Source organism: Streptomyces sp. NRRL B-1140, from assembly GCF_001280065.1.
GTDB lineage: Bacteria > Actinomycetota > Actinomycetes > Streptomycetales > Streptomycetaceae > Streptomyces.
On record NZ_LGEA01000096.1, the window covers coordinates 57,672 to 115,342 of the forward strand.

Genomic DNA, 57,671 nt, shown 5'->3' on the forward strand with positions numbered 1-57,671 from the left:
CCCCGTCCAGCCTGCAATCGACCTGCAGTGAAGCTGAAGCCGTGACGTTCGACCACGTGACCTTCCGCCATCCCGGAGGCAGCCCGGTCCTGGACCGTGCGAGCTTTCACGCTCCCGCAACCGGCCTGACCGCCCTCGTCGGCCCCTCAGGCACCGGGAAGTCCACAGTGCTCACTTTGATCAACCGCCTCGCGCTGGCCGATCAAGGTGAGATCCGTGTGCTGGGACGCCCCGTGGACAGCTGGCCTCTCAGCGAGCTACGTCGGCGCACCACCTACGTCGACCAGCACGCCACGCTGATAGAGGGCACCCTCCGTGAGAACCTCCACCTCGGCCTCGAGGGACCGGTCAGCGACGAAACGCTGCTGGACGCGCTGGAGAAGGTCGGTCTGCGCGAGGCCGTCCTGTGCCTCCCCAGAACCCTCGGCACCCCCCTCGGCCGCGCACACGACCTTTCCGGCGGTCAACGCCAGCGCCTGGCCGTGGCCCGTGCTCTCCTCACTGACGGCGACATCGTCCTCCTCGACGAACCGAACTCCCACCTGGACGGCATTAGCGAAGGCCGCATTGTCCAAGCCCTCGTCGACTTCTCGGCAACTCGCTGCGTCATCGTCGCCAGCCACCGACCGTCCATCGTCCACAACGCGCGGCACGTCGTTCTGATCGGAGAGGACGGAACAGTTGTCAACGGCAGCCACGAAGAACTGCTTGCCACCAACATCCACTACAGGGATCTTTTCTCCGGCTACGCCACAGCCTCCTCGGGCTACTCGGAGTTCTGACCCCCACCCGCCGCCTTACGCCAAGCGCGTGCGGACGCCTGCCTCTCAGCCGGCCGCGCCGCCCCCACCGCGCCTGTCAGGAACGGAGCCGGGCGTTGGTAGGCATCCGGCCGGGGCGTGAAGATGCGCCGGTGGACGGGCCGCGCTGGCCAGAGCGCGGGCCGGCGCCCGGCCGATTCCGGTGCTGGCTCCGGAGACGAGTGCAGTCGGCATGGTGTGCCCTCTCTGGAAGTGCTGGGGGGCGCTTCGCGGGAAGTGGCTTGGGGCTTCACGCCTTTCGGCTCCCCCTTCTCTCCAGCCGCCCCGTCTTCAGGGAGCGGCGCAGAGTGTCATGTCACCGGCACACGCACGGGTGAGGAACCGTGTCCGTCACCTCGGCCGGGCGTTGGGCAGACGCCCCGGGGTGCAGGAGACAGCCCCCGTCATGTACTGGCCACCCGAAGGGACAGCGTGCCTGATGCCCGACAAGTCGGCGGGAGTTGCCGTTCCCCAGGAGACCGTGGTCCCGAGGGCTCGTGCCGCCGTCGGGCGAGCGGCCGGCCTGCTCGACGCAGTGGCACGGTGGTCGTTCCGCCGTTGCTGGTGGGTACTCGGTTCTGCGGCCTGCCTGCTTGCGCTGTGCGCCGTGCTGGGCGTGAGCATGGGCGGCCGGTGGTCCAACGGGGGCTACAACGCGGAAGGTACGGCCGCCTGGCGGGCCGAGGACGCCGCGCGACCGTTCGCCGCGAGCACTCCCGATCTCGTCTTGTACGCCCGGCCCGGCCGGTCGGTCGACTCGCCCGGTGTGGCGGAGCAGGGCCGCCGGGTGACCGAACTGGCCGCACACGCACCGGGAGTCGAGGTCGCGCTGTCGTACTGGAGCACCGGGTTGGGCCCGTTGCGCACCGCGGACGGGCGTGGCGCGTTGCTGCGCATCGACCTCAAGGGCAGCGACTCTGATGCCGCCCGCACGGCCCGCAGCCTGGTGCCGGTCCTGCGGGCCGCCGCTCCGGGGTTGAGGCTGTCCGTGAGCGGCCCGGCCTGGGTGAACGTCACCGCCACCGAGCAGGCGCAACGCGATCTGTTGCACTCGGAGCTGTTCAACCTGCCCGTGGTTCTCCTGGTGCTGGTGCTGGCCTTCGGCTCTCTCGGTGCCACGCTCGTGCCCGTGGTGATCGGGGCGGCCGCGGCGTCCGGAGCCCTGGCCGTGCTGTCGGTCGTGACCCGGCTGACGCCGGTGACGGTCTTCGCGGTCAACCTCAGTTGCGCCCTCGGCTTCGGTCTGGCCGTCGACTACGCCCTGTTCACGCTCTCCCGCTACCGAGAGGAGCGCGCGCGTGGACTGGCCGCGGAGGAGGCGGTCGGGCGAGCGATGTCTACCACCGGACGGGCGGTGGTCTGCTGCGCCCTCACCATGGCGTGGTGCATGGCGGCGCTGCTGGTGTTCCCGTTGGGGCTCATCCGGTCGCTCGCGATCGCTTCGCTGATCGTCGTCGCGTTCTGCGCGGTAGGCACCGTGTTCCTGCTGCCCGCACTGGTGGCCGTACTGGGCGAGCGCATCGACGGGCTCATCGCGCCCCGGCGCTGGCGCCGGCTCCGGTCCGTCACCGGGGCATCGGTCAGCCCGGCCTGGCGGCAGGTCGCCGTCACCGTCACCAGGCGGCCCGTGCTGTGGGCCCTGGCCGGTTCCGCGCTGCTCCTGGGACTGGCGACGCCGGTCCTCGGACTTCGGCCGGCTCTGATGGACGAGACCATCCTCCCGCCCCAAGCCGAGGCGCGAGCCGCCGCAGAGGCTGTCCGCCGCGACTTCCCCTACCCGCCCGACCGACAACTGACGGTGGTGCTGCCCCGCACGGACCCGGTGGCCGAGGCGGCCGGTCTGGACGCCTACGCACGGCACCTCTCGACGCTCCCCGGCACGACGCGGGTGAGCACCGCCGCGGGGGACTACACCGGCGGGAGGCTCGCCGAAGCCCGGCACACCACGGCGTCCGCGAAGCGCGGAACACTGGTGGTGGCGTTCGCGGCGGAACCCGTGCAGTCCCGTGCGACCGCGAGGCTGGTCGACGCCGTCCGCGGCACGCCGGCGCCGGGCCCGGCACAGGTCGCCGGAACCGCCGTCCATCTCGCCGACACCAGGCGGGCGGTGACCGCCGCGTGCGGCTGGTGGGCGGCCCTGACACTCGGCGGGGTGTTCATCATGCTGCTCGCCTTCACCAGGAGTCTGCTGATCGCGCTGAAGGCCGCCGCCCTGGGGGGACTGAGCATCGGCGCGGCGCTGGGGCTGATGGTGCTGCTTTTCCAGCGGTGGCAGCTCCTGGGGCCGCCCGCGGGCGGTGGTGAGGCCGCCCTGGAGATCACCATGCCGTTGCTGGCCGCCGCCCTGGCGTTCGGACTCTGCGTGGACTACGAGGTGTTCCTCGTCTCCCGCATGGTGGAGGAGTGGCGGCGTACGCGCCGGAACACGGCTTCCATCGTGTTCGGCATCGAACACACCGGTCGGCTGTTCACCGCCGCGGCGCTGGTGGTGGCCGTCAGCATGGGCGCGCTGATGGCGTCCCAGGTGCGTCTGCTGGTGGTTCTCGGCGCGACCATGGCCGCCATCGTCATCCTCGACGCCACCGTCGTCCGGGGTGTCCTCGTCCCGGCGGTGATGCAGCTGGCTGGCCGGGCGAACTGGTGGACCCCCGCCACTCGCCGGCGCGCTCCGGCCAGCCCGTTCTCCCACCGCGACGGTGACAGAGCGCCGGACAGTGAGGATTCGGAACGGCCACACGAACGGGTGAGGAGGCGGGCAGTCGAGTGAACCGCGCCTCGTGACGTGCGGAACGGTTCGGGGCGGCGAGACGCCGCCCGGTGTCATCAATGGCCTTGAGTAGCAAGGGGCCTTGCGCTCCGGGCGGTCACCGGACACCACCCACCAGCGGCCTGAAGCCGGTCGGTGGCAGCCTCCTCGCCCTGCCGTGGACGATCAGCGCGGTGGTGACCGCACTCGTCCGACGCGAACCGGTCGCCGGCGCCCTCACCGCCCTGACCTGTCTGACGCTGGCGGCGTCCGCCGCTCAGGCCGGCTGCGCCTGGATGCAGGCCCGCGCGGGGGAGGGCGTCGCGCGGGGCCTACGGGCGCGGGTCGCCCACCACACGCTGCGTCTGCCCCTCGCCGACGTCCGGGCGGCGCTGGAGAGCGGTCTGGTGCACGTCCCGGCGGCCGCCTTCGGCGTCCTGGCCGTCCTGACGGCAATGACCTGCCTTGATCCCCAGCTCGCCCTGGTGACTGTTGGGACGTTCCTCCTGGTCGATGTTCCCGCCCCGGGGCGATCTCTACGAACTCGTCGAGCCCGTTGATCTGGTGAGGACATACGACCCGGACACCGTCGTGGGCAGGCTGACCGCCTTCCCTGCCAAGCGCGGCGGCCTCTGACCGCAGAGGCGTCCGTCCGCCTCTGGTGCAGCACCCGCGACCCGGCACTACTCCGTGCAGACGTCGTAGCGGGGCGCGAGTGCTGCGGTCCAGGGCCTGAGCCGACGGTGCCGCTACTTGTGCATGACGCGATGGATGCGGTGAGCGATGCCGTCGATGGTCGCTGCGGCCATCAGCTCCATGAGGGACAGTTCGCAACCGAAGGTCTGCTCCAGGGCCACTTTCAGCTCGGCGCCCATCAGCGAGTCCAGCCCGAGGTCGACCAGGTTGGCGGAAGGGTCCACGCGGTCCGGGGTGGTTTGCAGGATGTGCGCGGTGGCTTCGACGAGTGTCCCGGTGATCAGTTCGAGGCGAGCCTGGTCACCTTCGGCGGCCTTGAGACGCTGGCGCAGGTCATGGGCTTGGGCACGTTGTACCCGGCTGCCCTGGTGGCCCAGTTGAGCGGAGAACCTGGGCACGGTGAGCGCCGGGAGCAGGTGCGTGAGGCGTTCCCAGTCCATGACGCCGACGGCTGCATGACCCTCGGAACGGCTCAGATGCCGGTCGAGTGCGGTCAGGGCCATGGCCGGAGTGATCAGCCCGATGCCGGAACGGGTGATGGTCTCGGTCATGTTCGTCCGCGCGACGTATCCGGTCTCGGAGATGCCGCCCCAGGCCAGTGAGAGACCCGGCCGGCCCCGGTCGCGCCGTGAGCGCATCAGCGCTTCCATGTACAGGTTGGCGGCCGCGTAGGGCGCCTGGTGCTGGTTGCCGACCAGAGCGGCGACGGAGGAGTAGGTGACGAAGAAGTCGAGGTCACGGTCCTCGGTGAGCGCGTGAAGGACCTCGGAGCCGCGCACCTTGGGCGCCAGGACGGCGGCGAAACGCTTGGCGGTGAGGTCGGTCAGCGGGGCGTCGTCCAGGTGCATGGCGGCGTGCACGATGCCGCGCACCGGACGGCCGCGCCGGTCCGCTTCCGTGATGACCGCCCGGACGGCCTCGCGCTCGGTGATGTCCGCCGCGTGCACCTGGGTGGTCACGCCGGCGCGTTCGAGGTCGGCGAGCAGGCCCGCGGCTTCCGGAGCCTTGGCGCCGCGGCGGGAGACGAGGGCCAGGTGGCGGGCGCCCCGGGTGACCAGATGGCGGGCGGTCGTCGCGCCCAGCCCGCTCAGCCCGCCGGTCACCAGGTAGGTCGCGTCGGCGTCGAGGTGCGGCACCGGACGCGGGTCTTCTACGGCGATGGGCAGGCTGTCGGTGAAGGAGACCACGACCTTGCCCAGATGGCGGGAGTGGCGCAGTGCGCTGAAAGCGTCACGGATGCGGGATGCCGGGTAGCTCTGGTGGGGCAGGGGCCGGTAGGTGCCGTCGGTGACGCGGTCTGTGAGCGTGCGAAAGGCGGCCGCGGCCTGTGCGGGGGCGTCCGCGATGAGCCGGGTGATGTCGACGCCGAAGTAGGCCAGGTTGTCCCGGAAGGGGCGCAGGAGCAGCGGGGAGTTGGCGTAGATGTCGCGCTTGCCCAGCTCGATGAACCGGCCGCCGGGCTTCAGGCATTCGAGGCTGCGCGCGATGGCTTCGCCAGCTAGGGAGTTCAGGACGACGTCGACGCCCTGACCGTTGGTCAGTTCACGCACCCGGTGGCCGAAGGAGAGGTCGCGGGAGTTGCAGACCGCGTCGGCGCCCAGGGCATGCAGCAGGTCACGCTTGGCCGGGGTGCCCGCGGTGGCGATCACGCGGGCGCCGACGTTGCGGGCGTACATCAGGGCGGCCAGACCGATGCCCCCGGCGCCGCCGTGCACCAGCACCGTGTCACCGGCCCGCAGACGGGCGAGCGTTTCCAGGCTGTGCTGGACGGTGAGGTGGACGGCGGGCAGGGTCGCCGCCTGCTCGAAGGTCATGTGGTCGGGGATCCGGCCGGCCTGTTGGGTGCGTACGCGCACGTGGGAGGCGAAGGCGCCGTGGGCGAAGGCGAACACGCGGTCGCCCACCGACCAGTCGGTGACGTCCGGTCCGACGGCGGTGATGACGCCGGCGCACTCCAGGCCGAGGAGTGGTCCGGTGGGAGTGGCCGGCTCGGCGCCGGGTGGCAGCATGCCTTCGGCGAGCATCACGTCGCGGTAGTTGAGTGCGGCGGCCTTGACGCCCACGACCACCTCGCCCGCGCCGGGGCGTTCCGCCGCGTGCGGCGCCCAGGTCAGCTGGTGGCCCCGCCCGGGACGGCTCAGCTTCAGCCGGTAGGCGTCGTGGGGACCTGCCTGACGGGTGGCGGTAGGCAGGACTCGCACGCGAGGGGTGAAGCGCCCTTGGGCCTCCAGTACCACTTCGTCGTCCTCACCCGGTTCGAGGAGTTCGGCGAGGAGTCGTGCGGCGTCGGATGTGTGATCGCGGCAAGGGGAGAGGCTGATACGGCGTACGGTCACGGTGGGGTGCTCGTTGGCGATAACCCGGCCGATGCCCCATACCGCCGCGGCCCATGGGCTGGCGCCGGTGTCTGCGGGAACGGGGTGCAGACCGGTCGGCGGGGTGACCAGCCACAGCTCGGGGTCGGCCTGGCCCGCTGCGGCGACCGTGGCTGCCGCGGCTTTCACGGCACCAGCGGCCTTGGTGATGACGTCGGCGTCGTCTTGCTGTTGGTCGGGGCCGAGGAGCAGCACGATGCGTGGCGACGCCTGGTCGGTGAGCGATTCGGGCCACCTGTCCGTTGTGCCGGGCACGGAGGCGAGGGTGGCATCGGCTCCGGCGGCTGTGAGGGCCGTGGTCAAGGCGGTGCCCAGGGGCCTGCCGGCGGCGTCGGTGACGATCGTCCAGGGCTCGCCGGTCCGGAGAGCCGGCGCGTCGGTGACCGGTGGTTCGTTGTGCGCGTGGGCCGCCGGTGAGGTGCGCCTGCGGGCGAGGAGCAGGCAGTAGTCCTCCGCGGTTTCGGTGTGGCCGCTTCCGGTGTCGACGACGTCGTCGACACCGCACTCGGAGAGCAGAGGTCCCCACGCGGCTCGTGGTAGCAGGGGACTGGTGCGTAGCTGCTCGTCGGTGAAGGACCAGTACTCGGGCAGGAGTCCGAAGCAGGGGCCGAGGATCTCCTCGTCGTGGCTCTCCACTGCCAGCAGCTGTCCGCCGGTGTCGAGCAACTGGGCGAGGCGTGTGCAGGTCGCGCGCAGGTCCGTGGTGGCGTGCAGCACGTTCGCGGCCACGATCAGGTCGAAGGAGCCGGGCTGGAAGCCTTGTTCGGCCAAGTCGCTGTTGAGGTCGAGCGTGCGGAAGTCCAGGAAGTCGTAGTCAGCGAACCGGGCTTGCGCGCGGGGGAAGAAGGCCGCCGTGATGTCGGTGAAGGTGTAACGGGTCAGGTGCCGGGGGAGCACGGGGAGTAGCGCTGTGGTCAGGCCGCCGGTGCCGGCGCCGACCTCCAGGGTGCGCAGGGGACGGTCGGCCGGCCAGGTGCGCAGCGCTTCCTCCAGGACGAGGCGGGCGTAATGGCTGTGAGCGCGCATCTGCGGGGTGTCGGCGTAGAAGGCTTCCACCAGGTGGCGGTCGGCCTCGTTGAACAGCACGTCGCGGGCGTCGGTGCGGCCGGTGAGGATGTCGGTCAGATGGGTGCCGCAGCGGGAGTACAGGGCGATGGCGGTGATCCACTGGGGGAAGCGCTCCGCGCACTGTCGCAGGTGTGCTTCCGGGGCGGGTTCCGCTCCGGTGAGGTGCCAGCTGTCCTCTCCGGTGGCCTGGGCGGGCAGGTGCTCCAGGAGGCCGGCCCGGGTCGCGAGCCCGGCCAGCAGGCGCGCGTAGGGGACGTAGTGCGGTCGCAGTCCCGCTTCCAGCAGGTCGCGCAGCCGGAAGTGGTCCTTCCCCGGTAGGAGAGCGCCGAAGGCGGCGGCTGCGTAGTGCCCGGCCGTGGTCTTCACCATGGGTGCGAAGCGGCGGTAGTCGTCGGCCTGCTCCTCCTCGAAGGCGGCCCGAGCAGGGGCCGTGGCGGCCACTGTGCGCGCCGGGTCGGGCAAAGGCGCGGGAGTCGTGACCTGGGACCGGCCCGAGCGGGGCGCGTACCGCAGCACGGTCGCCAGTTCCTGCACCTCGTCCCGGGTGGAAACGACGTGCAGGCGGCAGCCCGACAGTTGGACGGCGATGGTGCCGTCCTCTTGGGTCACGGTCACATCGACGACGGCGTCCACCCCGGTGAGGTGGCGCAGTGTCACGTGGATCAGGCCGTCTGCCGGGGGACGCCGCCAAACGCGGGCGGACCCGATCGCGGTGGGCAGGAACATGCGGCCGCCGGCGACCTGGGCGAGGAGCGGGGCGGCTGCTTGGAGCGCGCCGTCGCAGATCACCGGGTGCGCCTCGAAGCCGGCGCCGTCCGATGTGGGCAGCGCGGGCAGGCGGTAGGTCGCGGTGGCCTCCGTGTCGGACACGTTCAGGCCGGTCAGGACCTGGAACGCCGGGCCGTACGACAGGCCCGCCCGGGCGGCGTGCTCGTAGTGCACGGCGGCCTCGACCACTGTGCCGTCGCCTCGGTGACCGAGCGGCGCCGGAGCGGGGACGGTGAGACGGCGGACGCGGCCTCGGGCGTGCGGTGTCCACTGCGCGGCGGCATCGGTGCGGGAAGCGATGAGCACGATGCCGTCCTCGACGGACAGCGACGTCTGGATCGACATCGAGGCCGGGTCGTCGGAGCGCGGCAGCGTCATGGGCCTGAGCACATCGAGGTCGGTGACCTCACACCGTGTGCCCAGTCCGGCGCGGCCCGCCGCCAGCGCGGCCTCCAGGTAGGCGGTCGCCGGCATGACGACGTTCGTCCCGACCTGGTGGTCGGCCAGCCAGGGCAGCCGGGTGCGGGTGAGCTGCTGGTGCCAGGTGGGCTCTGCGACAGCCGCCCGGCGGCCCAGCAGGGGATGCACCAGGGTTTTGTCCTGGGGGACGGTGACCCACCAGTCGGGCGTTCCGCTCCAGTGCCGCTCGCGCTGCCACGGGTACCCGGGCAGGGACACGACCTTGCCGGCCCGGGGGAAGCACTGTGCGCTGGTGGGGGCTCCGGCGGCGATGATTGCGGCGGTGGCGCGGCGCAGTGCGGTGGGGCCGTGGGTGTCGCGGCGCAGTGTGGTGTGTGCACCGGCGTGGCCGGGCAGCAGCCGTTTCAGGTAGGTGGACAGGACGGGGTGGGGGCCGACTTCGACGAAGTGGGTGCAGTTCTCGCCGGCCAGCGCTCGTACGGCGTCGGAGAACAGCACGGGTTCCCGCACGTTCTGCCACCAGTAGTCCGCGTCGAGCCGTTGCCCCGTCAGCAGCCTGCCCGTCACCGTGGAGGCGAACATCAAGCGGCCCTGGCGCGGGCGCAGAGTGCGCAGGTGGTCCGCGACTTCCTCGCGCACGGGCTCCATGTGCCGTGAGTGGAAGGCGTAGTCGAGGTCCAGGACGCGGAAGAACACATCGCGAGCCGTGAGCTGCCGGCCCAGTTCCGCCAGCGTGCCGGCGTCTCCTGCGATGGTGACGTCACCGGGACTGTTGACCCCGGCGATCTCAAGGCGTCCGTGGAAGGCCGCCAGCTCCTTGGTGGCTTCCTCGCGGCTCAGGCCGACCGCGGCCATACGGCCACTGCCGGCCGTCGCCGCCTGCGCCCGGCTGCGCACCGCCACGACACGGCACGCCTGCTCCAGATCGAGACAGCCGGCGACGTACGCCGCGGCGATCTCCCCGATGCTGTGGCCGACGACCGCGTCCGGCTCGATGCCCCGTGCCGACAAAAGCCGGACGAGCCCCACCTGCACGGCGAACAGCAATGGCTGAGCGATTTCGGTGTGCGCCAGATCCGGTGAACCGGCCGCGAGCCGTTGACGCACCGACCAGCTCAGATGAGGCCGCAGGCACGCGTCGACCTCGTCGATGGCGGAGGCGAAGACCGGCTCGTCCAGCAGGTCGGCACCCATGCCGGCCCACTGCGACCCGTTGCCGTCGAAGACAAACGCCACCCGGCCGGGGGCGGCTCGTACGGCGTCGGCGGCCGCTTCGGGCTGCTCGCCTCCCGCGAGTTGCAGCAGGGCCTCGGCCGCCTGTGACGCATTCTCGGCCCAGACGCAGGCGGTGTGCTCATGGCGGGTGCGGCGCTGCGTCGAGGTGTAGGCGACGTCGTAGAGGTCATCGTCAGCGAACTGGAGGTGCTCCGCCATCCGCTGGCTCGCCTGCGCGAGTGCGGCCGGCGTCCGGGCGGACACCACCACCGGCACTGCGCGTGGCCTGGGCTTCGGCCCGACATCGTCGGAGGGACAGACGGCCACGACGAGGTGGGCATTGGCGCCGCCAAAACCGAACGAGTTCACCCCGGCCACGACCGCGCCGGGCCCGTCGAGCTGTTCCAGCCGCGTGACCGGCCGCACGTTCAGCTCGTCGAAGGGGATGGCGGGGTTGAGTCGTCCGGCGTGCAGGGTCGGTGGAATCCGGCGGTGCTTGAGGACCAGCAGGGCCTTGAACAGCCCCGACATGCCGGCGGCCGCTTCCGAATGACCGAGGTTGCTCTTCACCGACCCGATCGGAAGGGGGCCCCGGTTGCGGCCGACGCCCAGAGCCCGGCCGATCGCCTCGACCTCCAGGGGGTCCCCCGCCGGGGTGCCGGTACCGTGTGCCTCCAGGTAGGCGACGTCGTCGGGCACCAGCCCGGCCCTCTCGTACACCTGGCGCAGCAGCGCCTCCTGCGCGGCGCTGCTGGGGAGCGCCAGGCCGGGAGTACGGCCGTCGTTATTCACGCCGCTGGAAACGATCACCGCGTGGACGCGGTCGCCGTCGGCGCGGGCGTCGGCCAGCCGCTTGAGCAGGACCAGTCCGCCGCCTTCCGCGCGGGTGAAGCCATCGGCCTGTGCGGAGAAGGGGCGGCAACGGCCCGTCGGCGACAGCATGGAGGCGTTGCAGAAGCCGGAGAAGATATGAGGGTTGAGGAGGACGGTGACACCGCCCGCGACGGCGACGCGAGCGTGCCCGCCCCGCAGGTGTTCGCATGCCTGGTGCACGGCGGTCAGGGCGGAGGAACAGGCGGTGTCGACCGTCACGCTCTGCCCGTGCCAGTCGAAGTAGTGCGACAACCGGTTCGCGACGATGGCTCCCGCCATCCCCGACATGGTGTAGGCGTTCCCCGACTCCGGTGAGGCCGACTGCAGTTCGCCGTAATCACGGCTCGAGCAGCCGATGAACACCGCCGTGTCCGAGCCTTCCAGTGCTGCGGCAACGGCACCGGCGTCGTCCAGTGCTTCCACAGTCATCTCCAGCAGCAACCGCTGCTGCGGGTCCATCTGGGCCGCTTCCCTCGGCGAGATGCCGGTGAAAAAGGAGGTGTCGAATCCGGACACGTCGTCGAGGAATCCACCCGCCGCGGTGTACGACTGGCCCGGACGGCGGCTGGAGTCGACGAAGTCCGCGACCGGGAAGCGGTCCGGGGGTACCTCGGTCACCAGGTCGGCGCCGGTTGCCAGGGCGGCCCACAGGTCGTCCAGATGATGAATCCCGCCGGGCAGCCGACAGGCGGAACCCACTACGGCAATGGCGTCCTCGGGCAGCATGGACGTACGCAGAGACAACGGTGCTCCAAGCAGAGACGGAGAGGTGGCGAGTCGGAGCGCTTACGTGTGGAGCAAGCCTCCAGAGCCGGTGCGAGTGCGGTGGGTCAGGAGGCACTCATGGCCGGGCTGCCGACCGAGCGGGTTTCGAACCCGAGCGCCCGCTTGAGGAACGGTGCCCCGAGTGGGGCGGGCTCGGGAAGGCCGGGGGTGGCGGTCAGGGTACGGGTGCGGTCGAAGGTGTGTTGAAGACGGCAGTAGCTGAGGAACCCGGTGAGATGCGTGGCGATGTACTGCTCGGCCGGTGTGGCGTCATCAAAGCGCTCCGCACACTCCAGCCGAAGACCGGGGTAGTGGTCCTCGAAAGCGCTGAGCAGGTCTGCCAGCCGTGTGGGCGTGTGATGCACGATGTGGTAGGTGTGCACCGCAGCACGCTCATGAGGTGTGTCCTGTCCGATGCGGACCATCGCTTCCGTCGCGTAGCCGCTCGGCACGATGTTGAACGTTGCGGAGGAAGACGCCTCCAGCCTCAGCCGGACTTGTGCACCGGAGGAACGTTCGGCAAGGGCCGGGATACCGGGGGCCCCGCCGCTGGCAACGGCCTCGATCATGCGCCCCAGCAGCGCCAGAGGGTGCCCGGCCGCAGTCTCCGGCAGCGGTCGGTCGCTGGCGACGACGCCGGGCCGCAGCACCACCGCCGGACGGCCATGACCAGCACTCCAACCGTGGACCAGTTGCTCCGCCTCGTACTTGGAGGCGTCGTAATGCGTCACGAATCCATGAGCGTCGGTGAGGTCGTCTTCGCGCACCACACCGGCGGGCCGGTCCCCGGCAACCGCCATCGTGCTCACGTGCACCAGGCGGCAGCCTGGCCGGGTCCGGTCGACGAAGGCGAGCACCTGGGCCGTACCGTGGGCATTCACCCGAAAGAGCCGGTCCCGCTCACCCGCCAGCGCGATGTCGCCCGCACAGTGCCATACGGCATCGACCTGATCCGCCAGCCGTGTGTGCATCCCGGGCGACAACCCCAACCACGGCAGCGTCACATCACCCGTGACGCATTGCAGCCGCCGCAGCGCATCGGCGCCCATATCGCCGTGCACGCTGACCGCCGCCACGACCCGTCGCCGCAGGGCGACAAGGTCACCCCGGCCCAACGCGATCACACGCTGGTCCCGCGTCGTCAGCAGGGCATGGGCGATACGCGAACCTACGAACCCGGTGGCACCCGTAATCAAAACGGTCACGGCGTCAGCATGGACGAATGCGTAAGAAAGATCAAAACGCAGAGTAATCATCCAAAAATACTGTCGAATTGGCATCGCATTGCTATCTGTCTCCGTTCACGTGAGTTACAGCTTCAGCGTTCGGCCGTGTGCGGTGCCTTGTCTGTTCAGGATGCCGGGTGCAGGGCGCGGGAGAGACGTTCGGTGAGGCCGTCGATGCTGCGCGCGGCTATGGGTTCCATGAAGGTCAGGTCGTACCCGAGCACCCGGTGCAAGACGTCCCACCTGCTCCTGCGCGAAGAACAGCTCCTCGGACGCTCCGCCGAATCCCCGGGCCACGTGGCCACACGGCTGACCGTGCTTCGCGCCGACCGTACAACCCTGGACCAGCAGACCGTCTACGGCCCGCGGGCCCCCCGCATGGGACGGACCCGCCGTACTGGGCCGCCACCGCGCGACAGGCCAACTCCTCCTCGTCACCCCCGACCTCGACCCGCCACCGGCACCCCTGCTCCTCGGCGACCCACTACGAGGGCACTGCGTGCTGTCGCCCCTCGCCGACGACGTTGCGCTCCTCGCCACCGCCGCCGCGCCAACCCTCGCCGGACTCCGTCAGCTCCTCGATGAGGCCCGCACCCATGCCGATGGCACCAGGCGGCCCGCGTCCCAGTGAGCGAACACATCACCGGTCCAGCGGAGGCTTCCTTTCAGCGCGGCCCGTGGGAGTGCGGGCAGGCCGGACCGTGACGCTCGTTCGATGCTCCGAGCGATGCTCGATGAAAGGCGACCGTAGGGCGGGCCGGACGGCTGTCCGCCACGGCCGGTCACGAGTGGGCCGGGAGTCAACTCATCATCAGCCTGCTTCGACCAGGTTGGGCATTGGTTCGGGCGAAAAGCCATCCGGTTGTGGTCGGACGTACCGGTGCGCCGGGATCGATGGCACGGTTGCGTAGTGCCGTCCCGGGCGGAGGTCTGACTCGTGAGATCTATGACCGAAGTGTCCAGTCACGGACCTGTCGACTGCCGTTGCGGGATGCTGCCTGCCACCGAGCCACAGGGCGTGTCCCAATAGGGGCCTTGCCGAGTTCAGGCGCCATCACGGTTCAGACCGCCCCAGCAGGCCGGTGCCATTCACCCTAGCCAGCACGTCAGCATGTGGGAGGCGAACCATCGTGACGACTCGACAGCGCAGCACCTCATCGAGCACGGATCCGCCCGTTCGGCGCGAGATCGTCCTGGGCGTGGACACGCACGGCGAGGTGCATGTCGCCGCCGTGATCTCCCCGCTGGGGAAGGTTCTGGGAACCGAGTCCTTCCCGGCGACGGCGGCCGGCTACCGGCAGATGCTTGTGTGGGCCCGTAAGCGGGGGACGGTGCGTCGAGCGGGGGTAGAGGGTACCGGCACGTTCGGCGCGGGCCTGTCCCGCTATCTGCTGGCCCAGCAGGTTCAGGTCTTCGAAGTGAATCGGCCCGACCGGTCAGCCCGCCGACTGCTCGGGAAGTCGGACCCGCTCGACGCTCAGGCCGCCGCTCGAGCTGTGCTCAGTGGCCGCGCCCGGGCCCGGGCCAAGTCCGGCGACGGACCGGTGCACAGCGCCCGGATCTTCAAGCTCGCCAAGGACTCCGCGGTCAAGGCCCGTACCCAGGCGATCAACCAGCTCAAAGCCGTCCTGGTCATCGCCGACCCCACACTTCGGGAACAGCTGTCCAGCCTGGGCAACCGCGAGCTGTTCCGCACCTGCGCACGCCTCGGCAGTGGGGGAGACGAGGAAGCGGTGACCCAGGCCACCCACATGACGCTGCGCATGCTCGCCGAGCGCATCGAACAGCTCACCGCGCAGGTCAACGAGCTGAACCAACGCCTGACCCAACTCGTCGAACACCACGCCCCACAGCTGCTCGAACCGGTGGGCATCGGCCCGGACAGCGCCGCCACCTTGCTGATCACCATGGGAGACAATCCCGAGCGGCTGAACACCGAGGCGTCCTTTGCTGCCCTTTGCGGAGTCAGTCCCATCGAGTACTCCTCCGGCCGTCGCAGGACGCGTCGGCTCAACTACGGCGGCGACCGCCAGGCGAACGCAGCCCTCCACCGCATCGTGTTCACCCGCCTGCGCCACGACCCGCGCACGCAGGCGTACTTCGAACGCCGCACCCACGAGGGCAAGACCCGACGCGAGATCATCCGATGTCTCAAGCGATATGCCGCCCGAGAGGTCTTCAACCTGGTCAGGACGGTATCCAGCGTCCCCCTGTGATAGGGGCGTCGTGATACGTGAGAGGGTCTGAGGCGTGAGTGAGACACCGTCGAACACCCTGCAATACCGCTTTGACGGGCCAGAAGAGGCTCCCGTCCTGATCTTGGGTCCCTCCCTGGGTACCACATGGCACATGTGGGACCGCCAGATCCCCGAGCTGACCAAGCACTGGCGCGTCTTCCGGTTCGACCTGCCCGGCCACGGCGGAGCTCCCGCGTACCCGGCGGGCTCCGTGGGTGACATCACCACACGGCTGCTGGCCACTCTCGAAGGGCTCGGTGTGCAGCGCTTCGGCTACGCGGGCTGTGCGCTCGGCGGGGCCGTCGGCATCGAACTGGCGCTGCGCCACCCGGAGCGGCTCGCCTCGCTCGCACTGATCGCCGCCTCGCCCCGCTTCGGCACGGCCGACGAGTTCCGGCAGAGGGGCGTGATCGTCCGCACGAACGGCCTCGACCCGATCGCCCGCACCGCCCCGGAGCGCTGGTTCACCGGCGGGTTCGCGGCCGCGCAGCCCGCGATCACCGAGTGGGCCGTGCAGATGGTGCGCACCACCGACCCCGGCTGCTACATCGCCTCCTGCGAGGCGCTCGCCTCGTTCGACGTCCGCCCCGAACTCGGGCGGGTCGGTGTCCCGACCCTGGTCCTGGTCGGATCGGACGACCAGGTCACCGGCCCCGCCGAGGCCCGCACGCTGGTCGCGGGCATCCCGGACGCCCGTCTCGCCGTCGTCCCGGGCGCCTCCCACCTGGTCCCGGTGGAACAGCCCGCGGCCGTCACCGACCTGCTGGTACGGCACTTCTCCACCGCCTGGCAGCCCGCCTTCGAGTTCTCCACCGGCCAGACCGCCCTGCCCCAGGCCGCCCTCAAGCCGGTCCTGTCCACCGCCCCGCCACAGCCCCCGCAGTCGGGGCCCGTCGCCGAGATCGCCCCGGTCGCCGTACCACCGCAGGTCCAGGGGCGGCCCGACCCGTACGACGCGGGGATCAAGGTCCGCCGCGAGGTCCTGGGCGACGCGCACGTCGACCGGGCCCTCGCCGAGGCCGACGAGTTCTCCGGCGACTTCCAGGAGCTCGTCACCCGGTACGCCTGGGGCGAGATCTGGGACCGCCCCGGCCTCGACCGGCGCACCCGCAGCTGCGTCACCCTCACCGCCCTGGTCGCGGGAGGTCATCTGGACGAGCTGGCCTTCCACACCAGAGCCGCCCTGCGTAACGGCCTCACCCCGGGTGAGATCAAGGAAGTGCTGCTCCAGGCGGCCGTCTACTGCGGCGTCCCGGCCGCGAACAGTGCGTTCAAGGTGGCCCAGCAGGTGATCCGTGAGGAGACCACGCCACAGGAGTGAGCCCATGGGGAGCGCGGAAGCGGGACGGGGGCAGGATGGACGCATGAAGCTCACGAAGAAGTCGCACGCCTGCGTCCGGCTGGAGAAGGACGGCCGGACCCTCGTCCTCGATCCCGGTGGGTTCAGCGAGGAGGACGCCGCGCTCGGCGCGGACGCGATCCTCGTCACCCACGAGCACCCCGACCACTTCGACGAGTCCCGGCTGCGCGCCGCCATGGAGCGCGACCCGGCGGCGGAGATCTGGACCCTGAAGGCCGTCGCGGAGAAGATCTCGTCCGCCTTCCCCGGCCGTGTCCACACCGTCGGCCACGGCGACACCTTCACCGCCGCGGGCTTCGACGTCCAGGTGCACGGCGAACTCCACGCGGTGATCCACCCGGACATCCCGCGCATCACCAACGTCGGCTACCTCGTCGACGGCGGCAAGGTCTTCCACCCCGGCGACGCCCTCACCGTCCCCGACCACCCGGTGGAGACGCTGATGCTCCCCGTCATGGCCCCCTGGAGCAAGATCTCCGAGGTCATCGACTACGTGCGCGAGCTGAAGCCGCAGCGCGCCTACGACATCCACGACGCCTACCTCACCGACCTGGCCCGGCCCGTCTACGACCGCCAGATCGGGCAGCTCGGCGGCTCGGACCACCTGCGGCTGACGCCCGGGGAGTCCGCAGAGGTCTGACGGGGCCGGGCGGCGTTGTCGGACCCGCCGGGTAGGTTGTGGGGCATGCGCATCGCGACCTGGAACGTGAACTCGATCACCGCCCGCCTCCCGCGGCTTCTGGCCTGGCTGGAGAGCAGCGGCACGGACGTGCTGTGCCTCCAGGAGGCCAAGGTCGCCGAGGAGCAGTTCCCGGCGGAGCAACTGCGTGAGCTGGGCTACGAGTCCGCGGTCCACGCGACCGGCCGGTGGAACGGCGTGGCGGTGCTCTCCCGGGTCGGCATCGAGGACGTCGTCAAGGGCCTGCCCGGAGACCCCGGTTTCGACGGCTCGGTGGAGCCCCGCGCCATCTCGGCGACCTGCGGCCCGCTCCGCGTCTGGTCGGTCTACGTGCCGAACGGCCGTGAGGTGGACCACCCCCACTACGCCTACAAGCTCCAGTGGTTCGAGGCGCTCAAGGCGGCCGTCGCCGGTGACGCGGCCGGTAGCCGCCCGTTCGCGGTGATGGGCGACTACAACGTGGCGCCGACGGACGACGACGTCTTCGACCCCGCCTTCTTCGAGGGCTCGACCCACGTCACCGCCGCCGAGCGCGCCGCCCTGGCCTCCCTGCGCGAGGCCGGCCTGTCGGACGTGGTCCCTCGTCCCCTGAAGTACGAGCACCCGTTCACGTACTGGGACTACCGCCAGCTCTGCTTCCCGAAGAACCGCGGTATGCGCATCGACCTGGTCTACGGCAACGCGCCCTTCGCCAAGGCGGTCGGCGACGCGTACGTGGACCGCGAGGAGCGCAAGGGCAAGGGCGCCTCCGACCACGCGCCCGTGGTCGTGGACCTGGACGTCTAGGGGCGCAGCAGCCCCAGGTCGACCGAGTCCGCCAGAGCCGCGAGCCCCGTGTCGCCCGGATGCAGATGGTCCCCGCTGTCGTAGGCGAGGAGCATCCGGGAGGGCCGCTGCGGATCACGGACCACCGCGTCGAAGTCGAGCACACCGTCGAAGACCCCGCCCTCGCGGATCCACTCGTTCACCACGCCGCGCTCGGCGTCGACGGCGGCGGTGCACCGCGCCTCGCCTTCGCAGGGCAGGATCGTCGCCGCGAGCATCCTCAGCCCCCGGGCCTGCCCGCGCGCCGCGAGCTCGCGCAGCCCCGTGATCAGCTGCTCGGCGGAGGTTCCCCACCGCAGGTCGTTGACGCCCTCGAAGACGACGGCCGTACGTGCCGACGGCTGGGCTAGGACGTCCCGGTCGAAGCGGTGCAGGGCGCTCACCCCGGCTGTGTCCGTGGAGACCCCGTCGCCGGGGTAGCGGTCGGTGACCACGCGGTTGCCCGAGACGCCCAGGTTCAGCACGCCGTACCGGGGGACGGCGCTCTGCTGCAGGAGCCGGGCGGCCAGGACGTTCGGCCAGCGCCGGTTGGCGTCGGGCGTGGACTTGTCGCCGTCGGTGATCGAGTCGCCGAGCAGCACCACGGAACCGGGCCCGCCGCCCACGTCGACCCCGGCGAGCAGCGGCCAGCGGGTGATCACCGAGGTGTACGCCCCGGCGGCGCCGTCCGCCGTGTGATCGCCCGGCTCGCTGACGTAGGAGCGCTGCTGCGCGAGCCCGTGCACGGGCGCCGCGGCCACCGTGCCGGGCAGATGGAAGCTCACCAGCAGGTTGGCGTCCGCCGGGACCGGGAAACCGAGCGGGTCGCTGTACGCCTGGCCCCCGGCCGGGACCGTCACGCCCGCCGCACCGCCGAAGGCCAGCGCCACGGGAGCGCCCCGTGAGGCCACGCCCGAGGCCTGCGCAGCCACCGTCGCGCTCCCGATCCGTACCGGGTCGGACGCGAAGGCGTTGTCGAACCGCACCCGCACGCGGGGCCCGCCGGCCGAGGTGTGCACCACCAGCCGCAGCGTCCGGTCGGTCCAGGGCCCGACGGCCGCGTAGCCGCCCGCGGCCGTGGTCCAGCTGCCCGTCCAGCCCCGCGTGGCGGTTCGCACCGACATCGCGAAGACATGCAGTCCGGCCGCGCTCGGCAGCCGGACCGAGGCCACCGCACGCCCGGGGGCCAGCGGCACGGTCACGACGTACAGGCGGGCCTGCTGGGCGAGTTGGCCGCCGGGCGTGTTGATGTGCGGCAGGGCCACGGCCTTGGTGGCGAGCGGCCCGGTGCGCCAGTCCGGGGCGATCAGCCGGTAGCCGGAGCGCGAGCCGTCCGCGTACGTGATCGTCCCGGGGCCGCCCGCCTCCGTGCCGCCGGTGCCCGCCACCAGGAAGGCGAGGGCGTCACCCCGCCCCGTGACCCGGACGTCCTGCCCGGCGGCGCGCACGTTGTCCCGCTCGCCCGGATGCCGCTTCGGCCAGGCCAGCCGGGCACCCTGCACTGTGAGAGCGCGGCCGGGCGTCCAGCCCGCGGCGGTGAGGTCCTGGGCGGACAGAGAGGCCCCGGACCCGTCGAAGTCGGCCTCCGAGGGCCGGCTGTCGTCGCTGACGGCCACGTTGTCGAACAGCCGCTCCAGCGGCACCGGCGCGGCCCGTTCCTCCCCGACGGCCCGGGCGGACACCGCCGGGACCAGCGACCCGCACAGGGCCACGACGACCAGGATCCCCCGGACACATCGGCGCACGGCCGACTCCTCCCACTCAGCGACACACGACGCGACAACACCGAACACAGGGACGGGAACCGAAGAGACAACGACGGCCGAGACGCAAGACGCACGGTGAAGTTAGGGAGGCAGGAGTGGCCCGTCAACGCGCGTCGCGTGAACTCGGCCTGAACTCGACCGCGATCGGCGGGCCCGCGCGCCTGTGGTGCGTACGGCGGTACGAATGTCACGCTGGGAGTATGAACATCCCTTTCCTGGGCCACCGGCGCCAGAAGGTCGGGTTCCCCGATCCGGCGGGCATCGCGGAACTCCTCGCCGAGTGCGAACTGCTGCGCTCCCAGGCGTCCCGGGCGGGTGTCCGGCTGGACGACACGGCGGCCTCGCTGGAGGCACTGGACCAGCTCCTGCCGCGCTGGCGGGACGACGAGGAGACCCTGACCTGGCTCGGCAACGACGCCGGTCTCTACCTGGGCAGCGTGATCGTGCGCACCGTTCCGGGCGCCGTCTGGGAGATCCGTACGGACGGTCAGCCCGTCGTCCGGTTGGACTCCGGCCGCGAGTTCGACGTCGTCGACTCGGGCCACGAGTGGGCCGCGTACGGGGTGCCCGAGCTGTCGCAGCTGTACGCGGAAGTCGCCGAGTCATGACCCCCCAGGCCAGAACCTTTGGCCCAAAGTCCGGCGTAAATACGGCTAATGATCGAAAAGTGCGTGTCGCCCGCCACGTTCGATCTTGCCTGGATACGTTGCGGCCACCACCACACAGCTGAGAGTGAGTAGGGCTGAGTATGTCCGCCGAACCGCTGATCGAGCTGCGTGACGTCAACAAGCACTTCGGGGAGCTGCATGTCCTGCAGGACATCAACCTCACGGTCGGCCGGGGGGAGGTGGTCGTGGTCATCGGCCCCTCGGGGTCGGGGAAGTCGACCCTCTGCCGGGCGATCAACCGGCTGGAGACCATCGAGTCCGGGCAGATCGTCCTCGACGGGCAGCCGCTGCCGGAGGAGGGCAAGCCTCTGGCCCGGCTGCGCGCCGACGTCGGCATGGTCTTCCAGTCGTTCAACCTCTTCGCCCACAAGACCGTGCTGCAGAACGTCTCGCTGGGGCAGATCAAGGTCCGCGGCCGCCGCAAGGAGGACGCCGACCAGCGCTCCCGGGAGCTCCTCGACCGGGTCGGCGTGGCCAACCAGGCGGACAAGTACCCGGCGCAGCTCTCCGGCGGTCAGCAGCAGCGCGTGGCCATCGCCCGCGCCCTGGCCATGGAGCCCAAGGCGATGCTCTTCGACGAGCCGACCTCGGCCCTCGACCCCGAGATGATCAACGAGGTGCTGGAGGTCATGAAGCAGCTCGCCCGCGAAGGCATGACCATGATCGTCGTCACGCACGAGATGGGCTTCGCCCGCTCGGCCGCCAACCGCGTGGTCTTCATGTCCGACGGCAGGATCGTCGAGGACCGCACCCCGGACGAGTTCTTCACCAATCCGAGCAGCGACCGCGCCAAGGACTTCCTCTCCAAGATCCTCAAGCACTGAACGGGCGGGCACCGGACGGCTCATCGGATCGGACCTCGACTACGATGTGCCCTTCATCCCTGTCGGAGAGGGGGACTTCGCCGAAGGCCGCCGATCCGCCAGGGGGAGCAGACCGCCCGCCCGGTCCGCGGGGCATTCCCACCGGGTGCGGCCCCCACGGCCCGAAGGCCACGGGGGCAGGCGGTTCACATCGGCCAGGCCCGTCCGGCGGCAGCCGGAGATCACTGCTCGCGCAGCGGAACCGACACGTACGACGGGTCGTCCGCCGGCGAGGAGAAGGTCAGCTGCGCGCCGGACGGGTTGTGCTCGATGTAGAGCGGGTCGACCGTGTCGACGACCAGGGCGAGGCGATGCCCGGCCGGGACGTCGTAGGCCGTGGAGTACAGCTCCAGGTCGACGCCGAACGGCTTTCCGGGGGTGCGCCCGTGGAAGGTGTACGGCGCGTGGGTGACCAGCTTGCCGAGGCCGAGCGGCCCCACGTCGTACAGGTAGGCGACGAGGGTGCCGCTCTCCTTGGTCGGGGTGAGCGTCGTGTGCAACGCCGTGGTCCCGCGCACCTGTTGGGCCGTGGCGGACTTCTCCGTCTGCCAGACGGCGGCCCACCGGCGGGGGAGCAGCGGGATCGAGGCCATCGGCGGCAGCTGGGCCACCTGGTCGAGGATGCTGGACAGGAAGACGACACCGCCGTCCGCCCCGGAGTTCACGTTCGCGCGGATCGTCTTCGAGCCGTCGAGGGCGATCTTCCGGTCGGTCGCGGCCACCGACTTCCAGTCCGGGTAGCCCTCGTAGCCTCCCGCGGAACGGGACTTGAGCTGGACGGGCTGCTCACGGTCGATGCCGTTGTCCTCGCCCCTGAGGTAGTGGTCGAACCAGCGCCCGGTGTCCTTCCACACGTCGTTGGGCAGCCCGAACAGGCCGGTCAGCTCGGCGGTGGCGTGGTCTCCGGGCCGCATCTCCAGCCGCTTCGGGCCGGTGAGCTTCTCGTAGAAGTCGGCGTACTGGTTGGGCGGGAAGACGCTGTCGCCCCAGGCGTTGGCGAGCATGATCGCCGCGCCGTTGTCGTTGATCCGGTCGACGTAGGTCGCAGCGGAACGTTTCTTCCCCCAGGCGATGAGCTCCGGCTCCTTCGCCAGGTTGGAGCCGTAGAAGTCGTCGAACGTCTGCCGGAGCTCCGGGCTCTGGCGGCCCGTCACCACGCTCGCGCCGTCCAGCAGGGCGGCGGCCTGGAGGTGCTGGGTGCGCCCGGCGTAGATCGAGCCGATCAGGTCGGCCCAGCCGCTGAGTGAGGCGACCGCCCTGACCCGCTTGTCGTGCGCGGCGGTGAGCAGGCTGATGCCCGCGCCGTAGGAGACGCCCGCCATGCCGATGTGCCCGGCGTCCGCGGGGGTGTGGGCCAGCGCCCAGTCGATGACCTTCGAGGCGTCGGCGACATCGGGTGGGCCCGCCACTTCTATCTCGCCGCCCGACTGCCAGAATCCGCGCACGTTGTAGGTGACGACGACGTACCCGGAGTCGGCCAGTTTCTGAGCCTGGGCCAGGTACTCGACCTGGGGCAGACCCCAGCTCGTGGGCATGACGAGCAGCGGGTAGCGGTCGGTGCCGCGGGCGTCGGCCGGGGTGACCACGTTGGCCTTGAGGACGGTGCCGCCGTCACCGGCGATGTCGACGAAGCGGACGGGGTGCGGGGCCGCCTGGGCGGTGGGGGCGAGACCCAGGGCGGTGCCGGCGACCAGGGTCGCCGAGACGGCGCCTACGGCGGTGGTGCGCAGGGCCTTGCGGTGATGTCCCACGGGTCACTCCTCACTCGTGTCAGTGCGTGCAAAGTGACCGAACGCTAACCGCGACCTCTTACCAGAGGTAACCCGTCGGTAAGTTACGTGCCAGTAACGATTGTTGAGCGGTGGAGGAGTCTAGGAGGCGCGGTGTGTATTGCGTGCAACAGGGGCCTCGGGGAGGGGTGCCTGGGCCGCCCGGGTCACGTCCCCCACCAATTCGACGACGTCCGGGCCGTACGCCTGTGAGTTGATCACCTTGAGCAGTAGGACGAACGAGCCGGTGCCGTACTTGCGGGTCAGACGCTCGTGGTTGCGGGCGAGGTAGCGGGTGGCCGCCTGATTGGTGATGGCCCGCTGGCCGCAGAACAGGAACACGGGACGCGTCTCGCGGCGGTCACCGGCGGTGAGCCGGGCCAGTATCACGTACTCCGTGACGCCGGGATTCATGCGATAGCGCTCGCTTCCTATCTGGAAGGCGCCACGGTCCGGCCCCGGTTCGGGATCGACGTTGACGCGCACGCCGGGGAGCAGGCCCGACATGTGCGCCACCATGCGCCGGTTCGAGCCCGGGCCGCCCACGCAGAACTCGGTGCGCTCCCCGAAGCCCTGATGGGCGGTGTCCTGCGTGACCACATGGAGGTTCGCCCCACAGTCCTTGATCAGCGCGGAGAGCTCCAGGAGCGCGTACACGTCGAAGCGGTGGACCGCCGGCTCGGAGGCGGCCGGGTCGCGGTTGACGACGAGCAGCGACTCGGAGTTCTCGGGCAGGCCGAAGAAGGCCTGCTTGCGCCTGAGTTTCCGCTTCCACAGAAACGTACGGGCGAGCCAGCCCAGCGTCGCACTGATGCCCGCCGCGACCACGCCCAGAACGATGTTGCGCACGTCGTCATTCATGGGCGCGCATGCTAGCGGGCCCGACGCACCGGTGTTCGACGCCTTCCTGACGCGACCATGGTGATGAATTAAGCTGCGCGGACGGCCTTTGACTGGAGGTGCGGATGCGTCGCCCTGTCGCACGGAATCTGACGGTCCTGGCGGTTTCGGCCGCCGTGGTGGTGTCGGTGGGAGCGGCGGCGCCGCCATCCGCCGCGCCGGGCACCGGCGGTGGGAAAACCCCGCTGGCCGTCGGCTACGGCGGTGCCGTCTCAAGTGTCGACCCGGACGCCTCCGCCGCCGGGATCGAGGTTCTGAGGAAGGGCGGCAACGCCGTCGACGCCGCCGTCGCGACGGCCGCCGCGCTCGGCGTCACCGAGCCCTACTCCGCCGGCATCGGCGGGGGCGGCTACTTCGTGTACTACGACGCCAAGTCCCGCACGGTGCGCACCATCGACGGCCGTGAGACCGCGCCCCTGAGCGCCGACAAGAACCTGTTCGTGGAGAACGGCAAGCCCCTCGCCTTCGCCGAGGCCGTCAGCAGCGGCCTGAGCGTGGGCACCCCCGGAACGCCCGCCACCTGGCAGACCGCACTCGACCAGTGGGGCAGCAAGCGACTGGCGAGTGTCCTCAAGCCGGCCGAGCGGCTGGCGCGCGACGGTTTCACCGTCGACGACACGTTCCGCTCGCAGACGGCGTCCAACGAGACCCGCTTCCGCTACTTCCCGGACACCGCCGAGCTGTTCCTGCCGGGCGGGCAGCTCCCGGTCGTCGGCTCCACGTTCAAGAACCCCGATCTCGCCCGCACCTACGCGGAGCTGGGGAGCAAGGGCGTCGACGCGATCTACCGCGGCCGCCTCGGCCGGGACATCGTCGACACGGTCAACAAGCCGCCGGTGGACCCCGGATCGGGCTGGAACGCCCGGCCCGGCGACCTGACCGCCAAGGACCTGGCCGCCTACCGCACGAAGCTCCAGGCGCCCACCAGGACCTCCTACCGGGGTCTCGGCGTCTACTCCATGGCGCCGTCCTCCTCCGGCGGCACGACGGTCGGTGAGGCGCTCAACATCCTGGAGCGGACCGACCTGTCCAAGGCGAGCAAGGCCCGCTACCTGCACCGCTTCATCGAGGCCAGCCGGATCGCGTTCGCCGACCGGGGGCGGTGGGTCGGCGACCCGGCGTTCGAGGACGTGCCGACGAGGGAACTGCTCTCGCAGCGGTTCGCCGACTCGCGCGAGTGCCTCATCAAGGACGACGCGGTGCTCACGAGTCCCGTGGCGCCGGGGGACCCGCGCAACCCCGCGCGCTGCGGCTCGGGGGACAAGGCGGCCCCGACGACGTACGAGGGGGACAGCACCACGCATCTGACGGTGGCCGACAAGTGGGGCAACGTCGTCGCCTACACCCTCACCATCGAGCAGACCGGCGGCAGCGGGATCACCGTCCCAGGGCGGGGCTTCATCCTCAACAACGAGCTGACGGACTTCTCCTTCGCCCCGGCGAACCCGGCCGTGCACGACCCGAACCTGCCGGGGCCCGGCAAGCGGCCACGGTCGTCCATCTCGCCGACGATCGTGCTGGACCGGCACGACCGGCCCGTGGTGGCGCTGGGGTCGCCGGGTGGCGCGACGATCATCACGACCGTTCTGCAGACGCTCACCGGGTTCGTCGACCGGGGGCTGCCGCTGGTCGACGCGATCGCGGCGCCCCGGGTGAGTCAGCGCAACGCCGCGCAGACCGAGGCGGAACCCGGTCTCGACGGTGATGTCAGGAAGCAGCTGGAGGCGATCGGGCACTCCTTCAAGGCCAACCCGGAGATCGGTGCGGCTACGGGTGTGCAGCGGCTGCCGGGTGGGAAGTGGCTGGCAGCCGCTGAGACCGTGCGGCGGGGTGGGGGATCGGCCATGGTGGTACGGCCTGTGCGTTGAGTGCCGGGTGCGGCGGCGTGGGGGCTGGTCGCGCCCACGCGGCGGAGCCGCAAATCGACACAGCCCCGCGCCCCTAAGAGGGCGTCGCCGAACTCCGCGTCTCGAAGGTCAAGTGGCCGTCCTCGACGTCCACGGTCACCCTGCCGCCGTCGTCGACCCGGCCGTCCAGCAACAGCCGTGACAGCTCGTTGTCCACCTCGCGCTGGATCGTGCGGCGAAGCGGGCGGGCGCCGTACTCCGGCTGGTAGCCGCGCTCGGCCAGCCACTCCACGGCCCGGTCGGTGAAGGTCACCGTGATGCCCTTGTCCCGCACCAGGGACCGGGTGCGGTCCAGCAGGAGGTTGGTGATCCGGCGCAGCTGCTCCGTGGTCAGCTGGCGGAAGACGACGATCTCGTCGATGCGGTTGAGGAACTCGGGGCGGAAGTGCTCGCGCAGCGGGCGCAGGATCTGCTCGCGGCGGGCCTCCTCGTCCGCGTCGGCGCCGCCTGCCGCGAAGCCCGTCGTGGCGCCGCGGCGGTTGATCGCCTCGGAGCCGAGGTTGCTCGTCATCACGATGACGGTGTTGCTGAAGTCCACCGTGCGGCCCTGGGAGTCGGTCAGCCGGCCGTCGTCGAGGACCTGGAGCAGGATGTTGAAGACGTCCGGGTGGGCCTTCTCCACCTCGTCCAGCAGGAGCAGCGAGTACGGGTGGCGGCGCACGACCTCGGTGAGCTGGCCCGCCTCCTCGTGGCCGACGTAGCCGGGCGGGGCGCCGACCAGCCGACTGACGGTGTGGCGCTCCTGGTACTCGCTCATGTCGAGCCGGACCATGCGGTCCTCACTGCCGAACAGGGCCTCGGCGAGCGCCCGGGCCAGTTCGGTCTTGCCCACCCCCGTCGGGCCGAGGAAGAGGAAGCTGCCGATCGGGCGGTCGGGGGCCGCGAGCCCGGCGCGGGAGCGCAGCACCGCGTCCGACACGACCCGCACGGCCTCGTCCTGGCCGACCACCCGCTGGTGCAGATGCTCTTCCAGCCCCAGCAGGCGGTCCTTCTCCTCCTGCGTGAGGCTGGCGACCGGGATGCCCGTCTGCCGGGACACCACCTCGGCGATCGACTCGGCCCCCACCACCAGGTCCTGGCCCTCGTCGACCTCGCCTTCGCCGCCGGCCTCCGTGATCCGCTGCTTCAGCTCCACGATCCGGTCGCGCAACTGGGTGGCCTGCTCGTACTGTTCGTCGGCGACGGCCTGGTCCTTGTCCCGGGTGAGCTGCTCGAGCTCCCGCTCCATGGACCGTACGTCCGTGCCCTTGGTCCGGGCCCGCAGCCGTACCCGGGCGCCGGCCTGGTCGATGAGGTCGATCGCCTTGTCGGGCAGGCGGCGGTCGGTGAGGTAGCGGTCGGACAGCTCCACGGCCGCGACCAGGGCCTCGTCGGTGTAACGGACCTGGTGGTGGGCCTCGTAGCGGTCCTGGAGACCGCGCAGGATCTCGATCGCGTCCGCTGCCGTCGGCTCGGGCACCATGATCGGCTGGAAGCGGCGGGCCAGCGCCGCGTCCTTCTCGATGCGGCGGTACTCCTCCAGCGTGGTGGCGCCCACGATGTGCAGCTCGCCCCGGGCGAGGGCGGGCTTGAGGATGTTGCCGGCGTCCATCGAGCTGCCGTCGCCGCCACCGGAACCGGCGCCCACGACGGTGTGCAGTTCGTCGATGAAGATGATCAGCTGGTCGGAGTGGGCGCGGATCTCGCCCACGATGTTGTTCATCCGCTCCTCGAAGTCACCCCGGTAGCGGGTGCCCGCTACCACGCCCGTGAGGTCCAGGGCGACCACGCGGCGCCCGATCAGCACATCGGGCACGTCCGCCTCGGAGATGCGCTGCGCCAGCCCCTCCACGATGGCCGTCTTGCCGACGCCCGCGTCACCGATCAGCACCGGGTTGTTCTTGCCGCGCCGGGAGAGGACCTCGACGGTCTGCTCGATCTCCTGGTCCCGGCCGATCACCGGGTCGATACGGCCCTGCCGGGCCAGTTCGGTGAGGTCGCGGCCGTACTTGTCGAGGGTCGGCGTGTTCGTCGGGCGCGGGCGCTCGGCCTGCGGGATCTCGGGTGCCTCGGGCGGTTCGGAGGGGGCGAAACGGGCCGCGTTCAGGATGTGCCCGGCGGCCGAGTCGGGGTTGGAGGCCAGGGCGCTGAGCACGTGCTCCGGGCCGATGTAGCCGTAGCCGCGGGCCCGGGCCATGTCGTGCGCGTCCAGCAGGGCCCGCTTGGCGGCGGGGGTGAGGGACAGCGCGGTCGGCGGCGGGGCGTCGTCCGGGGTGTGCTGGGCCGGTCCCGACCGGTCGTCGATCTGCGACGCCAGCGAGTCGGGATTCGCACCGGCCTTGCTGAGGAGGGTGCGGGTGGGCTCCGTGGTGAGCGCCGCCCGCAGCAGATGCTGGGTGTCGAGGTCCCGGCTGCCGTGCTCGGCGGCGTACTGGGCGGCGCCGCGGACGAGCTCCCGGGCCGGCTGGCTGAGCAGCCGCCCGAGATCGATCTGCCGGGGACCGGGACGCGGTCCGCCGAAGAAGCGTGCGAGGAATTCTCCGAAGGGATCCGAGCCGTAGCCCTCCGGGCTGGTGAAGCCGCTGCTCATGGGCCTTCCGTTCCCGGCGTCCCCGGCGCGCGGGCGGGGGACGCCCTCGCTTGTCGACGTGCCGGGGTCGGGTAACCCGGGTGGCAGCCGGTTACACCTGGGGCGCGCTCGTAGAACACCTTCGCACGATCGCCGACGAGGGGCACCTTCGGGGCACACCAGGAGGAAACGGGATGCGGGAGGCGCTCAGCGGGCGGTGAGGATCCGCGGCCCGGATTCCGTGATCGCCACCGTGTGCTCCGCGTGGGCCGCGCGGGAGCCGTCGTTCGTCTTCAGGGTCCAGCCGTCGGGCGCCGCGTGGAAGGCGTCCGTGCCGCCCGCGATCACCATGGGCTCGATCGCCAGCACCATGCCGTGCCGCAGCCGCATGCCGCGCCCCGGGCGGCCCTCGTTCGGCACGCCGGGATCCTCGTGCATCCGGCGGCCGATGCCGTGTCCGCCGAAGCCGTCGGGGATGCCGTAGCCGGCGCCCCGGCACACGGTGCCGATCGCGTGGGCGATGTCGCCGATGCGGTTGCCCACGACGGCCGCCTCGATCCCGGCCGCGAGGGCCCGCTCGGCGGTCTCGATCAGGCGGAGGTCCGCCGCTCGCGGGGTGCCGACGACGAAGGAGAGCGCCGAGTCGCCGACCCAGCCGCCCAGTTCGGCGCCGAAGTCGATGGAGACCAGGTCGCCGTCGCGCAGGCGGTAACGGCCCGGGATGCCGTGCACGATCGCGTCGTTGACCGAGACGCAGAGAACCGCGGGGAAGGGGGTCGGTGCGAAGGACGGGCGGTACCCGAGGAAGGGCGAGGTCGCGCCCGCCTCGCGCAGGACGTCATGCGCCACCTCGTCCAGCTCCAGCAGGGAGACGCCCACACCGGCGGCCTTCCGCACGGCCGTCAGGGCACGGGCGACGACCTGGCCCGCCTCGTACATCGCGTCGATCGAAGGGTCTGTCTTCAGCTCCACCATGCCAATTACTATACCGGTATTAGAATGGGGGCATGGTGCGCACCCCTCTCACCCCCGAAGAGCGCGAACGCGGCGAGCGGCTCGGCCGGCTGCTGCGTGAGGCGCGCGGCCGCCGGAGCATGACGGAGATCGCGGCGGGCGCGGGCATCTCCGCGGAGACCCTGCGGAAGATCGAGACCGGGCGGGCCCCGACCCCGGCCTTCTTCACGGTGGCCGCGCTGGCCGGGGTCCTCGGACTGTCCATGGACGACCTGGCCGGGCAGTGCACGCCGGTGCCCTTCTGAGGCTCTTGCGCCGCACGCGAAAACTCCCTGTAGCGCTCTCGTAACACGAGTCGTGTTCCCTACGGGGCGGAGTGCTCCGGTCTCACGGGAGTTGAGCGATGGCGGCGGACCAACTCCCGGCTGAGGTCGGGGAGTTCGTGACCTACCTGAACGGCCTGCAGACACGCCTCGATCCGTCCGGCGGCTGGTGCGCCGTGTTCTGGCGGCGCGACCCGGACGGTATGCGGGCGTGCCTCGACGGACGCGAGATGCCGCCCTGGGACGTGGTCGAGGCATTGCTTCAGGACCTCGCCGCCCAGCACGGACCGGGGAGCGCCGGCCCGGAGACGGACCGCGCCCGCGCCCTGCACGCCACCGCGCTCGCCGCGTACGACGCCCGGCCCGGCGGCCGTGACGCCCTCGGCGACCGCCTCGACGTCATGCTCCGCGAACAGAAGTACGCCGCCGAACGCCAGGCCGCCCTCGCCCGCCGCCTGGCCGCGGCCACGACCCGCGAACAGGCGGACGCCCTGCGTCTGGACCTGGCCTGGGCCCGGGACGACCACGAACGGGCCGGCGCGCGGTGCGCGGAACTCCGGGCGCGGATGGCCTGTGTGGACGGGCGTGAGCGGGGGGTGTTCCCGGCGGCGTGGGGTGCTGCCGAGGCGACGCACGGCGGGGCGGCGTCGTCGCCCGCTGGTGATCCGCCCGGCCATGGGACGCCCTCGGCCGTGACCGGTGCCGTCGGCCGGCAGGACGCCCGAAACGGCACCCGGCACGACACCAGGCATGGCGCCGTCGCCCCGGAAGCCGGCCCTCGGCATGACACCCGGCATGACCCCCCGTACGGCACGGTCGCCCCCGAGTCCCGGGCGCCGAGCCCCGCCACCGTCCCCGAGCAGCGCAAGCGGCGTCGGGGCGGTGCGCGCTTCGCCGGGATGGCGGACGAGGTGGCCGGACCCGTCCCCGTGCCGCCCTCCACCCTGCCCGCGCCCGCCCCCGCGACCGCCGGCCGAACCCTGCGCGGCGCGCGCTTCGCCGGGGCCGTCGAGGAGGCGGTGCGGCGCCCGGCGCGGGAGGCCGACGCGGGCGGGGCCGACGACCGGGCCCAGGTCGGCAGGACCGTGGAGGTGCTGGCCCGCCTGCGCGGCGAGGGGCGCAGCGGGGAGGCCCACGCGCTGCTGGCCGAGGTCGCCGCGTGGGAACCCGCCAGGTTCCCGCTGCTCGCCGAACGGCTGCGGCAGGCCGGGCTGGAGGCCGACTGGCAGACCCTGCTGTGGGAGGCCGCCGCACTGCCCGCCGGACGGCTGGTCGCCGCCGCCGACGCACTGGTCGAGGCCGGGCGGCCGGCTGACGGCCGGCAGATGCTGCGCCAGGGGACCGCACGGCCGCCGGGCGAGGTCGGCCACGCGATCCTCGGTCTGGTCGCCGAGGGACGTCACCGCGAGGTGCGCGTGCTGCTCGACGCGTACGTCAGGGCCCGCACCCCCGAGGAGGCCGCGCGCAGCGCCGAACCCGAACCCCGGCGCCTCGTGCCGCTCCTGCTGGAAGCGGCCCGGGGTGTCTCGAACGAGCGCCACTGGGACCTCGTGCACGCCCTGCGGGTCGCCGGATTCGCCGTCTGACCGGTGATGGCGCGCCCCGAGCGACTCACCCACAGGAGTGCGAATCGCGCAATGCGCCGCGGGTTGGCGACGATGGTCTTGGCAACCCCGTGCCAGAGGCTTACGTTCGTGGCTCTACGGCCCGCTTCTACGGGCGTAGAGGCGCAGACGTCGCGTCGAAGGAGCAGCTCATGGCCAACGTCGTACGTGCCGCCCTGGTCCAGGCCACCTGGACCGGCGACACCGAGTCCATGGTGGCGAAACACGAGGAGCACGCCCGCGAGGCGGCCCGCCGGGGCGCGAAGATCATCGGTTTCCAGGAAGTCTTCAACAGCCCCTACTTCTGCCAGGTCGAGGAGCCGGAGCACTACCGCTGGGCCGAGCCCGTCCCGGACGGGCCGACCGTGCGGCGGATGCGGGCGCTCGCACGCGAGACCGGCATGGTGATCGTCGCGCCGGTGTTCGAGGCGGAGCAGCCCGGCTTCTACTACAACACCGCCGCCGTGATCGACGCCGACGGCACCTACCTCGGCAAGTACCGCAAGCACCACATCCCGCAGCTCAAGGGCTTCCGTGAGAAGTTCTACTTCAAGCCCGGGAACCTCGGCTGGCCCGTCTTCGACACGGTCGTCGGCAGGGTCGGCGTGTACATCTGCTACGACCGCCACTTCCCGGAGGGCTGGCGGCAGCTCGGCCTCGCCGGAGCCCAGCTCGTCTACAACCCCTCCGCGACCCACCGCAGCCTCTCCTCCCACCTGTGGCGGCTGGAGCAGCCCGCGGCGGCCGTCGCCAACGGGTACTACATCGCCGCGATCAACCGCGTCGGCCAGGAGGAGTACGGCGACAACGACTTCTACGGCACGAGCTACTTCGTGGACCCGCGCGGGCAGTTCGTCGGGGACGTCGCCAGCGACAGCAAGGAGGAGCTCGTGGTCCGGGACATCGACCTCGACCTCATCGAAGAGGTGCGGCAGACGTGGGCCTTCTACCGCGACCGCCGCCCCGACGCCTACGAAGGGCTGGTGCAGCCGTGACCAACGACCTCCTGGGCCGCCACCGGGCCGTGCTCCCCGACTGGCTCGCCCTCTACTACGAGGAGCCCCTCGAGATCACCCACGGCGAGGGCCGCCATGTCTGGGACGCGCAGGGCAACCGGTACCTCGACTTCTTCGGCGGCATCCTCACCACCATGACCGCGCACGCGCTGCCCGAGGTGACCAAGGCGGTGAGCGAGCAGGCCGGGCGGATCATCCACTCCTCGACCCTCTACCTCAACCGCCCGATGGTCGAACTCGCCGAGCGTATCGCCCAGCTGAGCGGCATCCCGGACGCCCGCGTCTTCTTCACCACCTCCGGTACGGAGGCCAACGACACCGCCCTGCTGCTGGCCACCGCGTACCGGCGCAGCAACACGATCCTGGCCATGCGCAACAGCTACCACGGCCGTTCCTTCAGCGCCGTCGGCATCACCGGCAACAGCGGCTGGTCCCCGACCTCGCTCTCCCCGCTTCAGACGCTGTACGTCCACGGCGGCGTCCGCACCCGCGGCCCGTTCGCCTCCCTCGGCGACGAGGCGTACATCGCCGCCTGCGTCGAGGACCTGAAGGACCTGCTCGGCCACACCCGCGCGCCGGCCGCGCTGATCGCCGAGCCCGTGCAGGGCGTCGGCGGCTTCACGGCACCACCGGACGGTCTCTACGCGGCGTTCCGCGAGGTGCTGCACGAGCGCGGCATCCTGTGGATCGCCGACGAGGTGCAGACCGGCTGGGGCCGCACCGGCGAGCACTTCTGGGGCTGGCAGGCCCACGGCCGCAACGGACCGCCCGACATCATGACCTTCGCCAAGGGCATCGGCAACGGCATGTCCATCGGCGGGGTCGTCGCCCGCTCCGAGATCATGAACTGCCTGGACTCCAACAGCATCTCCACCTTCGGCGGCACCCAGATCACCATGGCCGCGGGCCTCGCCAACCTCAACTACCTGCTGGAACACGACCTCCAGGGCAACGCCCGGCGTGTCGGGGGACTGCTCATCGAACGGCTGCGGGCCGTCGCCGCGCACGTCCCGGCCGTACGGGAGGTTCGCGGCCGCGGCCTGATGCTCGGCATCGAGATCACCAAACCCGGGACCGACGAGGCCGATCCGCAGACCGCGGCGGCCGTGCAGGAGGCGGCTCGCGAGGGCGGTCTGCTGATCGGCAAGGGCGGCGGGCACAACACCAGCGCGCTGCGCGTCGCCCCGCCGCTGTCCCTCAACGTCGCGGAGGCCGAGGAGGGCGCCGCGATCCTCGAGAACGCTCTGCGGAGCATCACGTAGCAGTTGCACTGAGCAAGGGGCCCGCCATGACCATCACCCTGGATTCCCTGGAGCCCGCGCTGTCGGTGCGGCGGGTCCTCACCCTGGAACGGGTACTCGCCGGGGAGCCCGAGGTGGTGGCCGGGGCGGGCCATCTCGACCGGCTCGTGCGCTGGGTGCACGTCGCCGAGGCGGCCGACGTCGGTGTGATGCTCAGCGGCGGCGAGATGGTCCTCACCACGGGGGTGCTGCTCGTCGGCGACGAGGACAAGCAGGCCGAGTACGTCCGGTCGCTGCACCGGGCCGAGGCCGCCGCCGTCGTCCTCGGACTCGGCCGCGCCTTCCCCACCGCACCGGAGGTGATGCGCCGGGCCGCCGAGCGGTGCGGACTGCCGATGGTCGTCCTGCACCGGCCCTTCCCCTTCGCCGACCTGACCGAGGAGGTCCAGTCCCGCCTGGTGCGGCGCAAGTTCGCCGCCGTCAGCCTCTCCGAGGCCGTCCGCACCGAACTCACCGCCCTCATCACCGCGGGCGCCCCGTTGCAAAGCCTGCTCGACGAGGTGGCCCGGCACAGCGCCTGCCCGGTCATCGTCACCAACCTCGCCCACCGCGTCCTCGGCACGGCGGGGGAGCGGCCCGCGGTCGACGACGTGCTGCGCGACTGGGAGCGCATCGCCCGGCAGGCATGGGGGCACCACGCAGGCCGTTCAGGCACGGGGGGAGGCACCGAGGGCGACGGCTGGATCCGGGCCGAACTGGGCGGACGCGGGGAACGCTGGGGCCGGATCGTCCTGTGCGGCTACCGCGGCGACACCGCCACCGGACGGCTGCTGGCCGACCGCGCCGCCGAGGCCCTCGTCCTGCACCGCATGCTCGGCGGCGGCGCCGCGTGCTCCTGGGAGGAGCAGTCCGCGCAGAGCCTGCTGACCGACCTGGTCAGCGGCGTCGTACCGGCACGGCAACTTCTGCCCCGGGCCCGGGCGGCCGGGCTGCCCGTCAACCGGCGCACCTTCGTGCCTCTGGTCGTCCGTGACGGCGATCCCGCCCGGCTCGAACGTCTCCTGCGGCTGCTGGGCCTGCCCGGGCTGGTCGCCGAACTCGCCGACGGGGCCACCGCCGTGCTGCTGAGCGTCCCCCGGGACCAGGACGCGAACGCCCTCACCACGCACTTCGCGACCCGGCTGCGCACCGAGTCCGGCCCGGACCACACGGTCGTCGCCGCGGCCGAACCCCGCGCCGCCTGGGACGACGTGCCCGCCGGACTGCGCGAGGCCCGGCACGTGTCGGACGCCGTGGCCGACTCCTCCGCCATCCTCGACCTCCCCCCGGTGGTACGCCTGAAGGACGTCCACCTGCGAGGCCTGATCCGGCTGCTGCGCGACGATCCGCACGTGCAGTCGTTCGCGGAGCGGGAGCTGGACGGGCTGCTGCGCGAGAGCGACGAGGACCTGCTGTCGGTCCTGCGCACCTACCTCGCCACCGGTCGCAACAAGTCCCGCACCGCCCAGCTCCACCACGTCTCCCGGCCCGCCCTCTATCGCCGCCTGGAGTCCATACAGGTCCGCCTCGGGGTGGACCTCGACGACTTCGAGCAGGCCGCCTCGGTGCACATCGCACTCCTCGCGCACGACGCGCAACAACAGTGAAACACGCAACCACCTGGGAAAACGGCGGTGAAACATGGGTCCACGAAAGAGTGACACGGTGGCACGCCGCACGCCCTCGGACGTGACACGCTGCAACTCAAAGACGCCCTTCGCCCTCCCTAGGCTCACGGCACACCGAGCTACCGGAGGTCCCGATGAGCCGAGTGATCCGTGCCGCCGTCTTCCAGACCGCCTGGACGGGCGACAAGGAATCGATGATCCAGGTCCACGAGCAGGCGGTCCGCGACGCGGCCGCCCAGGGCGCTCAGGTCCTGTGCTTCCAGGAGCTGTTCTACGGACCGTACTTCTGCCAGGTCCAGGACCCGGCCTTCTACGAGTACGCCGAGCAGATCCCCGAGGGCCCCATCGTCCGGCGCTTCCAGGCCCTCGCGAAGGAACACGGCATCGTCCTGGTGCTGCCGATGTACGAGGAGGAGCAGCCCGGCGTCCTGTACAACACCGCCGCCGTGATCGACGCGGACGGCTCCTACCTCGGCAAGTACCGCAAGACGCACATCCCCCAGGTCAGGGGCTTCTGGGAGAAGTTCTACTTCCGCCCGGGCAACTCCGGCTGGCCCATTTTCGACACCAAGGCCGGCCGTATCGGCGTCTACATCTGCTACGACCGCCACTTCCCGGAGGGCTGGCGCGCCCTCGGCCTCGCGGGTGCCGAGATCGTCTTCAACCCCTCGGCCACCTCCCGCGGCCTGTCCGGCTACCTCTGGCAGCTGGAGCAGCCGGCGGCGGCCGTGGCGAACGAGTACTTCGTCGGCGCGATCAACCGTGTCGGCGTCGAGGAGTACGGCGACAACGACTTCTACGGCACCTCGTACTTCGTGGACCCGGAGGCCCGGTTCGTCGGCGAGGTGGCGAGCGACAAGGAGCCCGAACTGGTGGTGAGGGACCTGGACATGGCCAAACTCCGCGAGGTCCGCGACCGCTGGCAGTTCTACAGGGACCGGGCGCCCGGCGCTTACGGGCCGCTGACGGCACCTTGATACGTCCGTGGGGGACGTGCCCCCAGGGGCGCGGGGAACTGCGCGACCAGCCACATACAGCCCGCACCGACCCACTGCGAGGAGCGACCACGACATGAGCAGCCGTACAGTCATCCGCGGCGGCCTCGTCATCACCGCATCCGACGAGATCCACGCCGACGTCCTGATCGAGGACGGCCGAATCGCCGCCCTCGCAGCCACGGGGACACCCGCCGCCGAATCCTTCACAGCCGAGCGCACCATCGACGCCACCGGGAAGTACGTCATCCCCGGCGGCGTCGACGCCCACACCCACATGGAGCTGCCCTTCGGCGGCACCTTCGCCTCCGACACCTTCGAGACCGGCACCCGCGCCGCCGCCTGGGGCGGCACGACGACGATCATCGACTTCGCCGTGCAGAGCGTCGGCCACAGCCTGCGCGAGGGGCTCGACACCTGGCACGCCAAGGCCGACGGCAACTGCGCGGTCGACTACGGCTTCCACATGATCGTCTCCGACGTCAACGAGCACACCCTCAAGGAGATGGACCACCTGGTGGAGGAGGGCGTCACCTCCTTCAAGCAGTTCATGGCCTACCCGGGCGTCTTCTACAGCGACGACGGCCAGATCCTGCGCGCCATGCAGCGCTCCGCCGAGAACGGCGGCCTGATCATGATGCACGCCGAGAACGGCATCGCGATCGACGTGCTGGTGGAGCAGGCGCTGGCCCGCGGGGAGACCGACCCCCGCTACCACGGAGAGGTCCGCAAGGCCCTCCTCGAAGCCGAGGCCACCCACCGCGCCATCAAGCTCGCGCAGGTGGCCGGCGCACCCCTCTACGTCGTGCACGTCTCCGCCACGGAGGCGGTCGCCGAGCTGGCCCGGGCCCGCGACGAGGGACTGAACGTCTTCGGCGAGACCTGCCCGCAGTACCTGTTCCTGTCCACCGACAACCTCGCCGAGCCCGACTTCGAGGGCGCCAAGTACGTGTGCAGCACCCCGCTCAGGCCGAAGGAGCACCAGGCCGCACTGTGGCGCGGCCTGCGCACGAACGACCTCCAGGTCGTCTCCACCGACCACTGCCCCTTCTGCTTCACCGGTCAGAAGGACCTGGGCCGCGGCGACTTCTCCAAGATCCCCAACGGCCTGCCGGGCGTGGAGAACCGTATGGACCTGCTCCACCAGGCGGTCCTCGACGGCCACATCTCGCGCCGCCGCTGGATCGAGATCGCCTGCGCGACCCCGGCCCGGATGTTCGGCCTCTACCCGAAGAAGGGCACCATCGCGCCGGGCGCCGACGCCGACGTCGTCATCTACGACCCGCACGCCGAGCAGGTCATGTCCGCCGAGACGCACCACATGAACGTCGACTACTCGGCCTACGAGGGCAAACGCACCACCGGCCGGGTCGAGACGGTGCTCTCGCGCGGTGAACCCGTCATCACCGAGCGGGAGTACACCGGGCGCGCCGGGCACGGCGTGTTCACCCCGCGTTCCACCTGTCAGTACCTCAACTAGGAGTGGCGCAGATGGACTTCGGACTCGTCCTGCAGACCGACCCGCCCGCCTCGCGGGTGATCAGCCTGATGAAACGCGCGGAACGGAACGGCTTCACGTACGGCTGGACCTTCGACTCCGCCGTGCTGTGGCAGGAACCGTTCGTGATCTACAGCCAGATCCTGGCCAACACCACGACCCTGAAGGTCGGGCCGATGGTGACCAACCCGGGCACCCGCACCTGGGAGGTCACCGCCTCCACCTTCGCCACCCTCAACGACATGTTCGGCAACCGCACGGTCTGCGGTATCGGCCGCGGCGACTCCGCTATGCGGGTGGCCGGCCGCAAACCCAACACCCTGGCCCGCATCAGCGAGGCCATGAAGGTCATCCGGGACCTCGCCGGCGGACGGGAGGCCGACCTCGGCGGCGGCACCGTCGTCCGGTTCCCCTGGATCAAGGAGGGCGCCGAACTGCCCGTGTGGATGGCGGCGTACGGCCCCAAGGCCCTGAAGATGACCGGCGAGGAAGCGGACGGGTTCATCCTCCAGCTGGCCGACCTCTATCTCACCGAGTACATGGTCAAGGCCGTGAAGGACGCGGCCGTCGCGGCCGGCCGGGACCCCGCCGAGGTGACCGTCTGCGTGGCCGCTCCGGCCTACGTCACCGAGGACGACTCGCCCGAGGCGCTCGCCCACGCACGCGAGCAGTGCCGCTGGTTCGGCGGCATGGTCGGCAACCACGTCGCCGACCTCGTCTCCAAGTACGGCGAGCACTCCGCCGCCGTCCCCGACGAACTCACCGACTACATCAAGGCCCGCGAGGGCTACGACTACTCCCACCACGGCCGCGCCGACAACCCGGACACCCGGTTCGTGCCCGACGAGATCGTCGACCGGTTCTGCCTCATCGGCCCGGTCGAGAAGCACATCGAGAAGCTGGAGGCGCTGCGGGCGCTCGGCGTGGACCAGTTCGCCGTCTACGACATGCACGACGCGCAGGAGGCCGTGATCGAGGCCTACGGATCCCAGGTGATCCCGGCCGTCAACGGCTGACCTCCGCCGCCGCACACCCCCTGTGAACTCCCCCTTCCCAGCGGCTCGGGAAGGGGGCCCAGGACGCTCCACGAGCGCACCCCCCATCGGCTCACCGCACGGCCTTTCCCGTCCCACCTCCCCTGATTGGCCCGGCCCATGACCGATACCGCTCCCACGGCCCCACCGCCGACCACCCAAGTCACCCTCGCCGACGGCCGGGTGGAGATCGCCCCGGGCGCCCCCGCACCGACCGGCCCCTACGCCAACGAGGACCTGCTGCCGGTCCCGGTGGAGAAGCGCACCTGGACGACGTACAACTTCTCCGCCCTGTGGGTCGGCATGGCCCACAACACGGCCTCCTGGACCCTCGCCTCCGGTCTCATAGCCGTCGGCATGGACTGGAAGCAGGCGGTGCTCACCATCGCCCTGGCCAACGTGATCGTGCTGATACCGATGCTGCTCACCGGGCACGCCGGGCCCAAGTACGGCATACCCTTCCCGGTCTTCGCCCGGGCCTCCTTCGGCATCCGCGGCGCCAACCTGCCCGCCGTCGTACGGGCGTTGGTGGCGTGCGGCTGGTTCGGGATCCAGACCTGGATCGGCGGCGAGGCCATCTTTTTCCTCGCCGGCAAACTCATCGGCAGCGGCTGGACGGACGCGGCGAAGGTCGGCGGCTACGCCTGGACCATGTGGCTGTCGTTCGCGATCTTCTGGGCGCTCCAGGTCGTCATCATCTACCGGGGCATGGAGACGATCCGCCGCTTCGAGAACTGGGCCGCGCCCTTCGTGCTCGTCGGCGCGTTCGTGATGCTGTGGTGGATGAGCGACAAGGCGGGCGGCCTCGGCCCGCTGTTCGACCAGCCCTCCAAGCTCGGCTGGGGCGCCGACTTCTGGAAACTGTTCGCCCCCGCCCTGATGGGCATGATCGGTTTCTGGTCCACGCTGTCGCTGAACATCCCCGACTTCACCCGCTACGGCAGGAGCCAGAAGGCACAGACCCGGGGCCAGGCCCTCGGCCTGCCGACCACCATGACCCTGTTCGCCTTCCTGTCGGTCATGGTCACCTCCGGCTCCCAGGCCGTCTACGGCGAGGCCATCTGGGACCCCGTACAGCTCGCCGCCAAGACCGACAACACGGTGGGCCTGCTCTTCGCCCTGGTCACGGTGCTGGTGGCGACGCTCTCCGTCAACGTCGCGGCCAACCTGGTCTCGCCGGCGTTCGACTTCTCCAACATCGCGCCCCGGCGCATCAGTTTCCGGGCCGGTGCCCTCGCCACCTGCGTCCTCGGTGTGCTGATCTTCCCGTGGAAGCTGTACTCCGACCCGCAGGGCTACATCTTCACCTGGCTCGGGCTGGTCGGCGGCCTGCTCGGCACCGTCGCCGGCATCCTCATCGCCGACTACTGGATCCTGCGCCGCTCCCGGCTCGACCTCGCCGACCTGTACCGGCCAGGCGGCCGCTACTGGTACGCGGGCGGCTGGAACTGGCGGGCCGTCGTCGCCTTCGTGGTCGGCGGTGTCCTCGCGGTCGGCGGCGCGAGCTTCAAGCCGCTGATCGACGGCCGTCCCGTCCCCGCGCTGGCCGATCTGGCCGACTACGGCTGGGCCGTGGGCCTGTGCACCTCGATGATCCTGTATCTGGCGCTGATGGCCACCCGGGGCCGCAGCACCCGCTGAGGGAGCCCGGCGTGCTGGAGAGCGCTCAGTCCTTGTCGCTCTCCAGCGCGGCCACCGCTTCCTTCGCGGCCTTGATGGCGCCTTTGTTGATCGTGTCCGTGCTCGGCGCCTTCTTCGACTCGAAGTCACTGCCGTTGTAGGTGATCGTCACCAGCGCGTTGGAGGCGCGGGCGAACACCACGCCCTCGCGGGTCTCCTGCTTGTCCTCCGTCGTCAGATTCACGACCGAGTACGCGCCGTCCCCCAGGCCGGGGACCGCTCCGCCACCGCTCTGCTTCTCGGTGTGCGCCAGGTACGACCTCCGCGCGGCCTCGTCCGACTCCATGATCTCGTAGGACACGTCGAGCCAGCGGTAGTCGTAGCCCTTGAGCGCGTTCCAGGAGCAGGTGCGGCGCAGCTCCGCGTCCGTGGAGGGGATCTCCTTGCCGGCCGTCTTGGCGCCCGGCACCAGATCCTCGATGGTCTTCTTGGCGATGCTCTCGCACGGGGCGGGCGCTGCCGAGTACGCCTTCGACACCGTCGACGTCGACGGCGCCGACTCCGAGCGGGTCTCGGTCTTCTCTTCGGCCGGCTTGTGCTCGGCGGCCTGCGGCGCGGCGGGCTGACCGGACGACAGCGCCCAGCCCACCGCGGCGAGCACCACCACGGGGGACAGACGGGCGGTCAGGGCCAGAGGCAGAGGTAGGGAACGCACGGCGCCCTTCAGGTGTGGACGGACGGTGCGGAACGGGTCCGCACGGCGGACGGGACGACAGTTTCACATGCGTGCCCGTGCGGCGGAAGTGCGGCCTCCCCACGCGTTCTGCGGAACACCGTACGTGTCGGCGCGGTCGCGCTGCGCCCGGCCCGGCCTGGCGATGCCGCCCGGGACAAGGCCGGACATGCCCCAACTTCCGGCGACAGGAAGGGACATTCACTCCCCGGCATTCACTCCCCGGTCGACGCCCGCAGCGCGTGGTCGAGGAAGCGCCGGGTGATCGGCGGCACGGCGCGGGAGCTCAGCCAGGCGATGCCGATGTCCCGGGCACCTCGTACGTCGGTGATCTCCAGATAGCGGATCGGCGACTCCGGCGCCGCCGTGACGTCCGGCGACGACGGGATCAGGGACACCCCGAGGCCCGCGGCGACCAGACCGCGCAGGGTCTCCACCTCTTCGCCCTCGAAGGCGATGACCGGCGCGAAACCGGCCTCGCGGCACAGTCCCGCGGTGATGTCGCGCAGCCCGTAGCCCGGTTTGAGCAGGATGAACCGTTCCTCGGCCACCTCGGCCAGGCGGATCCGGCGGCGCTTGGCCAGCCGGTGCCGGGACGGAACGGCCAGCCGCAGCGGCTCCACCAGCAGGCGGCGCCACGTGATGAGGGGGTGGCCGGGGTCGCTGCTGGTGATGACCAGATCCGCCGTCGTGTCCAGGAGGTGCCGCATGAGACCCATTTCGCCGTCCTGGTGCAGCTCGAACTGCGCCTGCGGGAAGGTCCGCCGGAAGTCGGTGACGAGCCGGGGGACCAGCCAGGTGCCCAGGGTGTGCAGGAAGGCCAGTGAGACCACGCCCGAGTCGGGGTGGACCATCTCGGCCACCGCTCGCCGGCCCCGGTCGTAGGTGTCGAGCACCCCGTCGACGTACTCCTTGAACACCCGGCCCGCCGGGGTGAGGCGCAGCACGCGCCCGACGCGCTGCAGGAGCTCGGCACCGACCTCGTCCTCCAGCCGGGCCAGGGCGCGGGACAGCGCGGGCTGGGTGATGCCGGCGTCCGTCGCGGCGTCGGTCACCGTCGTCCCCTCCGCGACGGACCGGAAGGAACGCAGCACCTGGAGATCCATGGTGCCATTCTGCCCCGTCATGGGTCGCCGACGACCCAGGCGGCTGCGGCATGGATCGACCCGCCGGGCCGCTGCCCGCGGGCAAGCCGGCCGGGAGCCGAATCCCAGGGCGAGAGCCGCTGCCGGGCAGGGACACGTGCTGCGGGGCCGGGAACCGCCGACCGTCCGGGGACCCGCGCCGCCCGTGCTCGCTACGAGGCCGGGTTCGCCGTACCCGCCACCACGCTTCCGGTCACCTGGTCGCAGAGCTGTTCGGCCGCGGTGATCGCGCTCTCCCAGTCGGGCAGCGGCCGCCCGCGGCGGGACGGTTCGCGCCGGGCGTGAGCGACCGTGCGGCGCGCCTCGGCCAGCTGGTGATAGGCGGTACGACGCAGCGACTGCCGCTGGACCGGGCCCGCTTCCGGCGCGGCGTCGCGGTAGCGCCGTGCGGCGGCGACGGCGGCCTCGGTCTGTGCCTCGGCGCGGTGAGCGGCGGAGTCCGGCCACACCGCGAAGTGCGCGACGAGCACCAGCGCCGACGCAAGCGCCGTGTCCACCACCCGCGTGCCGTACAACGGACGGTGGTCGCCCAGCAGGTCGAGCAGTACGAACACGACGGCGGTCAGGCCCAGCGTGGCGAGCGCGTAGTGGTGCCGCACGCCGATGGCCATGAGTGCGCCGAACACGGCCACGACGCCCACCACGGCGTACGTACCGGTGGCCGCCGCGGACACCGCCCCGATCGCGGCCACCCCGACGATCGTGCCGACGCACCGGTGCAGTGCGCGCGGGAACAGCGGCCCGAAGTCGGGCTTGTAGACGAAGGCCACCGTCATGGGCAGCCAGTAACCGCGAGGCCGGTGCAGCACCTCCGCGAGCACATGGGCGGCGAGCACGCACCCGGCCAGCAGCAGCGCGTACCGCACCCGCGCCGCCCGCCCGGGCCCGTCGTGCGCCGGCAGGCGCAACTCCAGGTCGGTCCCGTCCGGTTCACCGTCCACAGCGGTGACGAGTTCGGCCAGGGCGCGCCTGCCCGGAGACCCGGTCACCGGTGCGGGCGGCGCCGCACGCTCCTCCGAGGCCGCGAGGTGGTCCGGCAGAAGACGTCCGGCCAGGTGCCGCGGCACACCGGTGAGGGAGGGCGGAAGCGCACGACCTTCCCACACCACCGCCGTCACGGCCTCACCCAGCCGCACGGCGTAGTGGAACGCCTGGACCAGGTCACCCGTTTCGTCCCGCTGCCGCCGCCCGCGCGGGGCGAGGTGGGGGGCCATCACCTCGTGGGCGTGGTTCAGGGCCAGCGTCATCCGCAGGCGCGCCTCCTCGGCGGCCCCGGTGCCCGCGGCGGTCAGCGCCTCGCCCGCGCTCCGGTACACGGCGAGCACGGCGGCCCGTTCGACGTGGTACCGGCGCCACAGCCACGGCGCCGCGGACAGCACGAGGACGAGCGCGACACCGGCGAGCAGCGCCAGCGGCGGCTGCCACCACGGCCCCGGCACGGGGATGCCACTGCCGATCGTCACGCCGAGCAGCAGGTGCATGCCCGACACGGACGCGATCCGCCCGCGCAGGCCGACACAGCCCGCCACGAGCGCGGCCGTCACCAGACACCCCGCCACCGCCGCCGTCTGCCCGGTGCGCAGGGCGACTTCACCGGCGAGCAGACCGAGCGCGCTGGACACCCCGGTCCAGCCCAGCCGCCGCACCCGGACCCGGTACGGATCGGAACCGTCCTGGCTCACCCCCCACAGGGCGCCGATGGCGGCGATCGCCGAGAGCACGACCCACCCCGTGGCGAGCCCGACGAGCAGGGGCAGCGCCAGCGCGACCGCCCCCCGCGCCGCCGCGGCGAACGGCAGGGATCCGGGCAGGCGCCGGACAACGGAGCGCGGCCACGCCGGCCGCGACGGGCGGCGCGGGCGGCCCGGTCGCGAGTCTGCAGCCGAGGTCATGAGGCTGTGTCCTTTCGGGTGGTGAACCAGAGGTCGGGCGCGGAGCGCGAGAGACGCGGCCCCCAAACGCACCGTTCCGGCCGGGGTCAGCCGACGAGCTCGATGAGCAGGGGCAGGGTGACGAAGGAGAGGAGCAGGCTCAGCACGACGGCGGAGCCGACGGTCCGCACGTCCTCGGCCGAGCCGTGCCGGGCGGCGAACATCAGGGGGACGGGCGAGACCGGGAACGCGAGGATCAGCGCGGCCTGGGCGGCGACCGCCCCGGAGGTCAGGAGCAGCCCCGTCCCGTAGACGAGCAGGGGCAGGAGGACCACGCTGGTGAGCGAGACCGCCCACACGGCGGGGGACAGCGCGGGCCGGCCGATCCGGGCGACGGAGACGCCGACGTACAGCAGGGCCGTCGCCGAGGCGGCGCCCGCCAGCAGACTCAGCGCGGAGCCGGCGACCTCCGGCACACCGACCCCGGCGACCGACAGCACCAGGCCCAGGACGGGTCCCCAGCAGAACGGCTCGCGCAGCGCGTGCCCGACGGTGTGCAGCACGGAGGGGCGAGGGCCGGGCGCCCCGGCCTCGGCGGGGGCCGGCTTGGCGGCCGCCTCGGGCGCACTCCCGCCGACGGTGGCCAGGACGGGCTGCCGTGCGGGGGCCGCCGCCCCGGCGGTGACCGTCCGGGGCTCCGGATGTCCGGGCAGGCCGAGGAGGATCAGGACGACCGGGTCGAGGACGACGTTGACGATGATGCCCGCGACGGCGATCGGCACGGCGGCCTCGGCGGTCCCGAACAGGCCGCCCAGGATGGACGTGCCCATGAAGGCGTACTGCGGCTGGACGCAGGCCAGCGCGAACAGGGCCGCCCGCCGCAGCGGCCGGCGGGCCGCGAGGCGCAGCACGCCCAGCAGGACGGCGTACACGGCGAGAAACCCGAAGGCCAGCAGGCCCACCAGGGGCAGTTGCTCGACCAGCACGTGCCGTGGCGTCTGCCAGATGCTCAGCAACAGGGCGGCCGGAAGCGCCAGTTGCATGGTCAGCTCGCGCAGTGCCTGGGCGCCGCCCGCGTCGAAGAGCGCCCGGCGGCCGGTGCCGTAGCCGACCAGGATGAGGAGGAAGACCGGCACCACGACGGTGAAGATCTCGGCGAAAGACATGACTGCGTCAATCCTTTGGAGCAAGGCGGGGCGCGACCGTGCGGTCCGGTGACGCTGTGTCAGAGGGCCGGGAGAGTCCGGTCGGCGGCCCCTTGGGGGGTGTGGAGCGGTATCCGGGCGGGGCCGGTCAGACGGCCTCGATCGGCGGATACACCGGATGCCACATGGCCGCGCGGACCCGGTCCTCGACCGTGTCGTCGGCGCTCTCCCGGGCGACGCCGTCGGCGACCGCCGCGCGGGCCACGGCGACGGCCACCGCCACGGAGGTGTCGCGCAGCCGGTCGATCGGGGGCAGGATCGGCGCGCCCGGCGCCGTGGGGTCGGTCTGGTCCGCGATGGCGCGGGCCGCGGCCACCAGCATGCCGTCGGTGATCCGCTCGGCCCGCGCGACGGCCGTGCCGAGACCCAGCCCGGGGAAGACGAGGGCGTTGTTGGCCTGTCCGATGTGGTGGGTGACGCCGTCCGTCTCCACCGGCTCGAAGGGGCTGCCGGTGGCGATCAGGGCCCGGCCGCCGGTCCAGGCGAGCAGGTCGGCGGGGACGGCCTCGGCCAGCCGCGTGGGGTTGGACAGGGGCAGGATGACCGGACGGTCGATGTGGGCGGCCATGGACCGGACGATGTCCTCGGTGAAGGCGCCGCCCTGCCCCGAGGTGCCGATCAGGACGCTCGGGCGCACCCGGTCGACGACCTCCGCCAGCGGCACGCCACCGAGGTCGTCGTCGTGCCGCCAGCCGGAGACCTCGGCGCGGCCGCGGGCGAAGGGCATCTGGAAGTCACGCAGCCCCTGCTGGCCCTCGGTCAGCAGGCCGTGGCGGTCCACGGCCCAGATGCGCTCCGCGGCCTCCCGGGGCGTGAGCCCGTCGGCGATCATCGCGTCGCGGAGCTGCTCGGCGATCCCGATGCCGGCGGTTCCGGCACCGAAGAGCACCACCCGGTGGTCGCGCAGGGCGGCACCGCCGGCGCGCACGCCGGACAGCACGGCGGCCAGATTGACGGCGCCGGTGCCCTGGATGTCGTCGTTGAAGGTGAGCGTCTTCTCGCGGTAGCGGTCCAGGATGCGCCGCGCGTTGGAGGAGCCGAAGTCCTCCCAGTGCAGCAGGGCGTCGGGGAACAGCTTGGTGGCCGCGGCGACATAGGCGTCGACGAAGGCGTCGTAGCGGTCCCGGTCGGCGCGCGGGTGCCGGTTGCCCAGGTACAGCGGATCCTCCAGCAGCTCCTTCCGGTCGGTGCCGACGTCCAGCATCACCGCCAGGGTGCGGGCCGGGTCCACTCCGGCGGCGGCCGTGTAGACGGCGAGCTTGCCCACCGCGATGTCGATGCCGCCCACACCCCAGTCACCGATGCCGAGGATCGCCTCGCCGTCGGTCGCCACGATCAGGTCGACGTCGTCGGCGCCCAGCCCGCAGGCGCGCAGGGAGCTCTCGATGGACTCGGGGTCGTCGACCGAGAGGTACACCCCGCGCGGGCGGCGGTACTCGTAGCTGTAGCGTTCGATCGCCGTGCCCACGGTCGGGGTGTACACGATCGGCAGCATCTCGGCGAGATGGTCACCGAGGAGCCGGTGGAAGAGCACCTCGTTGCGGTCGCGCAGCGCCGTGAGATAGACGTTCTTGGCGAGGTCGTCGGGCTGGGACCGGAACTGCGTGTAGGCGCGGGCCGCCTGCTGGTCCTGTGTCAGGACCTGCGGCGGCACCAGACCGGTCAGCCCGAGCTCCTCGCGCTGCCGCCGGGTGAAGGCCGTGCCCCGGTTCAGACGCGGACTGTTCAGGACGGCGTGCCCGCGCGCGCTCGTCCGGATGACACCGTCGACGGTGCTCCTCTCTGTGCCCATGATGACTCCTCAAGGTCGGGACCGGGGACTCGTTCCAGACTGTGACGCTGTGTGTCATGCGTCCAATGCCTGGCATGGCAGAGGTCCATAACCTCAGGACATTCGAGCCTTTGACCTGCGGTTTTTCAGGGGCGGTGGAGTCGTCGGAAGCACCGACTGTGATCGACGTCGCCCGCGGACGTCATGAGGCCACGGACCGCGGAAGCGGCCCGGGAGGGAGTCGCGGTCACCTCACCGAGGTCCGCGTGGAGTCCGGCGATGCCCGGCGGGTCCCGACGGGACGGAGGGCGATCTTCTCGCGGTCGACGAAGAGCTCGATCCACAGGCCGTCGACGTCCTCGGGCAGCGGACCGGCCACGTCCAGCGGGATGTCCGCGTCGTCCAGGTGCAGCACCGCGACACCGTCTTCCTCCAGGCCCAGCCGTCCGCGCAGGACCACACAGTGCCCACCGGGGCGGACCCCGGGCCCGGTTCCGGACGCCGGCCTGGCATTCCGCCCCCAGGTGACGGCCTCCTCGAGAGTCCACTCCACGTCGTACGCGCCGGGCCCGGCGACACGATCCCCGCACCAGCGGGCCGTCGTGCGGCCGAACGCCGTCCTGATCTGGGCCAGCACCGGGCGCCGAGGGAACCGCGCGATCTTCTCCACCTCGACCAACACCGTTCGATCATGCAGCAGGACCCCGTCGGGGGAGAAGGGGCGCGGGAAGATCGCTAGCCTTCTGAGGAGCTGGAGGGGTGTCCCCGGCGCGCACTCCCCAGGCTCTCGCCAGAACCCGTCCCGGGTGCCCTTGTCCGTGCCGGTACACGTAACCGCGAGGTGAAAGCTCCATGTTCACCACCCGCCCCACCCTCCAGGGCACCTTCGGCATGGTCTCCTCCACCCACTGGCTCGCCTCGCAGTCGGCGATGGCCGTCCTGGAGAGCGGCGGCAACGCCTACGACGCGGCCGTGGCGGGCGCGTTCGTGCTGCACGTCGTCGAGCCGCACCTCAACGGCCCGGCAGGCGAGGTGCCGATCCTGCTCGCCCCGGCCGGTGGCGAGGTGCGGGTGCTGTGCGGGCAGGGCGTCGCCCCGGCGGGCGCCACCGTCGCGTACTACCGGGGCCTCGGACTGGATCTCGTCCCCGGCACCGGGCCGCTCGCCGCCGCCGTGCCGGGCGCGTTCGACGCCTGGATGCTGCTCTTGCGCGACCACGGCACCAAGTCCCTCGACGACGTCCTGGCCTACGCCATCGGCTACGCCGAGCACGGGCACGCGCCCGTGGAGCGGGTCGGCGAGACCGTGGAGACCGTGCGCGAGCTGTTCGAGACGGAATGGACCTCCTCGGCCGACGTCTACCTTCCCGGCGGCAGAGCTCCGCGCCCCGGCGAGCTCTTCGCCAACCCCACGCTCGCCGCCACCTGGAAGCGCCTGCTCGCCGAGACCGCGGGGGCGGGGGACAGGGAGGCGCGGATCGACGCCGCGCGGGAGGTGTGGCGCACCGGGTTCATAGCCGAAGCGCTCACCCGCCAGGCCGCGCGCCCCACGAAGGACACCAGCGGCGAACGCCACACCGGCACCCTCACGGCCGCCGACCTCGCCGGCTGGTCGGCGGCCTACGAGGCACCGGCGACGTACGACTGGAACGGCTGGACCGTGTGCAAGCCCGGCCCCTGGAGCCAGGGCCCGGTCCTCCTCCAGCAACTCGCCCTGCTCCCGCCCGAACTGCCCCCGTACGGCTCGGCCCGCTACGTCCATCTCCTGGTGGAGAACTGCAAGCTCGCCATGGCCGACCGGGAGGCCTGGTACGGGGACGCCACCGACGTGCCCCTCGACGACCTGCTGTCCGACGCGTACAACACGCCCCGCCGGGCCCTCGTCGGCGAGCGGGCCGAGAACGACCTGCGGCCCGGCAGCCCCGGCGGACGCACCCCGCGACTGTGCGCGCACGCGCGCGTGGCGGCCGCCGCGCAGGAGGGCTTCGACGCCCTGGGCGTCGGCGAACCGACCGTCGCCAAGAGCCCGGCGTCCCCCGTGCCCGGCGAGCCGGAGATCCTCGCCGACGGGAACACCCGCGGCGACACCTGCCACCTCGACGTCGTCGACCGCTGGGGCAACATGGTCTCGGCCACGCCCAGCGGCGGCTGGCTCCAGTCCAACCCCGTCGTGCCCGAACTCGGTTTCCCGCTCGGCACCCGGCTCCAGATGACCTGGCTGGAGGACGGCCTGCCCAACTCCCTCACTCCCGGCCGCCGCCCCCGCACCACGCTGACGCCCTCGATCGCGCTGCGCGACGGCGTGCCCGTCATGGCGTTCGGCACGCCCGGCGGGGACCAGCAGGACCAGTGGCAGCTGCACTTCTTCCTCGCGGTCGCCCTGCGCGGCCCCGTGCGCGGCGGCCTCGACCTCCAGGGTGCGATCGACGCCCCGAACTGGCACAACGACAGCTTCCCCGGCTCCTTCTACCCGCGCGGCATGCGCCCGGGCAGCGTGACCGTGGAGTCCCGCACCGATCCCGCCGTCGTGGCGGAGCTGCGGCGCCGCGGCCACGACGTGACCGTGGGCGGCCCCTGGTCGGAAGGCCGGCTGTGCGCGGTGGCACGGGACCCGGAGACCGGCGTGCTCTCGGCGGCGGCGAACCCGCGCGGGATGCAGGGGTACGCGGTGGGCCGGTGATCCGGCGGAGGCTCCACCGCCGCGCGAGCAGGCGGCGCCACGGGAGTCCGGCGGCGCCCGGCCGCCCCCGCTGTTCATCGTGATGCCACCCGGAGTGCACCCGGCGGGCAGGGGTTGTCAGTGGCTCGTGTTGTCATGGAGGGGTGATCGACAGCAACGAAACCATCGAAGAGTTTCTCGCAGAGCACGCCTCCGACGTCGAAGAGGCGGTCCGCAAGGCCGCCGCCGCCGAGATCCTGCCGCGCTGGCGCCGGCTCGCCGCGCACGAGGTCGACCAGAAGAGCGGCCCGCACGATCTGGTGACCGACGCCGACCGCAAGGCCGAGCTGCACCTGACCGAGGCCCTGGCCGACCTGCTGCCCGGCTCGGTCGTGGTCGGTGAGGAGGCGGTGCACGCCAACCCGGCGGCCTACGAGGCGATACAGGGCGACGCCCCGGTCTGGATCGTTGACCCGGTCGACGGGACACGCCAGTTCGTGCGCGGGGAGGCCGGCTTCTGCACCTTGGTCGCGCTGGCCCACCGCGGCCGCCTGCTCGCGTCATGGACGTACGCGCCCGCCCGCGACCGGCTCGCCTTCGCCCAGCGCGGCAAGGGCGCACACCTCGACGGGGAGCGGCTGTTCGCCGGAGTGCCGGAGCCCGGCCGGGACCTACGGGTGGCCACCTCCCACCCCGACTACACGACGGACGAGCAGAAGGAGGCCCTGCTCGGCCTGCGCGCCGACGGCGTGGCGCCGCGCCCGTGCGGCTCCGCCGGACTGGAGTATCTCGCCGTCGCCCGCGGTGAGTTGGACGCGGTGGCGTTCTCCTGGGAAGCGGCCTGGGACCACGCCGCCGGTCTGCTCCTGGTCGAGGAGGCGGGGGGCGCTCACCTCACCCTCACGGGCGACCCGTTCCGCGTCCAGGGCGGCAACGCCCTGCCCTTCACCGCCGCCCGCGACGCGGCCACGGCCCGCAGGGTGCTGGGGCTGCTGTCCGGCGGGGCCTGAACACCGAGGCCGTCGCGTGTCGCACACAGGTGATGACACAGGGTGCGCATGCGAGTGTTCCGGCCGCCGTGAAGTGCCCTTCCGCAGCGGAAATCACCCGTGGCCGGTGACTGTCAGTCTCCGGGCATATCCTGAGGCTCAGTGGCCGTCGGCTGACGAAGGGGTCCGAAGGTGCCGTCGATGCTCGATGCCGTCGTAGTGGGTGCGGGGCCGAACGGACTGACCGCGGCCGTGGAGCTGGCCCGCCGCGGTTTCTCCGTGGCCGTCTTCGAGGCCCGGAGCACCGTGGGCGGCGGTGCCCGCACCGAGGAGCTCACCCTCCCCGGCTTCCGTCACGACCCGTGCTCGGCGGCCCACCCGCTTGGCATCAACTCACCGGCGTTCCGTGCCCTGCCGCTCGAGCGGTACGGCCTGGAGTGGCTGCACGCCGAGCTGCCCATGGCGCATCCCTTCCCGGACGGCTCGGCGGCCGTCCTGGCCCGGACCGTCGGCGAGACGGCCGCCTCCTTCGGCCCGCGCGACGCCGGCGTGTACCGCAGGCTCGTCGAGCCCTTCCTGCCCAAGTGGGACACCCTCGCCCGGGACTTCATGTCGCTGCCACTGACCGCCCTGCCCCGCGATCCGGTGACCCTCGCCCGTTTCGGCCTGACCGGGCTGCCCCCCTCGACGCTGCTGATGCGCCGCTTCCGCGACGAGCCGGCCAAGGCCCTGTTCTCCGGGCTCGTCGCCCACGTCATGGCACCGCTCGGCGGCTTCGCCACCAGCGCCATCGGCCTGGTCTTCGCCCTCGCGGGGCACGCCCGCGGCTGGCCCGTCGCCCGCGGCGGCTCCCAGTCCCTCTCCGACGCCCTCGCCGCCTACCTGCGCGACCTCGGCGGCAGCGTCCACACCGACTACGAGGTCAAGCGCCTCGACGACCTGCCGCCGGCCCGGGCGTACGTCTTCGACACCTCACCCACCGCCCTGGCCCGCATCGCCGGCTTCGGCAACCACTACGGCGGATACCGCTACGGGCCGGGCGTTTTCAAGGTCGACTACGCGCTGGACGGACCCGTGCCCTGGACGGCGAAGGAGGCCCGCGCCGCCGGGACGGTGCAGGTCGGCGCGAGCAGTGCGGAAATCGGCGCGGCCCTGCGCGCGGCCTCCCGGGAGGGCCGGGCCCCCGACCCGCCGTTCCTGATCACGGTCCAGCCGAGCGTCGTCGACCCCACCCGGGCCCCGGCGGGCAAGCACGTCTTCTGGGCCTACGGCCACGTCCCGCACGGCTGGACCGGCGACCTCACCGACGCCATCGAACGCCAACTGGAGCGCTTCGCCCCGGGTTTCCGCGATCGCGTCCTCGCACGTGCCACGGCGGGGCCACCCGAGATCGCCGCCCGCAACGCCAACTACATCGGCGGGGACATCGCCTCCGGCGCGGCCTCCGGCCTCCAGCTCCTGCTGCGCCCGAGGCCCACGCTGTTCCCCTACCGCACCCCCCATCCGGCCGTCTTCATCTGCTCGTCGGCGACCCCGCCCGGCCCCGGAGTGCACGGCATGTCGGGGCACAACGCGGCGAAGGCCGTCTGGAAGCGACTGAGGCAGATATGACGGCCATCGAACTGGTCCGGGGCGACATCACCCGCGAGAGCGTCGACGCGATCGTCAACGCCGCCAACTCCTCGCTGCTGGGCGGGGGAGGGGTCGACGGGGCGATCCACCGCCGCGGCGGGCCCGCGATCCTTCAGGACTGCCGCAGACTCCGCGCGGCGCACCTCGGCAAGGGCCTGCCCACCGGCCAGGCGGTCGCCACCACGGCGGGCGACCTGGACGCCCGCTGGGTCGTCCACACCGTCGGCCCGGTGTTCAGCACGACCGAGGACCGCTCCGGCCTGCTCGCCTCCTGCTACCGCGAGTCGCTCCGCGTCGCCGGTGAACTCGGCGCCCGTACCGTGGCGTTCCCCGCGATCTCCACCGGCGTCTACGGCTGGCCGATGGACGACGGCGCCCGCATCGCGGTCGAGACCGTGCAGGCAGCGGACACCACCGTCGAGGAGGTCAGGTTCGTCCTCTTCGACGAGCGGGCGTACGAGGCGTTCGCCGCGCGGCTGCGCTGAGCCCGGCGACCGCGGGGCGGCTCACACGGGCTCCGGCTCGAAGTGCTGCAGCAGGTCCCGCCCGGGCTGCACGACGCCGTAGGTGCTCTCCGGTACGGCGTTCCACACGCCGGGGAGATCGCCCAGCGGCTCCGACACGACCAGCCGGGTCTCGTCCGAGACGTGGTTCAGGAACCCGAGGTCGGGGTGGAGCGCACGCACGTCCTCCACCCGGCTGCTGTAGTACAGCGACCGTGACTTTCCCGCGCTGGAGTAGCGGAAGAACCACACCCGCTCGCCGTCGGTCACCGCGACCGTCATCTGCAGCGGCTGCGGCACACCGTGCTCGCGGCCCAGCCGCTCGATCAGGCCCGTCATCCGGGCCACCGCGCCCGGCGGGTCGCCGTCCAGTCCGAGGGTGAGCGCCACGTGGAACATCACCTCGGAGTCCGTCGTGCCCTCCATCGACGAGAACAGCCCCGGGTCCACCGCCAGCGTGAGATCCCGGCGCAGTTCGCGGAACCCGTCGATCGCTCCGTTGTGCATCCACATCCACCGCCCGTGGCGGAACGGATGGCAGTTCGTCTGCTGCACGGCCGAACCGGTGGAGGCGCGCACATGCGCGAAGAACAACGGTGAGCGGACGTGGTCGGCGATCTCCCGCAGGTTGCGGTTGCTCCAGGCCGGGCCGGTGTCGCGGATGACGGCGGGAGTGCGCAGATGCCACGCGTACCAGCCGACGCCGAACCCGTCGCCGTTGGTGGTCTCGACTCCCATCCGCGCGTGCAGGCTCTGGTCGATCAGTGAGTGCTGCGGGCGGTAGAGGACGTCGTCGAGCAGCACGGGAGTGCCCGAGTAGGCGAGCCAGCGGCACATGGCCGTACCCCTGTTCCGAGCCGCCCGGGCCGGACCCGGGCCGCTCCGTAGGTGGTGTCCGTGGACCCAGGGAACCCCGTGTCGCGCTCCGGGCGCATCGCCCGCGGCGGGTGAGAGCGCGACGCCCCGCCGGCAGGGCGGGGACGCCCCGGCCCGCCCGAGGGCTGGGCGTCACTGCGCCGCCGCGCGGACCCGGCCCGAGCGGACCGCCGTGCGCAGGGCGTCGAAGTCCCGCTCGTTCCGGTCCGCGTACGCCTGGCCGAACACCGTGAGGGCGCGGTCGAAGCGGTCGCCGCCGCCCAGATAGGCCCCGATGGCAATGGGGTCACCGGAGCGGGCGTGGGCCCGTGCCAGGCTCGCTCCGCACAGCCGCCCGAACAGCCGCAGCAGGCCGGGGTCCATGGTCTCCGGCTGGGCGATGCCCTTCCAGTCGCGCAGCTGCCGCACGTAGAAGTCCCGCTCCTGCCCGTCGAGGCCCACGGCGTGCGTCCAGCCCAGCAGGATGTCGCTGGTCGTCTGGATCAGACGCTGTCCCGCCACCACACGGCGGCCCTGGTTGTCGTAGCGCTCGCCGCCGCTGTGCGCCGCGAGCACCGACTCCTGTGCCTCCTTGGCCTGGAGCAGCAGCGGATCGTCGTCGTCGCGTCCGAGCAGCAGCACGATCCAGCAGCGGGTGCCGACGCTGCCGACCCCGACGACCTTGCGGGCGATGTCCACCAGGCGGTACCGGCTCAGCAGATGCCGGCGCTCGGACGACAGACTGCGGGCGTACCCCTCCAGGACGGCGCGCAGCTCCTTTTCCCGTCCGTGCTCCGAGGAGTCGCCCACCAGGTCCCGCAGCGGGGTGATCAGCGGCGGGTCCGGTGTGATCCGCCGCCCTTCGGCCGTGTCCCGGGTGAGCTTGGCGTAGGCCTGCATGTGCGTGCGGGTACGGGCGCTCGCCGTGGCCTTCGCGGTGCGGCGCCGTGCCTCCTTGGATATCGACGCGGCCATCAGCTCCCGCATGTGGTCGGCGTCGTCCTGGGCATACCAGATGTCCAGGTTCCGCATACCGGCGAAGTCCCGCATCCGCCGCCGGTAGGCCCGGACGCAGGTCTCGATCGCACTGTTCTGCTCGGCGGTCGTGAAACCGTTGGCGCGGCCCGCGATGGCGAAGCTGGCCGCGAGCCGCTTGACGTCCCATTCGAACGGCCCGGCCAGCGTCTCGTCGAAGTCGTTGATGTCGAAGACCAGATGGCGCTCCGGCGAGGCCAGCAGCCGGAAGTTCAGCAGATGGGCGTCCCCGCACAACTGCACCCGCAGCCCGGTGTCCGTGGCGGCCCCCAGGTCCTCCGCCATGATCGCCGCCGCGCCGCGGTAGAAGCGGAACGGGGACTCCAGCATGCGGGCGTAACGCAGCGGCACCAGCTCCGGTACGCGGGTCGCCGACTGGCGCTCCAGCACGTCGACCGGGTCGAACCGGTCCGGCCCCGCCTCGAATCCGGCGTGGGACGACCGCGGCACCCGCCGCCGCGCCTGCCGGCCGGCGGCGGCCCGCTCGGCCGGTGACATGAAGGTCGTGAAGGGGCTCGGTGCGGTCATGACTCAGTCCTTCCGCCGCGTGGGGAAGTCGTCCGAGGGCTCCCGGCCCTGCCGGCGCAGTCCCGCCTGCACGGCGCCGGCCAGGATGCGCGCGGCCACGCCCACCAGCAGCAGGCCGCCCGTCATCTGAATCATCGTCAGCACTCGCCCGGTCTGTGAGCGGGCCGCGATGTCGCCGTATCCGACGGTGGTGAACGTCGTGAGGGTGAAGTACAGGGAGTCCGTCTTGGTCAGCGGCTCGCTGAACGAGCCGGGGGTGGTGTGCTCCAGCAGGAAGTAGGCGCCCGCGAAGAGCAGCAGGAAGAGCGCCAGCGTCGCGGCCAGGGCCTCGATGGCCTTCAGCCGGGGGTGAGACGAGGTCACGATGGCCCGCACCTGCCACCAGAACACCACGACGACCAGCAGCAGACCGCAGGCCAGCAGCACCGAGTCGCCGGTCGTGCCGCGACCGTCCAGGGGCAGCACGTAGTAGACGGTGACGAGCCCGGCCACGACGAGCACGGCGCGTACGAGGGCCGAGATCGCCGCACGCCGTCGCTGTCCCCGCCGCCGGTGCGGCTGCTCCGCTGGATCGTCCATTGCGCGTCTCTCGGTCGCGGTCCTGCCTCCGGCACCAGAGCGCCCCACAAGGCCTGTCCCACCACCTCAGCGTTCCGGCGGCGCATTGGGATCACCCGTCACGGGTGAGGCGGCCCGGACAGACCCTGGGCAGGCTGGGGTCGAGGGGACGGTTCCCGCACGTCGGGCTTTCCGGCCCCATACCCCCACCTCCGGTCGCTGACCGCGCCGGACACAGCGAATCGAGGCAGCAGGATGACCGCTACACACCCGACGCACGGAACGCCGAGGGCGAGGCACGGAACCGCCGCCGCAGGCTTGATGATCTTCGCGGCCATCATGCTCATGATCGCCGGGATCCTGGCGATCATGCGCGGCATCTCAGCCATCGCCGAGGACCAGGTCTTCGTTTCGACCCCCAACTACGTCTTCTCCTTCGACCTCACCGGCTGGGGCTGGATCCACCTCGCCCTCGGCGTGGTCGCCGTGCTCGTCAGCGTGGGGCTCTTCCAGGCATCCACCTGGGCGCGCGTCCTCGGTGTGGGGATCGCCGGACTCGTCCTCATCGCCAACTTCCTCTCCCTGCCCGCCTACCCGGTCTGGTCCGTGGTGATGATCGCTTTGACCGGGTTCATCATCTGGGCCCTGTGCACCGCGAAGAAGGGCGACATCTGAGAGCCGGGCGGCCGTACCCGCCCGCAAGGGACGGACGCGGCCGCGTCACGGCCCCGCGTTCAGGCCCGCGTGCGCACCAGCAGCAGCGCCACGTCGTCGTCAGGCTCGGGACTCAGCGCGCTGAGCAGACTGTCGCTCGCGCGCTGAAGACTGGGCCCGGCGTGCTGGAGCAGCCGGGTCAGCGTGCCGAGGCCGGTGTCGATGGGCTCCCCGCGGTTCTCGACCAGGCCGTCCGTGTACAGCGCGAGCAGGGAGCCCGGGGCCAGTTCCACCTCCACCGTGCCGAACTCCACGCCACCGACCCCGAGCGGGACACCGCCCGGCACCTCGACGAGCCGCGCACTGCCGTCCGCCCCGGCGAGCACCGGCGGCAGATGCCCGGCGCTGGACAGCTCGCAGGTGCCACGCCGCAGGTCGCACACCGCGTACACGCAGGTGGCGATCGCGTCACCGAGCGAGCCGGCGATGTCGTCCAGGTGCCGCAGCAGCTCGGCGGGCGGCAGGTCCAGCCGGGCCAGCGCCCGCGTCGCCGTGCTCAGCTGCCCCATGATCGCCGCGGCCTGGACGCCCTTGCCCATGACGTCCCCGACGACCAGCCCGGTACGTCCCGGACCGAGCGGGAGGACGTCGTACCAGTCGCCGCCGACCTCGCTGAGGGCCGGGCGGTAGCGGGCGGCGATGTCCAGCCCTTCCCGCTCGGCGGGGGTGCTCGGAAGCAGACTGCGCTGCAGGGTCAGGGCGGTGCCGCGTTCGCGGCCGTAGAGGCGGGCGTTGTCTATGCAGATCGCGGCCCGTGCGGCGAGTTCCGAGGCGAGCACCCGGTCCTGGTCGTCGAAGGGGCGCTCGTTGACCGTGCGGTACAGCGACAGCGTGCCGAGCACCTTGCCCCGGGCCACCAGCGGCAGCGCCAGGTAGGAGTGGGCACCGGCCTCGTGCAGGGCCAGGGCGGCCCGTGAGTCCCGGGCCAGACGCCGCAGCATCTTGGCGTCCACGCGCTCGACGAGGACCGGGCGGGCACTGCGGACGCACTGCGTGATGATCCGCGACGAGCCGTACACGGCGAGCTCGCCCACCGGGTCGGCGGCGTGGATGGCGTCGGTGGGGTAGC

The 57,671-nt window shown here is 71.8% G+C and carries 41 protein-coding genes (2 of these 41 cut by a window edge); 24 read left to right on the forward strand and 17 right to left on the reverse strand.

The annotated features are described in order from the left end of the window. The 3 genes from ADK65_RS17585 to ADK65_RS38580 all read left to right on the forward strand — a co-directional run. On the forward strand, positions 1–782 hold the 3' end of the coding sequence (locus ADK65_RS17585) for an ABC transporter ATP-binding protein (RefSeq protein WP_063788030.1). It extends 970 nt beyond the left edge of the window; only the last 782 of its 1,752 coding nucleotides appear in the window; the start codon falls outside the window, past its left edge; its stop codon occupies positions 780–782. A 457-nt stretch (positions 783–1,239) separates the two neighbouring features. Further along, on the forward strand, positions 1,240–3,567 hold the full coding sequence (locus ADK65_RS17590) for an MMPL family transporter (protein WP_159038797.1): 2,328 nt from the start codon (positions 1,240–1,242) through the stop codon (positions 3,565–3,567). A 65-nt stretch (positions 3,568–3,632) separates the two neighbouring features. Next, entirely contained in the window at positions 3,633–4,106 is a 474-nt protein-coding gene (locus ADK65_RS38580) for a hypothetical protein (protein ID WP_159038798.1), read from the forward strand. Between the two features lie 189 nt (positions 4,107–4,295). Here ADK65_RS38580 and ADK65_RS17600 read toward each other — a convergent pair whose 3' ends face one another. Next, positions 4,296–11,705, reverse strand: a complete 7,410-nt coding sequence (locus tag ADK65_RS17600) for a type I polyketide synthase (RefSeq protein ID WP_234352903.1) — start codon at positions 11,703–11,705, stop codon at positions 4,296–4,298. Between the two features lie 86 nt (positions 11,706–11,791). Then, positions 11,792–12,982, reverse strand: a complete 1,191-nt coding sequence (locus ADK65_RS17605) for an SDR family oxidoreductase (RefSeq protein ID WP_234352904.1) — start codon at positions 12,980–12,982, stop codon at positions 11,792–11,794. 1,100 nt (positions 12,983–14,082) lie between these two features. Between ADK65_RS17605 and ADK65_RS17610 the strand changes: the two genes are divergently transcribed. The 4 genes from ADK65_RS17610 to ADK65_RS17625 are packed head-to-tail and all read left to right on the forward strand — an operon-like array spanning position 14,083 to position 18,014. Continuing rightward, positions 14,083–15,168, forward strand: coding sequence for an IS110 family transposase (locus ADK65_RS17610; protein WP_234352905.1), 1,086 nt, complete (start codon positions 14,083–14,085; stop codon positions 15,166–15,168). Positions 15,169–15,202: 34 nt separating this feature from the next. Next, the gene (pcaC, locus tag ADK65_RS17615) at positions 15,203–16,510 is read left to right on the forward strand and encodes a 4-carboxymuconolactone decarboxylase (protein WP_053671119.1); all 1,308 of its coding nucleotides are present in this window, start codon (positions 15,203–15,205) and stop codon (positions 16,508–16,510) included. Positions 16,511–16,553: 43 nt separating this feature from the next. Next, positions 16,554–17,189 (forward strand): MBL fold metallo-hydrolase, encoded by a 636-nt coding sequence (locus ADK65_RS17620; protein WP_053671120.1) that lies wholly within the window; start codon positions 16,554–16,556, stop codon positions 17,187–17,189. A gap of 45 nt (positions 17,190–17,234) precedes the next feature. Further along, positions 17,235–18,014: an exodeoxyribonuclease III gene (locus ADK65_RS17625; RefSeq protein WP_053671121.1), complete on the forward strand. Its 780-nt coding sequence runs from the start codon at positions 17,235–17,237 to the stop codon at positions 18,012–18,014. Here ADK65_RS17625 and ADK65_RS17630 read toward each other — a convergent pair. Beyond that, the gene (locus ADK65_RS17630) at positions 18,011–19,777 is read right to left on the reverse strand and encodes an SGNH/GDSL hydrolase family protein (RefSeq protein ID WP_053671122.1); all 1,767 of its coding nucleotides are present in this window, start codon (positions 19,775–19,777) and stop codon (positions 18,011–18,013) included. The two genes, ADK65_RS17625 and ADK65_RS17630, sit on opposite strands and share 4 nt — an antisense overlap. Before the next feature lie 221 nt (positions 19,778–19,998). Here ADK65_RS17630 and ADK65_RS17635 point away from each other — a divergent pair, with 221 nt between their 5' ends. Both ADK65_RS17635 and ADK65_RS17640 read left to right on the forward strand, forming a co-directional pair. After that, the gene (locus ADK65_RS17635) at positions 19,999–20,406 is read left to right on the forward strand and encodes a DUF6278 family protein (RefSeq protein WP_053671123.1); all 408 of its coding nucleotides are present in this window, start codon (positions 19,999–20,001) and stop codon (positions 20,404–20,406) included. A 140-nt stretch (positions 20,407–20,546) separates the two neighbouring features. Beyond that, positions 20,547–21,290, forward strand: a complete 744-nt coding sequence (locus ADK65_RS17640; protein WP_053671124.1) for an amino acid ABC transporter ATP-binding protein — start codon at positions 20,547–20,549, stop codon at positions 21,288–21,290. A 221-nt stretch (positions 21,291–21,511) separates the two neighbouring features. Here the strand turns inward: ADK65_RS17640 and ADK65_RS17645 are convergent, their stop codons facing one another. Both ADK65_RS17645 and ADK65_RS17650 read right to left on the reverse strand, forming a co-directional pair. Continuing rightward, positions 21,512–23,080: a CocE/NonD family hydrolase gene (locus ADK65_RS17645; protein ID WP_053671125.1), complete on the reverse strand. Its 1,569-nt coding sequence runs from the start codon at positions 23,078–23,080 to the stop codon at positions 21,512–21,514. A gap of 120 nt (positions 23,081–23,200) precedes the next feature. Beyond that, a complete protein-coding gene (locus tag ADK65_RS17650) occupies positions 23,201–23,959 on the reverse strand; it encodes a hypothetical protein (protein ID WP_053671126.1) in 759 nt (252 codons plus the stop codon). Between the two features lie 104 nt (positions 23,960–24,063). On the opposite strand from ADK65_RS17650, the gene ggt reads away from it, so the two are divergent. After that, positions 24,064–25,866 (forward strand): gamma-glutamyltransferase, encoded by a 1,803-nt coding sequence (gene ggt / locus ADK65_RS17655; RefSeq protein WP_053671127.1) that lies wholly within the window; start codon positions 24,064–24,066, stop codon positions 25,864–25,866. A gap of 73 nt (positions 25,867–25,939) precedes the next feature. Here ggt and ADK65_RS17660 read toward each other — a convergent pair whose 3' ends face one another. Next, positions 25,940–28,474: an ATP-dependent Clp protease ATP-binding subunit gene (locus ADK65_RS17660; RefSeq protein WP_053671128.1), complete on the reverse strand. Its 2,535-nt coding sequence runs from the start codon at positions 28,472–28,474 to the stop codon at positions 25,940–25,942. 186 nt (positions 28,475–28,660) lie between these two features. Beyond that, on the reverse strand, positions 28,661–29,428 hold the full coding sequence (map, locus tag ADK65_RS17665) for a type I methionyl aminopeptidase (RefSeq protein WP_053671129.1): 768 nt from the start codon (positions 29,426–29,428) through the stop codon (positions 28,661–28,663). Positions 29,429–29,460: 32 nt separating this feature from the next. Between map and ADK65_RS17670 the strand changes: the two genes are divergently transcribed. From ADK65_RS17670 to ADK65_RS17710, 9 genes are all read left to right on the forward strand, one after another. Next, positions 29,461–29,712, forward strand: coding sequence for a helix-turn-helix domain-containing protein (locus tag ADK65_RS17670; protein ID WP_053671130.1), 252 nt, complete (start codon positions 29,461–29,463; stop codon positions 29,710–29,712). Positions 29,713–29,810: 98 nt separating this feature from the next. Further along, positions 29,811–31,316, forward strand: coding sequence for a hypothetical protein (locus ADK65_RS17675; protein ID WP_053671131.1), 1,506 nt, complete (start codon positions 29,811–29,813; stop codon positions 31,314–31,316). A gap of 170 nt (positions 31,317–31,486) precedes the next feature. Continuing rightward, positions 31,487–32,329: a nitrilase-related carbon-nitrogen hydrolase gene (locus tag ADK65_RS17680; protein ID WP_053671132.1), complete on the forward strand. Its 843-nt coding sequence runs from the start codon at positions 31,487–31,489 to the stop codon at positions 32,327–32,329. After that, a complete protein-coding gene (locus ADK65_RS17685; RefSeq protein ID WP_053671133.1) occupies positions 32,326–33,612 on the forward strand; it encodes an aspartate aminotransferase family protein in 1,287 nt (428 codons plus the stop codon). Before ADK65_RS17680 ends, ADK65_RS17685 begins: the two co-directional genes overlap by 4 nt. 26 nt (positions 33,613–33,638) lie before the next feature. After that, the gene (locus ADK65_RS17690) at positions 33,639–35,237 is read left to right on the forward strand and encodes a PucR family transcriptional regulator (RefSeq protein ID WP_053671134.1); all 1,599 of its coding nucleotides are present in this window, start codon (positions 33,639–33,641) and stop codon (positions 35,235–35,237) included. A 155-nt stretch (positions 35,238–35,392) separates the two neighbouring features. Beyond that, positions 35,393–36,235 carry a nitrilase-related carbon-nitrogen hydrolase gene (locus ADK65_RS17695; protein WP_053671135.1) on the forward strand — a complete coding sequence of 281 codons (843 nt, stop codon included), beginning with the start codon at positions 35,393–35,395 and terminating at the stop codon, positions 36,233–36,235. 94 nt (positions 36,236–36,329) lie between these two features. Then, entirely contained in the window at positions 36,330–37,733 is a 1,404-nt protein-coding gene (gene hydA, locus ADK65_RS17700; protein WP_053671136.1) for a dihydropyrimidinase, read from the forward strand. Positions 37,734–37,744: 11 nt separating this feature from the next. Continuing rightward, positions 37,745–38,767, forward strand: coding sequence for a TIGR03842 family LLM class F420-dependent oxidoreductase (locus ADK65_RS17705; protein WP_053671137.1), 1,023 nt, complete (start codon positions 37,745–37,747; stop codon positions 38,765–38,767). Positions 38,768–38,905: 138 nt separating this feature from the next. Continuing rightward, positions 38,906–40,426, forward strand: a complete 1,521-nt coding sequence (locus tag ADK65_RS17710; RefSeq protein WP_053671138.1) for an NCS1 family nucleobase:cation symporter-1 — start codon at positions 38,906–38,908, stop codon at positions 40,424–40,426. A gap of 25 nt (positions 40,427–40,451) precedes the next feature. On the opposite strand, the gene ADK65_RS17715 is transcribed toward ADK65_RS17710, so the two are convergent. The 6 genes from ADK65_RS17715 to ADK65_RS17740 form a co-directional block, all read right to left on the reverse strand. Then, positions 40,452–41,120, reverse strand: a complete 669-nt coding sequence (locus tag ADK65_RS17715; protein ID WP_053671139.1) for a hypothetical protein — start codon at positions 41,118–41,120, stop codon at positions 40,452–40,454. A gap of 233 nt (positions 41,121–41,353) precedes the next feature. Then, positions 41,354–42,244 (reverse strand): LysR family transcriptional regulator, encoded by an 891-nt coding sequence (locus tag ADK65_RS17720; RefSeq protein WP_053671140.1) that lies wholly within the window; start codon positions 42,242–42,244, stop codon positions 41,354–41,356. A 191-nt stretch (positions 42,245–42,435) separates the two neighbouring features. Beyond that, positions 42,436–44,175 carry an FUSC family protein gene (locus ADK65_RS17725; protein WP_053671141.1) on the reverse strand — a complete coding sequence of 580 codons (1,740 nt, stop codon included), beginning with the start codon at positions 44,173–44,175 and terminating at the stop codon, positions 42,436–42,438. Between the two features lie 86 nt (positions 44,176–44,261). Next, a complete protein-coding gene (locus tag ADK65_RS17730) occupies positions 44,262–45,320 on the reverse strand; it encodes an AEC family transporter (protein ID WP_053671142.1) in 1,059 nt (352 codons plus the stop codon). A 127-nt stretch (positions 45,321–45,447) separates the two neighbouring features. Then, positions 45,448–47,151, reverse strand: coding sequence for an NAD-dependent malic enzyme (locus ADK65_RS17735; protein ID WP_053671143.1), 1,704 nt, complete (start codon positions 47,149–47,151; stop codon positions 45,448–45,450). Positions 47,152–47,377: 226 nt separating this feature from the next. Further along, entirely contained in the window at positions 47,378–47,812 is a 435-nt protein-coding gene (locus ADK65_RS17740) for a hypothetical protein (protein ID WP_053671144.1), read from the reverse strand. Between the two features lie 170 nt (positions 47,813–47,982). Between ADK65_RS17740 and ADK65_RS17745 the strand changes: the two genes are divergently transcribed. The 4 genes from ADK65_RS17745 (at position 47,983) to ADK65_RS17760 (ending at position 52,894) form a co-directional block, all read left to right on the forward strand. Beyond that, positions 47,983–49,809, forward strand: a complete 1,827-nt coding sequence (locus tag ADK65_RS17745) for a gamma-glutamyltransferase family protein (RefSeq protein WP_053671145.1) — start codon at positions 47,983–47,985, stop codon at positions 49,807–49,809. Positions 49,810–49,952: 143 nt separating this feature from the next. Further along, positions 49,953–50,798 (forward strand): inositol monophosphatase family protein, encoded by an 846-nt coding sequence (locus ADK65_RS17750; RefSeq protein WP_053671146.1) that lies wholly within the window; start codon positions 49,953–49,955, stop codon positions 50,796–50,798. A 180-nt stretch (positions 50,799–50,978) separates the two neighbouring features. Further along, entirely contained in the window at positions 50,979–52,388 is a 1,410-nt protein-coding gene (locus tag ADK65_RS17755; protein WP_053671147.1) for a phytoene desaturase family protein, read from the forward strand. Beyond that, on the forward strand, positions 52,385–52,894 hold the full coding sequence (locus ADK65_RS17760) for an O-acetyl-ADP-ribose deacetylase (RefSeq protein WP_053671148.1): 510 nt from the start codon (positions 52,385–52,387) through the stop codon (positions 52,892–52,894). The genes ADK65_RS17755 and ADK65_RS17760 overlap by 4 nt, the downstream gene beginning before the upstream one ends. Positions 52,895–52,915: 21 nt before the next feature. Here the strand turns inward: ADK65_RS17760 and ADK65_RS17765 are convergent, their stop codons facing one another. From ADK65_RS17765 to ADK65_RS17775, 3 genes are all read right to left on the reverse strand, one after another. Continuing rightward, positions 52,916–53,749 carry a class II glutamine amidotransferase gene (locus tag ADK65_RS17765; protein ID WP_053671149.1) on the reverse strand — a complete coding sequence of 278 codons (834 nt, stop codon included), beginning with the start codon at positions 53,747–53,749 and terminating at the stop codon, positions 52,916–52,918. A 171-nt stretch (positions 53,750–53,920) separates the two neighbouring features. Beyond that, positions 53,921–55,330 (reverse strand): DUF2252 domain-containing protein, encoded by a 1,410-nt coding sequence (locus ADK65_RS17770; RefSeq protein ID WP_053671150.1) that lies wholly within the window; start codon positions 55,328–55,330, stop codon positions 53,921–53,923. Positions 55,331–55,333: 3 nt separating this feature from the next. Then, the gene (locus ADK65_RS17775; protein ID WP_053671151.1) at positions 55,334–55,909 is read right to left on the reverse strand and encodes a potassium channel family protein; all 576 of its coding nucleotides are present in this window, start codon (positions 55,907–55,909) and stop codon (positions 55,334–55,336) included. A 234-nt stretch (positions 55,910–56,143) separates the two neighbouring features. Between ADK65_RS17775 and ADK65_RS17780 the strand changes: the two genes are divergently transcribed. After that, a complete protein-coding gene (locus ADK65_RS17780; RefSeq protein WP_053671152.1) occupies positions 56,144–56,563 on the forward strand; it encodes a DUF7144 family membrane protein in 420 nt (139 codons plus the stop codon). A 59-nt stretch (positions 56,564–56,622) separates the two neighbouring features. Here ADK65_RS17780 and ADK65_RS17785 read toward each other — a convergent pair whose 3' ends face one another. Beyond that, positions 56,623–57,671, reverse strand: partial view of a SpoIIE family protein phosphatase gene (locus ADK65_RS17785; protein ID WP_053671153.1) — the 3' portion only. 997 nt of this gene lie beyond the right edge of the window; 1,049 of the gene's 2,046 nt are visible here — the last part of the coding sequence; its start codon lies off the right edge, out of view — the gene reads right to left on this strand; its stop codon occupies positions 56,623–56,625.

Bases quoted from the DNA above. Each gene is read 5' to 3' on its own strand.
- ADK65_RS17620 (WP_053671120.1), top strand. From the start codon at position 16,554: ATGAAGCTCACGAAGAAGTCGCACGCCTGCGTCCGGCTGGAGAAGGAC.
- ADK65_RS17640 (WP_053671124.1), top strand. From the start codon at position 20,547: ATGTCCGCCGAACCGCTGATCGAGCTGCGTGACGTCAACAAGCACTTC.
- ADK65_RS17670 (WP_053671130.1), top strand. From the start codon at position 29,461: ATGGTGCGCACCCCTCTCACCCCCGAAGAGCGCGAACGCGGCGAGCGG.
- ADK65_RS17765 (WP_053671149.1), bottom strand. From the start codon at position 53,749: ATGTGCCGCTGGCTCGCCTACTCGGGCACTCCCGTGCTGCTCGACGAC.
- ADK65_RS17675 (WP_053671131.1), top strand. From the start codon at position 29,811: ATGGCGGCGGACCAACTCCCGGCTGAGGTCGGGGAGTTCGTGACCTAC.
- ADK65_RS17590 (WP_159038797.1), top strand. From the start codon at position 1,240: ATGCCCGACAAGTCGGCGGGAGTTGCCGTTCCCCAGGAGACCGTGGTC.
- ADK65_RS17755 (WP_053671147.1), top strand. From the start codon at position 50,979: ATGCTCGATGCCGTCGTAGTGGGTGCGGGGCCGAACGGACTGACCGCG.
- ADK65_RS17705 (WP_053671137.1), top strand. From the start codon at position 37,745: ATGGACTTCGGACTCGTCCTGCAGACCGACCCGCCCGCCTCGCGGGTG.
- ADK65_RS17725 (WP_053671141.1), bottom strand. From the start codon at position 44,175: ATGACCTCGGCTGCAGACTCGCGACCGGGCCGCCCGCGCCGCCCGTCG.
- ADK65_RS17625 (WP_053671121.1), top strand. From the start codon at position 17,235: ATGCGCATCGCGACCTGGAACGTGAACTCGATCACCGCCCGCCTCCCG.
- ADK65_RS17650 (WP_053671126.1), bottom strand. From the start codon at position 23,959: ATGAATGACGACGTGCGCAACATCGTTCTGGGCGTGGTCGCGGCGGGC.
- ADK65_RS17780 (WP_053671152.1), top strand. From the start codon at position 56,144: ATGACCGCTACACACCCGACGCACGGAACGCCGAGGGCGAGGCACGGA.
- ADK65_RS17720 (WP_053671140.1), bottom strand. From the start codon at position 42,244: ATGGATCTCCAGGTGCTGCGTTCCTTCCGGTCCGTCGCGGAGGGGACG.
- ADK65_RS17730 (WP_053671142.1), bottom strand. From the start codon at position 45,320: ATGTCTTTCGCCGAGATCTTCACCGTCGTGGTGCCGGTCTTCCTCCTC.
- ADK65_RS17735 (WP_053671143.1), bottom strand. From the start codon at position 47,151: ATGGGCACAGAGAGGAGCACCGTCGACGGTGTCATCCGGACGAGCGCG.
- ggt (WP_053671127.1), top strand. From the start codon at position 24,064: ATGCGTCGCCCTGTCGCACGGAATCTGACGGTCCTGGCGGTTTCGGCC.
- ADK65_RS17775 (WP_053671151.1), bottom strand. From the start codon at position 55,909: ATGGACGATCCAGCGGAGCAGCCGCACCGGCGGCGGGGACAGCGACGG.
- ADK65_RS17690 (WP_053671134.1), top strand. From the start codon at position 33,639: ATGACCATCACCCTGGATTCCCTGGAGCCCGCGCTGTCGGTGCGGCGG.
- hydA (WP_053671136.1), top strand. From the start codon at position 36,330: ATGAGCAGCCGTACAGTCATCCGCGGCGGCCTCGTCATCACCGCATCC.
- ADK65_RS17660 (WP_053671128.1), bottom strand. From the start codon at position 28,474: ATGAGCAGCGGCTTCACCAGCCCGGAGGGCTACGGCTCGGATCCCTTC.
- ADK65_RS17710 (WP_053671138.1), top strand. From the start codon at position 38,906: ATGACCGATACCGCTCCCACGGCCCCACCGCCGACCACCCAAGTCACC.
- ADK65_RS17760 (WP_053671148.1), top strand. From the start codon at position 52,385: ATGACGGCCATCGAACTGGTCCGGGGCGACATCACCCGCGAGAGCGTC.
- ADK65_RS17745 (WP_053671145.1), top strand. From the start codon at position 47,983: ATGTTCACCACCCGCCCCACCCTCCAGGGCACCTTCGGCATGGTCTCC.
- map (WP_053671129.1), bottom strand. From the start codon at position 29,428: ATGGTGGAGCTGAAGACAGACCCTTCGATCGACGCGATGTACGAGGCG.
- ADK65_RS17695 (WP_053671135.1), top strand. From the start codon at position 35,393: ATGAGCCGAGTGATCCGTGCCGCCGTCTTCCAGACCGCCTGGACGGGC.
- ADK65_RS17635 (WP_053671123.1), top strand. From the start codon at position 19,999: ATGAACATCCCTTTCCTGGGCCACCGGCGCCAGAAGGTCGGGTTCCCC.
- ADK65_RS17680 (WP_053671132.1), top strand. From the start codon at position 31,487: ATGGCCAACGTCGTACGTGCCGCCCTGGTCCAGGCCACCTGGACCGGC.
- ADK65_RS17770 (WP_053671150.1), bottom strand. From the start codon at position 55,330: ATGACCGCACCGAGCCCCTTCACGACCTTCATGTCACCGGCCGAGCGG.
- ADK65_RS17605 (WP_234352904.1), bottom strand. From the start codon at position 12,982: ATGATTACTCTGCGTTTTGATCTTTCTTACGCATTCGTCCATGCTGAC.